The following is a 55,609-nucleotide window of genomic DNA, read 5'->3' on the forward strand; positions in this document are numbered from 1 at the left end:
GCATCACCTGTTTCGCCTGAACAAAACCATTGTTGCGCTGACCTATTGAAACCACAGGCATGACCGCGCACTGCAGCAGCCCGAGTTCACCTCGAGCCGTTGATCTTTCACAGGACGGTACTGGCCGCCTCGAACCGCGCGGCTCGCGGCATGACCGTGCGTTCGCCGGACCGACACAGCTCTAGCTGACTGGCTTCGACCGTGCACGACAACAGCACGTGCTCCGCTCTGTGTCAGTGCGGTCCGTTACAAACTCCTTGATGATCATGAACGCGATCGCCAAGTGGAATGAGATGTGTTGAGCGGCAATATCGATCAGTACAGGACGGCGCTGGAAGCGGAGCTGGCACCGAAGCTGGCCGAACGGGGCCTGCTGGTGGCCCCTGACTGGAGCGATGATGAAGTGCTGATGTTCGCGGGGCAATTGGAGGCCGCCCCTGGTGTGGCCGCGTCGGTCTACGTGATCGTCGAGTACATCAAGGGTGCGCATCGGTTGTACGGCTCGGCCAGCCTGATATCGATCGATGCCGGAAAGCTGATCAGCGGGCTACCCAGGGCGGCAAGGATGGCGGAATGGGGGGAAACCGACTGGGACCTCGGATTGATGGACTTGACGATCTTCAGCGACCATATCGATCCGGGCGAGTACGACCTGTACGCGATGTACGACCTGGCCGACGTCGTGGACGCGGCCACATGGTTCATGCGGTGTGTCGATGGTCCAGTCGGCGACTGGTTTTCGCAGCGAGACAGCCTGACGAAGCTGGTCGCGCAGGCCAGGAAACCGCAGGAAAACGCGGTGAACGATCAGAGCCCGCGCGCCCAGCTGGTGCGAGCAACGGTGATCGTGTCGGCGCTCAATGGGCGGTTGGCTGATGCGGCGGGTTTGATGGGCTGGTATCTACGAACCGGCTTGTTCAGCGAGGTCGATTCCTATGAACAGGCCACAGCATTCGACGCGGCGTTGCGGGAACGGTTCCCCGGGTACGCGCAGGCCCGAACTCTGATGTCCTAGCCACCAGATGAGTGTCTCAGCGGCCTCGAATCGCCACCGCCGGTTGAACTTCCACTACATCAGGCTGGCCGGTTCGGTCAGCCTGATGTAGTGGAAGTTGAGTACGTTGTGCACCGACAGCCAGATCGGGGTGAGCCTCGACGGAATCGTCAGTAGGTAGGCTTGCGCACGTGTCGTCGACTGTCGCAACAGTTCTCCGGCCCACACCCATGCCTAAAGCGCGCAGCATCACCCGCGCGATGGATGACCTGCGCACCGGGTTTCAGCAACGCGAACTGTGGCTCGCGCTCGGCTGGCAAGACATCAAGCAGCGCTACCGCCGCTCGGTCCTCGGCCCCTTCTGGATCACGATCTCCACAGGTCTGCAGGCAGGCGCGATGGGTGGATTCTTCGCGATGCTGTTGAACCGGCCGATATCGGAGTTCCTGCCCTACGTCACAGTCGGAATGATCGTCTGGAATCTGATCTACGCCAGCATCATCGAAGGATCGGAGATCTTCGTTGCCAACGAGGGCTTGATCAAACAACTCCCGTCTGCCCTGAGCGTGCACGTCTACCGGCTCGTGTGGCGTCAGCTGCTGTTCCTCGTCCACAACCTCGCGATATACGTGTTGCTGGTGGCAGTGTTCGGGATTTGGCGTCACTTGCACTGGACCGCTCTGCTGGCAATTCCCGCATTGGGATTACTGGTTCTGAACGCGCTCTGGGTGGCAATCGTGTTCGGTATCTTCAGCACTCGACATCGAGATCTGCTCCCCATCATCACTAGCGCCACCGTGACCCTGTTCATCCTGACCCCGGTCACCTGGCCCACCGATGTCACACAAGGCTCGACGGGGATCACCGAACGAGTTCGGCTGCTGGAGTGGATTCCTACCTTCCACTACCTCGAAATCATTCGAGAACCCCTACTCGGCCAAGCCTCGCACCCCAATCACTGGATCATCGTCGGCGTGATCACCATCCTGGGATGGGCACTGGCTATCGCCGCCATGACGAAGTACCGCGCACGCGTCCCCTACTGGGTCTGACAAGCCCCACGGCACGCACTGCATTCGGCAATAGCGTGTATTCGTTGCCATGAGGGTTCCGGCAGTAATCGCGCGAAAACAACACCTATGGATCGAGCGGCGCGTACGCGACGCCAGCCACCGGGTGTGAGCGCCTGACCGAAGCCGGTCGGATGAGGTTCACGCCGTGCGCGGGTCGCGGAGCACGTGCTCCCAGTGCTGGGTGTTGGCGTATTCGCGGGCGCTCGTGATCAGGCCGTCCTGGACGTGGAAGATCGCGATGTTCTGATTGTGGTAGGCGTTTCCGTTGCGGACCGTGGCCGTCGAATCCCACTCGACCGTGACATAGGGCTCGGCGGGGACGATGTTGGTGATCTCGATCGTGGTCTCCTTTTCTGGATCCAGTAGGCCGAAGGCGGCGCCGAGGAAGCCGTCGACGATCGCCTCGCGGCCGCGCCAGGTGCCCGACATCGGAAGGTCGCCGGGATACCAGAACGTCGCGTCCTCGGCGTAGTAGTCGGCGACGTCGCCGCCGGTGGCCAGGGCGTGGAAGTATTCGCGGACGGTCTGCTCGGCGTTGCGGTTCATGGCGTTCCTCCTGGTCGAGAGCCGTTGTGGGCCCGGATAATTCGTTGAGACCAGTTCACCGTCGATCGCGGCCGTGACCAAGAGTCGTTCTGGAAATGAAGCGATAAGCGATCGCTATTGTCAGTGGCTGGGCTCACGGAGCGGCGTGCTGCGACTCGGACCGGGCACGGCCTGGGATCAGGGGACCTCGACGCATCAGACCGATGGGTATGCGAACATATGTTCGTGTCGGGTTCTGGTGTGGGGAGTGATGAGCGTCCTGAGCGGGCGGCGATTCTGCATGCTGACCTGGACTCTTTCTATGCTTCGGTGGAGCAGCGGGACCATCGGTGGTTGCGGGGGCGGCCGGTATTGGTGGGGGGTGGGGTGGTGTTGGCGGCCAGTTATGAGGCGAAGGCGTTTGGGGTGCGGACGCCGATGAATGTGCGGGCGGCGCTGAGGTTGTGCCCGCATGCGATTGTGGTGCCGCCGCGGATGTCGGCGTATTCGGAGGCCAGCAAGCAGGTTTTCGAGATTTTTCGGGATACGACGCCGGAGGTCGAGGGGATCTCGATCGATGAGGCGTTCCTCGATGTGGCGGGGTTGTGGCGGATCGCGGGGGCGCCGGTCGATATTGCGCAGCGGCTGCGGGCGCGGGTGCGGGCCGAGGTGGGGTTGCCGATCTCGGTGGGGGTGGCGCGGACGAAGTTTCTGGCCAAGGTGGCGAGTGCGGTGTCGAAACCCGATGGGCTGCTGGAGGTTGCGCCGGATCGGGAATTGGAGTTCTTGCATCCGCTGCCGGTGGAGCGGTTGTGGGGTGTGGGCGAGGTGACCGCGCGGGAGTTGCGTGAACGTGGGATCACGCGGGTGGGGCAGTTGGCGGAGTTGGGTGAGGGACCGTTGGCCGCGGTGCTCGGACCCGCGGTCGGCAGGCATCTGCATGCGCTGTCGTGGGCGCGGGATCCGCGGCGCGTGGATACCGGGCGGCGACGGCGGTCGATCGGCGCGCAGCGCGCGCTGGGGCGGCGGCACCGTAGCGATGAGGAGATCGAGGCGTATCTGCACGGCCTGGCCGATCGCCTCGGCCATCGGCTGCGGACCGCCCGGCGGGTGTGCCGAACATTGGTGCTGCGCATGCGTTTCGACGATTTCGGCCGGGCGACCCGCTCGCACACGTTGCCCGAGGCGACCGACAGCGGGGAGGTGATTCTGCGCGCGGCCCGCACCTTGCTCGAATCCGCGCTGCCGCTGATCCACGAGCGCGGCGGGCTGACACTCATCGGGTTGTCGCTGACCAATCTCGACAATGCCGACACCATGCAGATGTCGCTGCCGTTCGAGGCGCGTGCGGAATCCACCCTGGATTCGACCTTGGACGCGCTGCGCGATCGCTTCGGCGCGGGCACGGTGACCCGTGCGGCGCTGCTACGGCGGGGCGAGGGCCTGTCGGTCCCGATCCTGCCCGATTGACCCCGACTCTGTCTGATCGCATCGGCCCCCTGTCGCGAGCGGAAACCGCCCCGGCGGTTCGATATCAAGAACGCGCCGGATGTCGGCGCGGGTAGCCTGTGTCGCATGGCTCTCGACCACGGCGATCCGGGCGATGCGCCCTCGACTCCCCCACCGCTGACTCCGATCGCGATCACCACCCGCCCCACTCCCGCCGATGAGGCGAGAACGGTTGCGGCGGCGACGAATACCGCGACGCTGGCCACCCTCACGACCGACGGCGGCCCGTGGGCCAGCTTTGTCACCTACGGATTGCTTGCGGGACAACCGGTTCTGTGTGTCTCCCGACTGGCCGAGCACGGCCGCAACCTCGCCGCAGACCCGCGCGCGAGCGTGTCGATCGTGGCGCCGGACCTGCCGTCGGATCCACTGGCGGGCACCCGATTGACGCTGGCGGGCATCGCCGAACGACCCGTGGGCGAAGAAGCCGAGGCGGCTCGGGAAGCGCATCTCGCCGCGGTCCCCTCGGCCAAGACCTATATCGACTTCAGCGACTTCACCGTCTGGGTGCTGCGGGTGCAGCGGGCCCGCTGGGTCGGCGGTTACGGGCGCATGGATTCGGCGAGCGCCGAGGAATACGCAGAAGCTATCGCCGATCCGATCATTCCTGCCGCGGCCCGGGCCATCACCCATCTCAATGACGATCATGCTGACTCGTTGCTGGATATGGCTCGCGTGCGCGGCGGCTATCCGGACGCGACGGGCGCGGTGTGCGAGCGCGCCGACCGCTTCGGCCTCGATCTGCGGGTCACCACGCCGCGCGGCATTGCGATCACACGCATCGGCTATCTCGCCCCGATCGACAGTATCGCCGCATTGCGTTCGGCCACGGTCGATCTGGCGCGCGCGTCCCGGGAGGAATGAGCAGTCCGGCTCAGCGCGCGGTCTGGGACGCGGCGGCGGTCGCGCCCAGGTGTGACAGGGAAAGCTGGTGCCGCGGTGGGGAATTCAGCACGATATTGGAGCTGACCTGCAGTCGGCCGGACACGTGCAGCAGTTCTCCTGAAGCCAACGGCCGCCAGCCCGGATCGTCGTCCATGCGTTCGCTGGCGATGACTACCGCGGGCTGCGCGGCGAGCGCACCACTGTGGGTGTGGATGCCCGTGCCGGTGGCGTGGTCGAGACCGCGATCGCCCGGTGCGCCACCGGCGGCCCGCTCGAGGACGAACAGATCGTGGGTGTCCGGGTAGCGCAGCGCCCATAGTTCGGTGGCGGTGGTGAGGATCAGGTTGAGCGCGTAGACCGGAAGCCGGTCCGCGATCCAGGTCACCGCGTCGGTGATGCCTGCGCCGATGTCGCCCGCGTGGTGGTCGATGCGCTGGGTGACCCGGGCGAAGAAGCGTTCGGAATCGGTGTCGCCGTGGACGAGTCGACGGTACTCACCGAGTTCGGTTTCGAGTTCGTCGAGCCCCTGCAGCACCCCGTTGTGCGCGAACAAGCGGCCGCGCTGTTCGAACGGGTGGGTATTGCGCAGGGTCAGGCCGCCGGTGGAGGCGAAGCGCACGTGCGCGACGAAGGTTTCCGATTCCCGGTCGCGAGCTTCCTGTGCGAAGAGCAGGTCCTCGTAGGCGGCGATCGGTTGCTTCTCCACCAGGGGCGCGCCCTCAGCTGTGAAGGTGCCCAGCCCGACACCGTCGGGTTCGCGGTGACTTTGCCGGGCCAGGCTGTCGGGAGCGTCCAACAGCCAGAAGGTGGCTCGCGCCCGTTGCGGGGCGGCCGATAATCCGAACAGCCGGCACATGCGCGACTCCTCTGGCGAGCTGAGAGAACACCGGGACCGCACGACAGCACGCCCGCACTGAGGGATGATTGGGCCATGTCGGACACGCCGTCGGTGCTCAAGCATCATCGTATGCCCGAGCATGACGCGATGCGCCTCTCGGGCACGGTGGAGGCCATGCTGTGGATCCACCGCAACTGCATCGAGGGTGACGGCGATTCCGAGCAATCGTGTGCGCGGCGACAGCAACTGCTGGAACTGCGAGCCAGATACGGCTGGAACTGGCCGCTGCCGAAACCGGACGCCAGCTGGCGGTTGCAGCCCTGACCCGAATCGGGCTGCCGGACAAGGAATACCCCACACTCGATCATGGTTGGATGGGCGCGTGACCGATATCGCGCGCCAGCAGCTGAACGAAGACATCATCCGGCAATTCCGTTCCGGCGGTGGACAGGTCGGCGGTCAGTTCGCTCAGATGCCACTGCTGTTGCTGACCACCACCGGCGCACAGACCGGCGAGGCTCGCACCTGGCCGCTGGCGTACCAACAGGACGGTGAGAGGGTGGTCGTGTTCGCCGCCAATGGCGGTCGCGGCACCCGGCCCGGCTGGTATCACAATCTGCGCGCGAATCCCGTCGGCACGGTCGAGATCGGCACCGAATCCTGGGAAGTCGCCGCGAGCGTGGTCGAGGGTGCGGACCGGGCCCAACTGTGGGAGCGGCAGCTCGTGGTATCCCCGTTCCTGGCCGACTTCCAGGCGAAGCTCGACTGGGAGATTCCGGTTGTCGCGCTGACGCGGCGCTGATCACCGCCGGACACGCGAATCGGTGTCCGGCGCAACGGGAACGCGGGTTCGATCTAGGGTCGAGGGCATGTCAGAGCCGTCGGAGTTCAGCCCGGAGTCGTCGCAGGACACGGGCGCGGTGATCGCCGTGCCCGAACAGGTGCGCGGGGAACTGCGGCGTGGGGTCCGCAGCGTGCTGGTGGATGCGGCCGCATTGCGGCTGGTGCGTGATCGCTTCGACGAGACGCAGGCGGGATCGCTGCGGCGGTATCTGGAGGCGTCGCAGTCGGCGAATACGTTGCGCGCCTATCGAACCGATTGGATCGCCTGGGCGGCCTGGTGCGCGGCGGAGTCGCGGCAGGCGCTCCCTGCCGATGCCCTGGACGTGGCGGTATATCTCGCCGCAGCCGCCGACGCGCGCCGCGACAACGGCGAATGGGCCTTCAGCGCAGCGACTTTGGAGCGGAAGGCGGCCGCGCTGGCCGCCGTGCACGCCGCCAACGGACTGCCCTCGCCGACCCGCGCGGACGTGGTGCGATTGACCCTGCGCGGCATTCGCCGAACCCGGCGCACTCAGCCGCGCCGCAAGCGGCCGGTCCTGCTGCACACCCTCGACCAGCTGCTCGCGGAGCTGCCCGCCCCGGGCTGGCCCACCGAACCGGCGCGCCGCCGCGACAATCTGCTGCTGCTGGTCGGTTTCGCGGGTGCGTTGCGGCGCAGTGAGATCGCCGCCCTGCAGGTCGGCGACGTCACGGTCACCACCGATCACGCCACCGGCGAGCCGCTGCTGCTGATCCAATTGCCCACCACCAAAACCGACCCCACCGGCGTCAACGAACAGCGCGTCGCGCTCCCCCGCGGCCAACGCCCCCACACCTGCCCGGTCTGCGCCTTCGCCGACTGGACCCGCCTCCGCGAGGCCCACACCACCACCGACCTGCGCGCCTGGCTCACCACCACCCCCGCCCCCGACCCCCACATCCACCGCTGCCACGGCTTCACCGGAACCACCCTCACCACCCCGGATCTCCCACTCTTCCCATCGATCTCCCGCCACGGCGGCCTAGCCACCACCGCCATGTCCGGCCGCGCAGTCGCCGAACTCGTAAAGCGCTACGCCGCCCGAGCCGGCCTCGACCCCACCCTCTTCTCCGGCCACTCCCTCCGCGCCGGCTTCGCCACCCAAGCCGCCCTCGGCGGCGCCAGCGACCGCGAAATCATGCGCCAAGGCCGCTGGTCCAACCCCCGCACCGTCCACGGCTACATCCGCACCGCAAACCCCTTGGAAGACAACGCCGTCACCAAACTCGGCCTGTAGGAAACGCTATGGCTATCCATCGATTCACCGGGTTCGACGGCATGCCCTTGGCCTGGCATGAGATTGGGGCCGGGCGGCCGCTGATCCTGTTGCCAGGCTTCGGTGGGCTCGGGTCGAGCATGCTCGAATACGGGCCCGCGGCCGCGTTGGCCGCGGGAGGCTATCGCGTTCTGCTGCCTGACCTTCGAGGCTACGGGGACAGTTCGACGCCTGACGCCGCGTTCTCGCCCGACGTACTCACTGACGATGGGTTCGCGCTCGTCGAGGCTTTGGGGTTCGGCGATGGCGACTACGATCTCGGCGGATATTCACTCGGCGCGCGGATCGTGGTGCGCATGCTTGCGCGAGGTGCCAAACCGCGCCGGGCGATCGTGGCTGGTCAGGGCCTGGCGAAGGTCAGCGCGACCCAGCAGGGCGGGACGAATTACCGCGTCCTCACGGACCTGGTCAACGGAATTGCCATCGAACCGGACTCGGCTGATGCCCGTACCGCGCAGGCGATCTCGATGGCGGGCGCGGACGCTCGCACGATGCTGAGCGTGCTCGACTCCCTCGTGCCGACACCCGAGGCCGTCCTGCGCGGCATTTCTGTCCCGACCCTGGTGGCAATCGGCGACCAGGACGAGCGCACCGATGCCGCCGAACTGGCCACGCTGTTAGCGAACAGCGTATTCGTCCGTGTTCCCGGCAATCATGGAACCGCGCTGCTCGCGCCCGAACTCACCAACGCGATAATCGAATTCCTGGCCAGCCCATAGCGAGCGGCCGACGCGGATCTCGTTCATGCCCTTGGCTTGTCGGCCCAGCCCGAGGCGTCCAGGATGTCGTGCCAGGTGAGGTTGGGGGCGTGGTCGGGGTATTGGAGGCGGTACACGTGGGCGGGAAAGCTCATTGGGGAGGCCATTTTTGCGGGGTTGGCGTGGATTTGGGCGGCGATGGTTTCGGAGAGGGCGTAGCCGAGGTTGTGGCGGGGGTAGGCCGCGTGCACGCGGGTGGCGTATTCGGGTGTGAGTTTGTCGCGGAGGCGGCCGATGATGTCGGCTCCGATGCCCATTTGGGTGACTGCTTCGGTGGGGCCGAAGCGGTGGCAGAGGCCGTCGCTGGTGTGGAGTGCGATGGCGTTCCAGACCGGCTGGACGCGGTTTGGGGGCAGGCCTCGGGCGGTGAGGAATTCGGCGGCGGCGTCTGCGCCGTCCACTTCGAAGCGTTGGTTGCCGTTGGCGTGGTCGGTTGCGCCCAGGTCGTGCAGGATGGAGGCGAGGAAGACGAGTTCGTCGTCGTAGTCGGTTCCGGGCCGCATTCCCATGGCAGCGGCGATTTCGCGGCCGAAGAGGTAGCCGCGCATTGCGTGGTTGTAGATGAACTCCGGTGACACCGATCGGGCCAGTTCGTCGGCGGCGAGCGCCAATTCCGTTGTCGGCACGCTGAATTCCGATCGGGCGTCCGCGTCGATGCTCATGATTGTTCCCCTGTCGTGTGAAGACTCCATGTCCGTTCGGTAGCTCCGATTCTGGCGGGATCGACCACGCCTCGACAGTGGCTGGAAAGACTCGTATCGCTATGATCTGGCCATGAGGATCGTGGCGGTGCTGGCACTCGACAATGTGGTCGGCTTCGAGCTCGCTGTCCCGGGCCAGGTGTTCGGCGCCGCCAACCTCCTCGCGGCAGTGCCCACCTACGAAGTCCGGATCGCCGCCCCGGGACGCCGGGCGCGGACCGATTCCCTTTTCGGCGCAGTCGATTTGCGCACGGATTGGGACTTGGAGGTGCTCGCCGAGGCATACACCATCGTCGTGCCCGGCCGCGCTCCTACCCATGCCGATCCGCCGCCGAAGGTGCTGAACGCGCTGCGCGATGCGCATGAGCGCGGCGCACGCATTGCGTCGGTGTGCACCGGCGCCTTCATCCTTGCCGCCGCCGGACTGCTCGACGGCCGCCGGGCCACCACGCATTGGGAACATGCCGACGCCTTGGCGCAGCGATACCCGCAGGTCGAGGTCGATCCCTCGGTGCTTTACGTCGAGGACGGCACGGTGTGCACGTCCGCGGGTGTGGCTGCCGGACTTGATCTCTGCCTACAGTTGGTCCGCCGCGATCTCGGTGCCGCGGCCGCCACCGCCACCGCGCGCCACACAGTCATGCCGCCTCAGCGCCAAGGCGGGCAGGCGCAGTTCATCGCCCACCCGGCCCCGGCCGACACCGACATCCTGCTCGGCGACACGCTGCAATGGATGAACGCCAACCTGCACCGTCCCCTCACCCTCGCCGACATCGCGGATCACGCGGCCCTGAGCGTGCGAAGCCTCAACCGGCACTTCCGATCCCATATCGGGACCACCCCGCTGCAGTGGCTGCTCAACGCGCGGGTCCGCTATGCCCGCGAGCTGCTCGAAACCACGGACACCACTGTCGAAATCGTCGCTCGCCATGCGGGATTCGCCAGTGCCACCGCCATGCGACCGCACTTCGTCCGCCAGACCGGTGTGCCACCGTTGAGCTATCGGGCGAATTTCCGGGACGCGCATCCGCCCGTTCCGGCGTCAGCGCAGGAACCCGACCGGATCACCGCGGAACCTACCTGGACTCGGCGAGTCAGCCGCCCGAGACGACCTGGCGGGTCCACGCATCCTGTTGGACCTGCTTGATGAGTTCTTCGGTCGCGGGTGGCCACACGTTGCGGTAGTTGCCCTGCTCCGCGCCGATGATTTCGACCATCTTGTCGATCATGTCCTGCGGATCGTATTGGCCCTGCATGATCTCGGAGAACACCTTCTCGATCGAGGACCGCGAGGTGAAGTTCACCGAGTCGTCCTGCCAGTGGAAGGTGCTGTCGCCCAGTCGATCGTTGAATCCGGTGTCGTAGGCACCGGGATTGATGGTCTGCACCGTGATGCCCGTATCGCCTTGCGCCAATTCGTCACGCAAGGTGGCCGCAATCCCTTCGAGGGCATGTTTGCTCGAACAATAGGCACCCAGCCCGTAGGCGGTGAGCATGCCGCCCATCGAACTGACGATTACGATGCGGCCGCGAGTGCCCGTATCGACGAACTTGCGGATTGCCCGCTGCATCAGATTCAAATTCGAGAAGACATTGGTTTCGAATGTCTCACGCACCAATTCGATCGGTATCTCGGCCAAGGGGCCACCGAAACCGGTGCCCGCGTTGCTGAGCAGAGTATCGAAGTCGTATTGCATGGCGTTCTCGACGTCACGCGGATCGAGGATATCCAGCTTGTCCACGGTCACGCGGTCCGCCAGCCCGAGTTTCTCGACCTGCGCACGCAACTCGGACACCTGCGGCCAGATCTGCGTGGTCGCGATCACCGAATGTCCGGCCTGGGCAAGCCCGATCGCCGTCCCCTTGCCCAAACCGCTGCCCGCGCCGGTTATCAGGATCTTCTTCATCACTCGACCTCCTGGAAGAGCCGGGCGACACCGGCCCGGGCTACGTCACCGTCCTGCACCGGCAGCCCGCCGGATACGCCGATCGCCCCGAGCAGGCTGCCGGACTCGTCGTTGATCGCCACACCACCGGCGTAGGGAATCAGGCCACCGTTGGTGAATTCGGTGGTCGGTGCGGGTCCGCCTGGTTTGCAGAATTCCCAAAGGCTTTCGCTGGGGCCGTTGAACAGCACCGACGTCTTCGCTTTCGTCAGCGCGATATCGATCGAACCGAGAATCGCGCGATCCATCCGTGCGAAGGCGATGAGATGACCGCCGCCATCCACCACCGCGATATTCATCGGCACACCGATCTGTTGCGCTCGCTCCTCGGCGGCGGCCACTATCGCCTGCGCCTGTTCGAGTCCAATTGGCACTCGATTCTCCAATTCTGTTCGCGCCCACATTCTTCGATGGGTTCGATTCGATTCTGCGAGAGATCCGACCGACCGAACAGCGGCTGAATCGCCCCATATCGCTAGGATCTGGCCAGCCCAGAATCTGAATCGCATGACCAGGGACCGCTGGGTCTGAGAAGGTCGCGGTATGAAGATCGGTGTTGCGCTTCCGCAGATGGCTCCCGGCTACGGGCCGGGTACGACGGTCGATTGGGCTCGGCTGATCGATGCGGGTCCGTTTTCGAGTGTCTCGGTGGGTGAGCGGGTGACGTTCTCGAATCCGGAGATGGTTGCGACGCTGGGGGCTTGTGCGGCGGTGACGGAGCGGGTGCGGGTGCTGGCGAATCTCTGGGTGTTGCCGCAGCATCCGGTGGCGATGGTCGCCCAGCAGATCGGCACATTGGACCAGCTCTCGAATGGTCGGCTCGAGGTGGCCGTGGGCGTCGGTGGTCGTGAGCACGACTATCGCGCTCTCGGTGCTGTTTTCAAGGGACGGCACCAGCAGCTCGATGACAAGGTTGCCGAGTTGAAGGCGCTGCTTGCCGGCGAGCCGCCGTTCGAGGGCGGGGATCCGGTCGGGCCCGCGTGTGTGCAGCCGGGCGGGCCGATCATCCTCGCGGGCGCGATGGGTCCGAAGGCGATGCGCCGCGCGGCACAGTGGGCCGACGGCATCTCCGGCTTCAGTATCGCGGGCAATGCCGAAGAGATCGCCGAGGTGGGTGCACTCGCCGATCGGTGCTGGGCCGAAGCCGGTCGTACGACGACCCCACGCAAGGTCAGTGGCTGCTTCACCGCCCTGGGTGTCGCCGATGCGTCAGAAGCGTTGCGCTCCTTCACCGCTCGCTATCTCGGTTTCCTCGGCCCCAAGCTGGCCGACATGATCGCCGCCTCCACCCGGGCGTCGAGTCCCGAGGCGCTCGCCGACATTCTCGACGGCGCGGAACGGGCCGGATGCGACGAGTTCATCCTGGTTCCGGCCGTCACCGACCTGAAATTCCTGGAGGTGGCGGCCGAAGTGGTGGCCGCCCGGTCTTGACGCCCAAGGAATGAAACCTGTTCCATTCCCTGCATGACTCTGCGCGTGATCCAGTGGGCCACAGGTGGGCTCGGCCAGGCCGCGATCGGCCAGATCCAGCTGCACCCGGAACTCGAACTCGTCGGGTGCTGGGTGCATTCCCGGGCCAAGGTCGGCCGGGACGCCGGTGAGCTCGCCGGAATCGGCCCGATCGGCGTCACCGCGACCGACAGCATCGACGAGATCCTCGCACTCGACGCCGACTGCGTCCTGTACTCGCCGCTGATGCCGAATCCCACAGAGGTGGAGGCGATTCTGCGCTCGGGCAAGAACGTCGTCACGCCGCTGGGCTGGTTCTGGCCGACCGCCGAGGAGAAGGAGCGGATGATCCCGCCAGCCCTCGAAGGCGGTGTCACGCTGCACGGCACCGGAATCGACCCCGGCGGCGCCACCGAGCAACAACCGCTGTTCTTCACCGGCCTCTCCAGCGCGATCACCTTCGTCCGCGGCGAGGAATACTCCGACATCCGCACCTACAACGCCCCGGACGTCGTCCGCCACCTCATGGGCTTCGGCCAGTCACCCGAGCAGGCAATGAACGGCCCAATGCTGGCCCTGCTGAACAACGGCTTCGACCAGTCCGTGCGAATGTGCCTGGACACCCTCGGTTTCGCCGACGCCGAAATCCGCAGCACCCGCGAGGTCGCAGTCGCCACCGCCCCCATCGACTCCCCGATCGGCGTCATCAAACCTGGCGAGGTAGCTGCCCAACGCTTCGCCTGGGAAGCCTTCATCGGCGATACCAAGGTCGTCAGAGTAGCCGTCAACTGGCTGATGGGCGACGAAAACCTCGACCCACCCTGGAAATACGGCGACGGCGGCGTCCGCTTCGAAGTCGAGATAAAAGGCGACCCCGACTGCTTCGTCACCATCCACGGCTGGCACCCCACCACTGTGGCAGCCGGCCTCCAACGCAACCCCGGCATAGTCGTAACCGCCGCCCACTGCGTCAACTCCATCCCCTACGTCTGCGCCGCCGCCCCCGGCCTCCTGACCTTCGTCGACATGCCAGTAGTCACCGGCCGCGCCCACCCAGACCTGGCCCGGAAGCCGGCATAACCACACGGATCTGGGCGTCGGTGAGGCGCGCTAGGGTCGGGTCCATGATGAAGGTTCCGGTACGGGTGGACGTCGCCAGTGCGGTTGAGATAGCCAGGGCTGCTGCGGGATTCGAGTGGACCTGGTCGCAAGCGGATTCAGTGCGATTTGCTACCGCCGTGGGATGGGGTGAACCCGTTGCGCTCGAGGGGTTCCCGGAGGTATCGCTCGTCGCGCATACGCCGGTGAACGTCTGGGACAGCTCGGCGATCTTCAGTCATCCCGAGGGCGAGTTGCGTCAGGTGCACGTGCTTGTGTCGGACTGCCCGAGGCCGGATGACCATCGGACACCCGAACTGCTCGACGCAGCTGCCGAGAAAGTCGCAGCGAGTCTGATCGAGATATTCGGCGCGCCGACTACGGGGCCGGTCGGCAGCGATCACGGAATGGTCTGGGACTCCGACACCGTGGTGATCGGCTTGGTCACCGTACGGCGCATGGTCGAACTGGTGCTGGTGCATCCGGTATGGCAGCGGTGGTGGGAGGATCGTCACCGACAGCGGGTCGCTCGCCGCGCGGAGCTGACCGAATGGGATCGCTTCGCCGAATCTCTGGCCGACTGCCTGACAGACATGTACGAGGACTGTCCGGTGGTCCTGCATGTTCGCGATGGCCGGGATGTGCGGATCTTCAAGAACCCTCCGGGTGGCGCGCGGATCCTCGAGGATACCGAGGCCTTCTATGTGGAGATCGGTACGCCCGATCCAGACGATCCGGAATGGGAATTCGACGCAGACACCGATTTCGAGGACCCGGTCTACGAGTCGGCCGACTATCCGGAACCACTGGACACTCCGGGATACAGCCGTCTCGCAGTTCGGATTACCTCCGAACTGAAGGCGATGGGTGCCGGGTCCCCGCATGACGTTATCGCGCACGACTGGGTGACCGATCCTGGCCCGACCGAGATTATCCCACTACGCCCGGCCGATGACCTGCCCCCGAGATCCCGGCAACCCGAGCCGCGTGAAGTGCCTGAGATCCAGCTCGATCACGAGTGGCGAGGGGAACACACCGAACTCGATATGCCGGGAGCGCTCGGGGTGGTCCGTGCCGCATCGAGCTTCGATTGGACGTGGCACGCGGGCGACGTGAAACGTTTTGCCGCGCACGCCGGTTGGCGCATCTACACCGACCGGACGATCGAGAACATGTACTGGAGCGGCACCGGCCTGGACGTGCACAGCCCACAGGCCATCTTCGAACTCGCCGGCGATGTGCTCACCGTTATCGACGTCGCCATCAGCACGGATCTGGGCGACAACGACCTCGAAGATGAGGGTTACGACTTTCTCAACCACGACCTTGACCAGGCATACGCCGTGGCCCTCAACAGCTTCCGGGCGGCGTTCGGCGAGCCCCGGCACGGGACCTCGGACGACATGTATCTGTTCTGGGAGTTCGGCGATTTCACCATCGCCCCGGTCCGCTCCTATAGCCTTGTCAATCTGCGGATCCGCAGCGCCGCGCGACGCGACCGGAACCGCCCGGCCATCCGCGCCGCCGCACTGGAGATCACCTCCGCCCCTTGGCAACAATTGGCCGAGGATGTGGCGGCTTCGGCGGCCGCAGGCATCCCCACCGGATCGGGCCTGGTGGTCGGCGGAGGCGATACCGGGTTCGTACGCTTCATCGCCCGGTTGGGGACTTTGCAGGCCGAACTCGGTGCCCCCGATCTCGCCGATGAACGATGGCTCTCGACAAATCGCGTCTCCGACCACTGGGGTTGGACGGGACCCGACGAATCCAGTCCGTACTGGCGGCTCCACCTTCAGCAACCCGAACTGTTCCGCGACTATCTGTCTTTCGCCGAACAAGCGCTGACGCCTCTGCGCAACGGCAGGACACTCGCTCCGAGGAATCTGAAACCCCGTCTGGAGGAGGTCAACTGAGCTGCCGAGATGCTGTCGGTGGGGCGAGACGGCGTTGGCGGTTGCCGCCTTTGATGGTGGAGGTGGAGCCGGGGTTGTGGGACTCGGCGCAGAGGGTGTTGATGGTGCTCTTGCAGACTGCCTCCTTGATCGTGGCGGCAAGGCGGCCCGCGAGGTAAGGACGCATGGCGGTGTCGTTCAGGTGGGCGATTTGGATGGTGGCCTTCTTGCGGCCGAGGCTGAGACTTTGACCGACGAAACCTATGTTCAGTAGCGATGGCTCGGCGCTTGCGAGGCGGTTGAGGAGGGTGTCGGCGGCGTGCAGGCCGAGGGGGATGGCGGCTTGGCAGCTCATGCGGAGGGGTTGGCCGCTGGGGGCGGTCGCGTCTCCGGCGGCGAAGATGTGGGGGTCGTCGATGCTGGTAAGGGTTTCGTCGGTGAGCAGGCGGCCCTGGGGGTCGGTGTGCAGGCCGGAGCGGGTGGCTAGGTCGGGGACGGTGAATCCGGCTGTCCAGATGGTGATTTCGCTGGGGAGAGTGCGGTCGTCGGCGAGGGTGATGTGGGTGGAGTGGACGGTGGTGACCTTGGATTGGGGGCCGTCGATGATCGTGACGCCGAGGCGGGTGAGTTGGCGGGCGACGGAGCGGCGGGCCGGGGGTTGCAGGTAAGGAGCTAGTTGGCCGCCGCAGATCAAGGTGAGGGGGCGGCCGGTTTCGGCCAGTTCAGCGGCGGTTTCGATACCGGTGGGGCCGCCGCCGACCACGGTGATCGGGGCGGCCGGGTCGGCTTCGGCGAGAGCTGCGCGCAATCGATCGGCCTGCTCGAATTCGGCTATGCCGTAGGCGTATTCGGCTGCTCCCGGCACGGTGGGCGCGGCGTTGCGGCTGCCTACCGCGTAGATCAGATAATCGTAGGAGATGGTGCCGCCGCTGAGCAGGGCCACGGTGCGGCCTGCCGCGTCGATGGTGGTGACCTCGTCGACGATCAGTGAGATCCCGGCGCCGAGCATGGTGTCGTACTCGACGACGGCCTGCGAGGTTCCGGCGACCAACTGGTGCAGCCGGATTCGCTCGACGAACCGCGGCCGCGGATTGATCACGGTGATCGACAGGTCCGCGCGCGATCGGAGGCGGTTGGCCGCGGCGATGCCCGCGTATCCGCCCCCGATGACGACAACGTCGATGTTCTCGGTCATGTCCGCTCCTTCACCCTTGGTGGTGTCGTAGCCATAGACACGATTCGGGCTCGGAGAGTGACATAGCGGGTGCGCCCTGTGGCGCGGATCACCACCCGGTCAGGCGACGGGTGCGGCGGCGAACTCGATGACCTGCACGGGACCGGCACGGAATGTCTGATTCACGGGTCCGGCGGCAATCATGTGTGGTGCGTCGTCGTGGGCGGCGAGCGCCTCGCGCGAGGCCCATTCCTCCAGCAGCACAAACCGATCCGGGTCGTCCGTCACCCGGTGCAGGTCGTATTGCAGGCAGCCCGGTTCGGCGCGCACGAGGGGCGCGAGACGCTCGAACGCCTCGGTCTGCCGGTGGCCTTGCCCGGGCAGCGTGGTGATCATGATCAGGAGTCGCACAGCATTGGACACTCGCGAAAGCCTAGGCCCCCGCGCACCGCGGCGCGCGTCAGAGCAGTTCGACCTCGTGGAATCCGACGGTGAAACTGTGGCGCTGTTCGCGCAACACATTCCCCTCGCGATGCACCGTTCCCTCGCTGAAATCGATCCGCAGTTCGGCCCGGTGCGCATCCACCGACCGGACGACACCGCACACCCCGCAGAAAGGCCCCTCCGGGAAATACACGACATCCCCCGGACCGAACTCCGTAATACCCACGCCGCCACAGTAATCCATCGATCCGACGAGCCCCTGTCACGACGGCGCGACAAACGTGGCGAGGTACGTGGCGGTGAGCTGTTCGGTCAGTCGCTTCTTCGACCACCGTCGTTGGTGAGCGAGCCGGTCGAGCAGGTCGAGCGACATGAACGCCCACAGCATGTCGGTCGCGATGTCCACGGAAAGATGCGGGGCGAGCTTCCCCTCCCCCGCCAACCGTTCGACGACCCGGCGGCTGCCCCTGAGCCAATTCCCTTGGGTGGTCTGCCACAGCGCTGCCGCATCCAGGTCGGTGTGCTGGGCTTGTTCGACAGCGCGCAGCACCGCGAGGATTCGCAAGTGCGATCGCACCAGATGGGCGACCCATTCCCGGAGGCCCGACACGGCATCGGGGGTGTCCCACACAGCCTGGAGCGATGCCGCGAGGTCCTCGGTTTCGCCGAGGCTGCGATAGAGCGCCGTGACGAGGTCGGTCCGAGTTGCGAAGTGCAGGTAGACGGCTCGGCGGGTGACGCCTGCGCGCTCGGCGACGGCCGCCATGGTCAACGCAGGCATGCCGTCCTTCTCGATGATGTCGCGGGTCGCGGCCAGCAGCGCGCCGACCGTCCGGCGGCTTCTGGCGTTCTGCGGGTCGGTCACGTCGGTCTCCGAAGGGTCGTGCGGTGTGGAGTGAGCGCGTGCGGGATATGCACACCGTGTGTACTTTAGTATCTACACACAGCGTGTAGTTCATGGCGACATCCTGCTTGCCATGGAACCATGTGGGGCGGTGGGGAATTGAGCAAACGAATCAGTCGCCGAACGTTCATCGGCGCGGCAGGTGTCGGCATCGTCGGCGCGGCCGCCTGGACGGTCGGCGATCTCGTCACGACGCGGTCGATGGCCGCGGGCAGCGACAATCTGCGCACGATCGTCCGTGGCCAGGTATCGCTGCCGGGAGACCCGGGGTTCGAGGCGACGTCGCGAGCCTGGAGTACCGCTGTGACGCAGCGGGTGCGGGCCGTGGTGGAGCTCGCCGACGCCGACGATGCCGCCGCGCTGGTGCGCTATGCCCGCCGCAACGGAGTATCGCTGTCCGTCCAGCCCAGCGGTCACGGCGCCAGCGACGACCTCGAGGGCGTAATCCTGGTCCGCACAGGCAAACTCGACGAGGTCCGGGTGGATCCGGCCGCGAGAACCGCGCGGGTCGGCGCGGGCGTCTCCTGGGGTGCCGTGCTCGCCGCGGCGGGACCGCATGGATTGACCGGCCTGGCGGGCAGCTCGCCCATCGTCAACGTGACCGGGTTCTCGCTCGGCGGCGGATTGAGCTGGTTCGGGCGCAAACACGGGTGGGCCGCCGACAGCGTCACCGCTTTCGACATCGTCGACGCCGATGGTCACCCCGGCCGCATCACCGCCACCTCCGACCCGGACCTGTTCTGGGCACTGCGCGGCGGCGGTGGCGACTTCGCCCTCGTCACCGCGGTCGAGTTCGAACTCCACCCGGCACCAACCGTTTTCGGCGGCAGAATGACATGGGCGTCTCCCGCCGCGCCCGCGGTTCTGGCGGCTTTCCGGGAGGTGACCGCGAACGCGCCCGACGAATTGACGGTGTGGTTTCAACAGTTTCAACCCCCGGGCGCACCCACCGCACTCACCAGCGTTCTGTTCACGTATCTCGGCGAAGAGGCTGCCGGGCGGGCATTGCTGTCCCGGTTCGACTCGATTCCGGACAGGCTCGAGGACACCCGCCGGATAGTGGCGATCGCCGACCTCGGCGACATCGTCTCCGAGCCACGAGATCCGAGTCCGGAGATGTTCGCTGCGGAGCTGCTCACCGGCATCGACGATCACACCGCCGAACAGCTACTACAGCCGCTGGCACCGCTACTCGCGATGGAGATCCGCCACCTCGGCGGCGCGTTCGCCCGACCATCCGACAGCGCGGCCGGGCAGATGACAGCCCCTTACTGCCTCATCGCGATCGGAATGGTCACCACACCGGAATCCAAGGCGGCGCTCGATACCCGGAGACAGCAATGCCGCGACGCCCTGGGCCCGGTCCTGGCCGACCGAGCGCCCTTCACGTTTCTCACGCCGGGCGACACCGCGGCCCGCGCCTTCCCACCCGCCACGCTGACCCGCTTGCGCGCCCTCAAACACAGTCGCGACCCCCACGCGGTCATCCGCGCCAACTACCCGGTTCTGGCCTGAAATTCGACTCACCGGGTGGGAACCACGGCACCTAGGCTGTGATCATGACCGACAGCGACACGCCTTGGGAGCCGCCTCTGGCCGGCACCGAGGCAGAGCATCTGATCGGCGCATTGGAGCGGCTACGGGCGACGTTCCGGTGGAAGGCCGACGGGCTCGATGCGGCAGCCTTGAACACTCGGATCGGTGCCTCCACGCTGACGCTCGGTGGTCTGCTCAAACACCTGTCGCGCGCCGAGGACGAGATGTTCACGCGCAAGCTCTCCGGCACGCCACCCAATCCGCCCTGGAATACCGTCGATTGGCGATCCGACCCGGATTGGGACTTCACCTCGGCATCCAACGACGCCCCGGACGAGCTGTACACGCTGTGGGACACCACGATCGCCCGCTCACGCGAGAAACTGACCGCCGCCTTGGCCACCGCCGGACCGGACCAGCTCGTGCACCTGGCCTGGCCGGACGGCCGCCAGCTGAGCCTCCGCCGCCTACTGTGCGACCTCATCGAGGAGTACGGCCGCCACACCGGACACGCCGACCTGCTGCGCGAAGCCGTCGACGGCCGGGTCGGCGAGGACCCGCCCCCGGGCTGGCGCCCTCGATCACCCCGCCCCTGAACCCAACTCGACCGGTTCCTCGACGGCTTCCTTGCGCGCTACCAAGCCCGAGACTTCGGCGAGCGGCAGGTGCGGAATGAGCAGGGCGATCACGAAGGCGAGAGCCAGGCCGGGGAGCATGTACGCGAATACCGGGACCAAGGCGTGGGCGTACGAGCCGACGATGGCGTCGCGTAACGGGGCCGGGAGGTGGTCGACCACGGCCGGTGGCAGCGCGGCGGGATTGAGGCCCGTGGACATGACTTCCCGGGGATGCGCGCGGAAGGCGGCGTCGAGGTTGCCGGTGAGGCGGTGAGTGAAGACGGACCCGAAGATCGCCACCCCGAGTGCGCCGCCCATTTCCCGGAAGTAGTTGTTGGCACTGGTCGCGGTCCCGACATCGGTTGCGGGAACGGCATTCTGGACCAGCATGACGAGCAGCTGCATCACCATGCCCAGCCCCAAGCCGACGACGAACAGCATCGCCGACACCATCCAGGCGGGCGTGTGGGCATCGAGACGGGTCATCCACGTCATTCCGGCGGCGATGATCGCCACCCCGAGCGGCGGGTAGACCCGGTAGCGACCGGTCCGGGTCACCGCACCCAGCGATACCGACACCGACAGGAACATGCCTACCGTCATCGGAATCGACAGCAGCCCGGACGTGGACGCCGAGACGCCGGTGGCCATCTGCAGAAACGTCGGCACGAATGCCACCGACGCGAACATGATCAGCCCCATCACAAATCCGAGCAGCGAGGTCGTCGAGAATGTGCGATTGCGGAACAGCCGCAACGGCAGCATCGGTTCGGCGGCACGCGATTCCACGGCGATGAACACCGAAACCACCACGGCCACAGCCATGATCATGGCCAGGATGGTCGGCGATCCCCACCCGTACCGCTTGCCACCCCAGTCGCTGAGCAGGATCAGCAACGTGGTCCCCGTCGTCATCAGCACGGCACCGAGATAGTCCGGTCGCACGCTCGGCCGTTTGCTGGGCAGGGTCAGGTAGCGCGCGGCAATTGCCAAGGCCGCCAACCCGATCGGCACGTTGATCCAGAAGCACCAGCGCCACCCCAGATGGTCGGCGAATTCGCCGCCGAGGATGGGCCCGCCGACCGCGGTGAGCCCGAAGATCGCGCCCATCGGCGCACCGTACTTGCCGAGATCCTTGGCGGGCACCACATCCGCCATGGTGGCCTGGGCCAGGATCATCAGCCCGCCACCGCCCACGCCTTGCAGCGCCCGGAAGACGATGAACTCCCAGAACCCCGTCGAGAGCGCCGCACCCAAGGAGGCGGCGGTGAACACCGTGATGGCGAACAGGAAAAGCCAACGGCGGCCGAACAAGTCGCCGAATTTGCCGTAGAGCGGCATGACGATGGTGGTAGCCAGCAGATAGGCGGTGGTCGTCCAGGCCATGTGCGGCACGCCGCCGAGCTGCCCGACGATGGTGGGCATGGCTGCGCCGGTGATCATCTGATCGAGGCTGGCCAGGAACAGTCCGGCCGACAGGGCAGCGAAAATGAACCAGATCCGGCGACGGGTCATGACCAGGGGCGCGGAATCGGTGGTGGCGAGTGACATAGGAGGTGACTCCTCGTGAGTGCTCGGGGTGGTCACCACTGCACCGGCAGTGCGGTCAGGCCGCCGGTGAAGACCTCGTCGCGTTCGGTCAGCGTGGCCGGGTCGACGGCGAGGGTCATGGTGGGGAATCGTGCGACGAGCTGGCCGAAGGCAACCTGCAGCTCGATGCGGGCCAGCGGCGCGCCCAGGCAGTAGCGCGGTCCGTAGCCGAACAGGAAGTGCGCGGCCTGCTGCCGGGTGATGTCGACGCGATCAGGATCGGTGAACACGGACCGGTCGTGATTGGCCGAGGCGATACCCAGCAGCACCAGATCGCCTGCCGCAACGCGGGTTTCACCGATGGTGACATCGCTGCGGGCATACCGGGGCAGGCTGCTCGCGTCACACGCGCGCAGCAGCTCCTCGACGGTCGAGTGGACCAGGGTCGGCCGCTCGTGCAGCAGTCGCCACTGGTCGGGATTCTCCAGCAGCATGCGAGCCCCGACGCCGATCTGGACCGCCGAGGTCTCGTGCCCGGCGAACAGCAGCACCATGGCGTGCGTGGCGACCTCGTCATCGGTGACACCGTCGACCGCGCACAGTCGTGACACCACGTCCTCGCCCGGTTCGCGCCGCTTCTGCCCCACCAGATGCAGGCAGTAGGCGAACAAATCGGCCACACCCTGCTCGACCGTCGCGCGATCGGTGACATTGCCGACCGCATCGACCCACTGCCGAAACCGATTCCGGTCGGCATAGGGAACGCCCAGCAGTTCGCAGATGACCAGCAAGGGCAGCGGCAACGCCAGCTCGGCCTGCAGATCGGCGGGTGCGCCGTGCGCCTCGATGGCGTCGAGGAGCTCGGTGGTGATCTGCTCGACGCGCGGACGCAGCTCCCGCATCCGTTTGGCGGTGAAGTGCGGGGCCAGCAGGGTCCGCATGCGCGCATGATCGTCGAGCTCGGTATCGAAGTTGCCGATCGGGCCGCCCGAGAACGCTGACTCACCCAGGCGCGCAGCGGTTTCCGGGTTCTGATGCGAACGACCGAGGCGCGGGTCGGTGAACAGCTCACGGACCAGCTCATAGCCCGTGGCCAGCCAGGCCGAATCCCCGGTCGGTGTGGTGACCCGGGTGACCGGGCAGACGGAAGGAGACGGTGTGCCCGTCGTGACGGAAGGTGTTGTCATGCGGTGATTCCTCGGCAGGCGGTTAGAAGGGGGTGGTGTTGAACGGTTTTCGGGCGACGGCGAGCGCGTTATCGAGCGCGGTCAAGGCACCGGGTGAGAGTTCTTCGACCCGGCCGGCACGCTCGAGTTCGCCGAGGGTGTGTGCGCCGAAGTAGGCGGTGGTGAGTTCCAGTGGGCCGACGCGCAGATCGGGGACGGCGTCGCTCACTGCGGTCCAGGACCCGGCGCAGGTGTCGAGCAGGAAGGTGCCCGAGCTCAGGCCCCAGGGGTCGGCGACCTCGATGACACCGTGGAAGTCCGCCCGGAACTCCCGACATGCGATCGCCTTGGGCAGGTTCAGGATCCAGGTCCACATGCCCGCGTCCACGCCGGTCACCGCGGCGGCACGGGAGTCCTCGAGCAGCAGCGGGGTCGGATCGTCGACGGCGGTGTCGATCAGGATCTCGGCGTATTCGCCCTGCCCGAGCAGACAGCGCAACAGGTCCCGGTGAGCGGCCACGGTCACTGCACAGAAGTCCTTGACCAGCACCGTGTCCGCGACCAATTCGTAGACGACATAGCCGTCGGGATGCAGGATCACGAACGCGTGCGGATCCAGGGCGCTCGGCCACCAGGATTCGGCGCGATCGAGCGCACCCGGCGTGGCCCGTTGCCAGCGGGCGTAGACGGCCCGCAGCTCAGCCACCGATTCGGTCAGGCCAGCCTCCCTGACCGAGGCCGAATCCCACTGCGCGGTACGCAATTTCGCGCGACCGCGATCGATGCGCAGGTGCCGGGTGTAAGTGGTGACGCCCACATAGGCATAGCTGCCGCCCGGGCCCGGCATGGCGGCCAGCACATCCGCGCCGGTCTCCAGGGCAATGGTCATGAGTTCGGCCTGCACCTTGGCGTAAATGCCACGCTTCTGATGCGTGGTCGCCACCATGCCCTGCGCGCAGGCCGCAACCTCGAGTTGCGCCCCGCCGGGCACGGTCACGGTGCTGCGCAGGACGGCGGCGGTGCCCACGAGTCGCGGCGTCGCGGGGTCGGTCACGTCCTCCACGACCGCGATGTCCTCGAGCCGGAACTGCCGCCGCCAGGCGCGCACGTCGTGGGTTTTCACGCCGCCGAAGGCGCGGGCGTAGCGGTCGCGCAGGGCGGGCCAGTCGGTCTCGACGGCGCGGCGGGTGCGGATGCCGTCGATGGTGCGGCTCTGCCAGTCGGCCATGAGTTCGGAAGTCACGCTGTGCCTTTCGGGTCGAGGGTGTTCGCGTGGGCGCGGACCTTGTCCAGCGCGGTGAGCACGTCCTCGACGTCGCCGGGGTCGCCGAGCAGCACGCTGTGATGCATCAGCAGGGTGTGGTCGCGGTAGTGGTCCGCGCCGGGGTAGGCGCGGCCGGTGGCACGCTCGGCGGCGGTCCAGGTGGCGGCGAAGCGAGGTTTGGTCTGCGGGCGCAGCAGGATGCTGCGGTGCAGGGGTGCACGCGGCGGATAGATCCTCGTGCCCAGTTCCGCGGTGAGCGCGGCAGCGACGGTCTCGACGTCGGCATGCGCGAAAGTGCCGGTCCGGAACTGGATTCCGTACTCGTAGATGCCGCGCCGATCGACCTGCCGAGGTACCGGGATCGGAGCCAGGCCGGGAATTCCACCGAGTCCGGCTTCCAACTCCTTCGCCCGGGCTTCGCGCAGGTCGTGCTGCTCGTCGAGGCGGGTCAGTTGATCGAGCAGCACCGCCGCGGTCAACTCGGACATGCAGTAGTTCGCGCCCATGACCGTGCCGAACTCGACGAGCTCGTACTCCCCCGGGCCGGGAGCGTCGGCGGTGTAGCCGCGAGAATCCGCACGCAGCATGAGCATTCGCCGGTAGAGCTCGGCGTCGTCGGTGATGGCGGCCCCGGCTTCCCCACCGGCCAGGGTCTTGCCCGCGCCGAGGCTGAAGACCCCGATCGCGCCGAAGGTGCCGACCGCGCGCCCGGCCCAGCGGGTGCCGTGCGATTGGGAGCAGTCCTCGATCAGGGCGAGGCCGGTGTCGGCCGCGGTGTCGGCGATCTCCTCTATTTCCGCTGCGGTGCAGGCCAAATGGACAACGATGACGGCCTTGGTGCATGCGGAGACCGCGGCGCGCAGGTGTGCGGCGGTCACGCAGCCGGTCGCGGGGTCGACATCGACCAGGACCGGCAGGGCACCGACCCGCAGCACCGCCGTGGCGGGCGCGACCCAGGTCATGGCGGGCACGATCACCTCGTCGCCCGGGCCGATGCCCAGCGCCTCGAGCGCGATCACCAGCGCGCCGGAACCGTGATCGACGCTGACACCGTGAGCCGCGCCGTTGTAGCGGGCGAACGCCTCGGCGAAGCGCCGCTCCCGCGATTTCTCCCCGTCCGGGCTGTACCAGCTCACCGACCAACGTGAAGAGCGCAGTGCGGCAAGCAGTTCGGACTCGGTGCTCGTGTCGTACTGTGGCCATCGCGGCCACGTTCGCGGGCCACGCACCGGGGTACCGCCGTGAATCGCCAGCATCGCGCCTACCCGACCACGATCGGCGCGGCGGCCGACTGCGCGATGACATCGAGGGCAGCGCGAATCTCGCGGCCGTGCACGGGAGTCAGCGGCAGTTCCCCCGTCAGTTCCGGGCGGCCGAGGGCGCGCAGCAGCACGAACGGCACCATGTCAGCGCGCTGCGGCAGGTACCCCCGTTTGTTGTCGTCGGCCACCACCGCGAGAACGTCGTCGATGTGCACCGAGGGCGGCAGGGCCGGTTCCACGCCCAGCCCGGTGAGGATCTCGTAGTGGACACCGACCTCGTCGTCCGACAGCCACCCCCGCGCGTGCGAAATATGAGCGGACACCAGCATCCCCAGCGCTATCGCCGTGCCGTGCGGCAACCCTGCAGCACCGCGCGCTCGGTGATCGCAGATTTCTATCGCATGGCCGACGGTGTGCCCGTATTCCAGGACCAGTCCGGCATGCCGTTCGAAGGTATCGCGGGCCGTGACGGCCGATTTCGCCGCAATGCTGGCGTCCAGCAACCACAGCAGGGAATCCGGCGCCGACAACTCGCCACCCGCGATGACCGCGCGCAATCCGGGCAATGCCGACGGTTGGATCGCCAGGCAATTCTTCGCCATTTCGCACAGGCCGGAACGCAATTCACGATCGGGCAGGGTGGCGAAGAAGTCGACGTCGGTGAACACCGCTTCCGGCGCGTAATAGGTGCCCAGGTGATTCTTGCCGACGCCACTGTTGATCGCCTGCTTGAGCGAGAGCACCGAATCCATCGCGGCGATCGTGGTCGTCGGCACGTGCACCAGCCGCACACCCCGGAACAGCAGGTTCGCCATCAGCCCGGCCAGATTACCGGGCACGCCGCCGCCGAAGGAGACGACCACGCTACGACGGGTGATCCCTGCGCGCAGTGCGGTTTCCAGATGATCGGACAGACAGGTGAGGGTCTTCATCGACTCGCCGGCCGGATGCGAGAGGATCACCGCCGGGATCGTTCCGGCCAGGGTGTCGAGATCGCGGCCGTAGCGGACGAGTACATCGTCGTCGGTGACGAATATCAGTTTGTCGGGGACCAGATCGGCTATCGCCGCCGCTATTTCGTCGACACAGCCGCGCCCGAAATAGTAGGGAAAGCTCTCGTCCCCGATCACGATCGGGCGCGACCGCAATGAATTGCTGGACATTTCCGGTGTCGCTCCTCGCTCTAGCGCCGATGCCCCCGCCGACTCCCCCGTCCGGCGCCACTGCCGTCCCTCGCACGGCCCAATATCGAATGCGCACTCCCCGCTTGGCAACCGCTGGGATACCCCAGTGATGATCGGGTGAATTCGCGAGCACCACTGTGCGAAACCGGTTTTCGCGCCACCACCACCGCCGGTGGTACCGGGCGATCCGGGCACCCCGGCTGGTCGTTCGGGCCGCCGCGGCACGGCCGGCCGCCTAGGCTGGTGCGACGCTGACTTGTTCGAGGGGATGCCGTTGGCCGACAACGAATTCGGGTTGCTCACCGCCACCGGGCTGCGGGCGCCCACGCTGGCGGAGTTCGTGCGCGAACGGCGCGCCCGGACCACCACCCGGTATCCGGCGGGGCTGACCCGTAAGCAGTTGGCCGAGGCCACCCATGCCAGCCTCGGCTATATCGCCAAGATCGAACAGGGTGAGGCGCTCAATCCCGGTCCGGCCATTCTGGATTCGCTCGCCGCGGTGCTGGAACTGGATGTGGCCGAGCGCATCCACCTCTATCACCTGGCGCAGCAGCGTCCGGCCGGGTGTGGCACGCGGGCGTTGCACGGCACGGACCCGGCCGCAGACGCGGTGCGCGCCACCCTGGACGCGCTACTGCCGCATCTGGCGGCCGCGCTCGACGACGGCTGGCATGTGGTGGCCTGCAACAGCGCTTTCGACGAGGCGCTGCCGGGGTTGGCGCGGCAGGGGCATGTGCTGCGGTGGATGTTCACCGATCCGTGGGCGCGCATCGTGGTCGAGGAGTGGGAGCGGGAGGCCCGGTTGATGGTGGGACGCTTCCGTGCGTACGCGGCCGGTGCTGGGAGCGAAGTCGACCCGCTGCTGCGGGAGCTGGGCGAGCAGGCCGATTTCCGGCGGCTGTGGACCGCGGGGCACGTGCACATCGGCCGTGGCGATCCCACGTTCACACTGCGAAATCCGCGCACCGCCACGGTATTCGATGTGCGGGTGCAGCGTTATCGCGGGACCGCGCCGGGTCCGGCGCACCAGCTGTTCATCGGGCTGCTGGGGGCGTGATCAGGCGGGCAGGGTGGTGAGGAACTCGCGCAACAGGGTGTTGACCTCCGCCGGGTGGGTGAGATTCGGTGTCATCGCGGCCCCGGCGATGGTGTGCACGATGGTCGGATTGCCCAGCGCCGCAGCCATCTCGGCGACCTCCTCGGCACTGTTGGCCTGATCGGCGAGCCCGCGGACCACCACGGCCGGACATCGGATCTCGCCGAGCAGTGCGCGCACCGACTCCCGATTGACCAGGCATTCACCCGCCAGCCGCACCCGTTCCCGCGGTGCGTCCGCCCATTTGACCCGCCACGGTTGCTGATCGGCCGCACTACCGCCGATCATGAGCGAGCACACCATCTTGATGGTCGGTGCCGGTGTCGCCCCGCTGATCCACATATCGAGCACCTCGCGATACCCGAGCCGCCGTTGCGGCGTCATGGCATCCGCGCTGGACCCGATGAGAATCATGCCCGCCACCCGCGGCTGCGCCAGCAACGCCATCCGCACGGCCGTGAACGCACCGTGCGCCACCCCGCCGACCACCACCCGATCCAACCCCGCCGCATCCGCCACCGCCCAGGCATCCCGCGCCAGATCCCAATAGCTGAACGGCGTTTCGTCATCCTCGGTGGCCCCGTGCCCCCGCGAATCGATCGCGATCACCCGATAGTCGGGCGCGAGCGCCGCCAGCTGGGGCGCGAACATCTCCTGATCCATGAACAGGCTGTGCCCCAACACCACCGCGGGACCTCCACCACCGGTATCGGTGTAATGGATCTTGACGGCCCCCCGGCTCGCAAACGGCATTCCGAAACTTTCTCGCTTCACCTTGCAGGATCGCCTACCGTACAACAGATTCCGCGAGGCGGTGAACGCGAACGGCTCAGACTCGGGTGTCGAGGAGGTGTTCCACCAGGGTGATGAGCGAGTGGAAGCAGGGGGTGCGATCGCGGGCGTCGAGGCGCATCAAGGGAGTGGCGGCGTCCAAGTCGAGGGCGTCTCGGACTTCGTCGAGGGGGTAGCGGGGGGCGCCTTCGAAGTCGTTGACGGCTACCGCATAGGGGACGCCACGTTCCTCCAGGATGGACAGCGATTCGTCGGCGCGGTCCAGGCGGCGGGTATCGACCAGGACCAGTGCGCCCAGGGCGCCGACGGCCAGGTCTTCCCAGATGGGCACGAAGCGGCGCTGGCCGGGGGTGCCGAAAAGGTACAGGGCCAGGCGCGGATTCACGGTGATGCGGCCGAAATCCATGGCAACCGTGGTGGTCGTCTTCCCGGGTAGCCCGGCCATATCGTCGACGCCGACGCTGGCCTCGGTGATCGTCTCCTCGGTGCGCAGCGGCCGGATCTCCGACACACTGCCCACGAACGTGGTCTTCCCGACGCCGAAGTTACCGGCCACCAGCAGCTTTACGGTGCGGGTGACGGTCTGCGGCACATAGTCGACGACGCGCTCATGCGGAGAGAGCGCGGAGTCCATCGAGTACCTCCTCCAAAAGGGCCTTGCCGGGCAACGTCTCCACGGGCGTGGGAACGGCCAGGTGGCCACTGTCGAGCAAATCCGCCACCACGATCTTGACGACCGAGGGCGGCAGATCCAGGTGCGCTGCCAGTTCGGCCAGCGTCAGCACGCCGCGCCGGGCGAGGTGCAGGATCCGGCGCGCGTCCGGGGAGGCGCCGGGGGCCGGATCGGCCACCGCCACAACCAGACTGATCAGATCCAGCGTCCGGGTCGGACGCGATCTGCCGCCGGTGCGTACATACGCCCGGACCAGATCTGGATCGCGTCGTGGCCGGCTCATGACCGCGGCAGGTCGTTCCTGGTCCGCGACATACTGCCGAGTTCCCGGCCGACGCGGACCGCCAATTCGTTCATGCGGTGCGCGACCAGGCTCACGTCCACGTCCTGGGTGGTCGAAACACCCAGCAGCGCACCGGCTCCGGCGGCGGTGATGAAGATCATGCCGTCGGCGTACTCGGTCATGTTCTGGCGCACCGCGTTATCGGCGGTGCCGCCGCAGAACTCGGCCAGCGCCTTGCCCAGCGCCCGCAGTCCGGAGGCCGCCGCCGCGAAGCGCTCGGCGTCGTCGATGGTGACACCGCCGGTGTGCGCGATGCGTAGCCCGTCCTCCGATAGCAGGACGGCGAACCGGACGCCGGGCACTTCGAGATCGTCGAGCAACCAGCCGAGCCGGTTGATTTCACTCACTGCCGCAGCGGGCGTGCCGGTCACGATGTCATCCCTTCGGAGTGGTCGTACGCGGCCGCTCGACCGCGTTGGGAGCCGCTGTGCCAGGCAGCGGCGATATCGGTGCGCGCGGACCCGGAGTCCGCTTCGACCGCGCGGACGGTGGCCGCCACGGACACCGTCGCGGAGCGGCGGCGCCGCTTGGGCAGGCCGCCGGTAGTGAGGTCCTGGGATACCGATTCCATGGCCACCAGCGTGGGTTCCGGGTCCGGTGCTGGCACCGGAGCGGGTGCGGGAACAGGGATGGGCGCGGCGACGACGACCGGGGTGGGCGCGGCGAGCAGGGTCTCCGGGATGAAGACCATGGCACGCATGCCGCCGTACATGTTGGGGCCGTCGACGTAGACGGAGAACCCGTAGCGGCGGGCCAGCGCGGCCACACCCGGGAAACCGACGCGCGGGGTGGGACCCAGCGCGTGCACGTCGACGATCTGATCGCCCGCCAGCACGCGGCGGGTCTCCTCGAGCTGCTCGGGGTTCATGCGAACACCGGCGTCGTCGATGATCACGGTGATGCCGTGGTGGCCCTCTTGGAAACCGATGTCCACGTAGGAGGTCGGCGGCGAGTAGCGCAGCGCGTTGTCGAGCAGCGTCGCGATGGTGTGCACCAGCGGTTCCACCACGCGGCTGATGACCGGGCGATCCAGTTCGGTGGAGCGCACCCGGGTGTAGTCGCGCACGCGACCGGTCGCGCCGCCCACCACGTCGGTGAGCGACTGCTGCGGCCAGCGGCGACCCGGCAGACCACCACAGACGATCACGTAGGACTGCGCCTGACGGATCATCTGCTGCACGGAATGGTCGATGCGGGTGAGGGTTTCGAAGGTCTCGTCATTGCGGTGCTTGCGCAGCGCGGCGCTGAGCACCTGGCTGACGTCCGCGCCGAGGCTGACCACGGAGGCGCCGAAGGCGCGCACCGCCGCGGAAGTGGCCTCCCGCGCGGAGCTTTCGACCTGGGTGCGGGCATCGTCGGCGGCCTCGACGACCGCCATCCGCGACGACTCCCCGGCTTGCGCGATGGCGACCCGGGCGGCCTCTTCGGTCTGGGCGATGGTCAGTTGCGCCATCTCCTCGGCCTGGGCGATGGCCATCTGGGCCGTTTCCTCGGCGTGCGCGACCGCGGTCTGGCGCTCGGATTCGACGGTCGCGAGCGCGAGCTGAGTTTCGGTCTCCCCCTCGCGGCGCACCCGGTCGCGGGTCTCGGTGGCGACCTTCAGCAGTTCTTCGCCGCAGCGGGCGGTCCACTGCCACACCAGTTCCGCGATGCGCGTGCGTTCCAGCACGATCGGCAGGTCGACGGTCGGATTGTCGGGGTCCGATCGGCGCACGGCCGCGCCGATGGCCGGCAGCACATTGTCGGTGAGATTCGCGATCATCTCCTCGATCGCGGCATCACGATCGACCTGTTCGGCGCGCAGGGCGGCGACGCGTTCGCGCTCGGCGCGCACGGCGCGCCACAGCAGGAAAAGCCCGACCACGGCGAGTAGTAGCGCGGCGGCAAGAACCCAGGAAAGCAGTACGGCAGTGTCTTGATTCATCAATTCTCTTGTCGTCCGACCGATCCTGAAATCGGCGGAGCCACCATAGCAGAATCCTCTGTCTCCCCGAACCTTTCGGTATCGGTGAGCAAACCGCAACTCGAACCGACTGCAGCTGTCGTCATTTCGGTGCGATTCGCACGGTGAGTCCTCGCTGCGGAAGAACCCGGCGGGCGTGGCGGTTCCAGCCCGAGGTCCGCGCACCGCGAGCTGGTCATACGACCACTAGCCACGTCCGGGTTAATCGCTCTCCCCGACAGCGTTCAGACCGAGCGGACGCTCAGCCAGCAACCACCCGGCTGCCGATCACCGCCTCGCCGATCCAGGGCAGGACCGCGTCGCGAACTTCGATCTTGCTGGGCAGCAGGCCGTTGGCCGCGAGCAGGTCGGCGGCGTGCTGTTGTTCGTCGAGGAATTCGGCGGTCACGGGGCCGATACCGAAGGGACGGCCGCGCAGCGCGTCCTCCCAGGCGTCGAGGTCGGCGGTGCCGCCGCGGGCGAGGATGTCGTCCACGAAGTATTGGGCTGCGGCGCGCGGGTTCTCGGCGATCCAGGCGTCGGATTCCTGCAGGGCCGCGATGATCGCCTCCAGTTCGGGGCGGTGGGACTCGGCGAAATCGCGGCGGGTGAACCACAGCGACGGGTGGCTGAACACGGACTCGGTGTCGACCAGGGTGTGCAGTGCGACAGCCGATTCGAGGGCGGCCAGCGCGGGATAGGCACCGACCCAGGCGTCGAGTTCGCCGCTGCGCAGCAGGCGCGCGCCATCGTGGATGTCGGTGTCGACCGGTTCGATATCGGCCCAGCCGAGCCCAGCGCGCTCGAGGGCGAACAGCAGCAGCGTGGTCTGCCAGGAGCCGTGCGCGATCCCGACCCGCTTGCCGCGCAGGTCCGCGACAGTCTCTAGACCACTGTCGGCGAGCGCGACGAGACGGCCGTTCTCGATGCGCGGGCCGGAGATGCCGACGTAGACGATGTCGCGGCCGTTGCCCAGGGCGGTGATGGGCGGGGTGAAGCCGGTGCCGATGAAGTCGTAACCGCCGTCCTCGAACAGCCAGTCCGAATGCTGGGACGGCAGCGCGGATTTCACGTCGACCGGGTCGGGCTTGGGCAGGGCGCGCAGGTCGACCCATTCCACGTCGGGCAGGGCGCGTTCGAGGATGCCGCGATGACGCAGGACGAACAGGGAGTTGTTGTGCGGGAAGTATCCGACGCGGATGCTCATGAAATCTCCTGGTGAATGCGGGTTTTCGGGTGGTGCTCGCCGGGGGTGGTCAGGCGGGAGCGGCCGAGCAGCGGCAGCACTTCCTCTCCGACGCGGTACGCCTCTTCCAGGTGCGGGTTTCCGGCCAGGATGAAGGCGTCCACACCCAGCTCGATGAGTTCGTCGAGGCGCTGGGCGACCTGTTCGTAGCTGCCGACCAGGCCGAAGGCGGGGCCGCCGCGGATGAGGCTGAAGCCGCACCAGACATTGGGCTGGACCTCGAGATCGCGGTAGCCGGTAATGGTTTCGGGCACCCAGCCCTGAATGCGGGCCGCACCGACCGAATCGCCCGCCGCGGCCCGGTTGGCGGCGTCACGATCGACGAAGGCCCAGCCCTTCTCGATTTCGGCCCAGGCGGCCTCTTCGGTGTGGCGGGCTACGATGTCGATGCGGACCGCGAACTTCGGTGTGCGGCCGGTGTGTTCGGCATGGGCGCGGACACCGTCGAATTTGGCGCGCAGGTCGGCGAAGGGTTCCAGCCAGGACAGGTAGTAGTCGGCGTGGCGGCCCGCGGCCTGGACGGCGGCGGGTGAGGAGCCGGAGAAGTAGACCTCCGGGAAGGGCTGCCCGGCCAGTTGCGGTGGCAGCGCCGCACCCTCGGTGTGGAAGAAGCGGCCGCGATGGTCGTAGGGCTCGCCATCCCACACGCCGCGCAGCACGTCGAGGAATTCGCTGGTGCGGGCATAGCGGTCGTCGTGGGAAACCTTGTCGCCCCACCAGAGTTGGGCCGGTCCCCCGCCGCCGCTGATGATGTTGTAGACCAGTCGCCCGCCGGTGGCGCGTTGCAGGCTCGCGGACATGCGAGCGGCCTGCACAGGGTGCAGGAAACCGGCTTGGAAGGCGACCATGAACCGGTAGGTGGTGGTTTCGCGGGCCAGGGCCGCGGCGACCGCCCACGGGTCCTCGGTGATCGGGAACGAGGGCAGCAGCCCGCCCAGGAATCCCGCCGACTCCGAAGCGCGGGCGACGGCCGCCGCGTGATCGAGGTAGCTGTAGCCATCGAGCGCTCCGTCACGGATGGCCGGGGCGATATTGCCGGGGCCGTAGCCGCCCGCGTGGCCGCGGTTGTAGCGGCGCGGGGTGCGCAGGGAGGCGTGATCGCCTTCCATGCCGATGCGCCAATAGATGTCGATGGTCATGCGGTGGTCTCCTGCAGGGTGCGGCCGGTCGGGTCGACGCGGAACAGCAGGTGTTCACCGGTCCGGTAGAGCTCCTCGATGTGCGGGTGGCCCGAGAGCACGACGGTGTCGATGCCGATCTCGGTGTAGGTGCGAAGCCGTTGGGCCACCTGCTCGTAGCTGCCGACCAGGCCGATCGGCTGCGGGTAGCCCAGATGGGTGAAGCCCGCCCAGCGGCCGTGGCCCAGGTCCAAGCTTCGGGCGTCGGGTCCGTCGGGATACAGTTCGCGCCACTGCCTTTCGACGCGCTCCCACGCCTCGGTCTCGGTGTCACGGGCGATCACGGGCAGTTCGAGGCCCGCCCGCACCGTCCGTCCAGTCGCCGCCGACAGCTCCTGCAATCGGTTCAGCGACGCGCCGAGGTTGGTGGGCGAGTCGGTGAACACGTGCACGTCGCCGTGGTGAGCCGATAGTTGCAGTGCGGCGGGCGAATCTCCGGTGAGGTACACCGTCGGGAACGGCAGCCCGGACAGGATGCCCCGGAATCCACCGTTGCCGACCTCGAAATAGTCGCCCTCGAAGTCGAATCCGGTGCCCGCGAAACCGGCCGGGGCCACCGGTTGTTCGTTCCAGACTCCCCGCGCCACGGTCAGGAACTCCGCAGCCCGTGCGTAGCGATCGTCTCCGGTGACGCGGTCTCCGCGCTGCCGCACGTCCTGCGGGTCGGTGTCGACCGCGAGCCGCCAGTCGAGCCGTCCGCCCGAAAGCCGTTGCAGTGTCGCGGAAATCTTGGCCGCATACACCGGTGTCCCGAAACCTGGCTGGAATTCGACGATCACCCGGGCGTGCCGGGTGGCCCGTAGCGCTCCCCCGGCCACGATCCACGACTCCTCGCCATCCGGATCGTAGGGGGCGAGAACCCCGTCCAGACCGGACAACTCGGCCGCGTTCACCACCTGGTGCAACTGGTCGAACGGGCCGAACCGCCCCGGACGCACGTCCGTAATCGCGTGCTGGGCCGCAGTTCGCCCGCCGATACGCCCGCTCAGGTTGCGGTCCGCAGCGATCGTGAGGTCGGCGGCGGAAACCGGATCGCCGGAGCCGCCTCGCCGCCGCAGTTCGGGCAGTGCGCGGCGACCGTCCGGGCGCGACGGCAGTCGCCAGAGGAACTCGGTCATGCCGCCTCCCATCCGGCGGCGACGAGGGCACGGGCCTGGGCGAGGGGTTCGGGGGCGACCCAGGATTCGAGGTCGAAGTCGGTGGGCAGGAAGCCGTGGGTGTAGAGGAACTGTTTCTGAACAGCCAGCAGGTCCAGGCGCTCCTCGGACAGGGACGGGTGTAGGCCGAGGTGGAAGTCGGGGCCGTAGGCGGCGGTGACTCCCTCGGGGCCGGACAGGGTTTCGCGTTGCAGGACGGCGGCGGCCTCGTCGTGGTGGGTGGTGGCCCAGTCGGCGGCGCGCAGGGTTTGCGCGAGGAAGCCGGTGACGAGGTCGGGGCGGGTGTCGAGCAGGTGCTGGTGGACGGTCAGCGGGCGCGGAGTTCCGTTGTTGACGCGCAGCCGCTTGGCGGGAGTCGCGTCGAGGTCGACGGCCACGCGCAGACCGTGGTCGGCGGCGACCTCCTGGGCGCGTGCGCCCTTGACGTAGATGGCGTCCACCGTGCCCTCGAGCAGGTGCTCTACACCCCAGGTGAGGTTGCGGTCGCGCTGCGCAATTGCAGTGCGCACCTGCGGGTTCGGCTCGACCGCGAGTTCGACGACGCGGACATCGGCGAGAGTGAGCCCACCCAGGCGCAGTGCATTGGCGAAGCCGTGCAGGGCCATGGCGCGCGGGAAGCTGCGGGCCTGATCGCGTGCCCACGCCGGGATGCCGATCCGCTGCCCGGCCAGCTCGGCCGGGGTCGAGACCTGCGAATTCGGGCCCACCACAATGGCTTGCGCCTCGTCGATCCAGGTCAGGCCGATGAGCCGGGTGGGCGAGCCGTTCGCGCGAGCCGCCAACGCGGGCACATTGCCGCCCTCGCGGATGAGGCCGGGCAGGTCGTGGTCGAAGTGGCGGACGGCGAGTTCGGGTTCGGCGTCCTGCAGAACGCCGAAGTGCAGGCCGTGGCGTTCGGCGTCGTCGCCGAGCCAGCCCAGGCTGTGGGCCAAGCCGCTGGCGGTGGGCACCGGGCAGCGGGTGTACCAGAGGGTGTCGGTCATGGTGTGCTCCTGGGGTTTTCGGTGGGGCCGACGCCGAGTTGAGCGAGGAACGCGGACTGGTAGCGCAGGGCGGCCGGGTCGGTGCGGTCGCGGGGGCGGGGTAGGTCGATGAGCTCGTCGACGGCGAAGTGGCCGCGGTCGAGGATGAGCACGCGGTCGGCCAGGCGGATCGCCTCATCGACGTCGTGGGTGACCATGAGCACGGCCGGGCGGTGGCGGGCCACCAGGTCGCCGACCAGGTCCTGCATGCGCAGCCGGGTGAGGGCGTCCAGGGCGGCGAAGGGTTCGTCGAGCAGCAGCAGGTCGGGTTCGCGGACCAGGGCCCGGGCCAGCGCGGCGCGCTGGGCCTCGCCGCCGGAGAGGGTGGCGGGCCATTGGCGGGCCTTGCCGTCGAGGTGTACCTCGGCCAGGGCGCGCAGCCCGGCCGCGCGGGTCTTGCGCGAACGACGTTGTCCGATGGTCACATTCGCGAGGACGCGTTTGGAAGGGACCAGGCGAGGTTCCTGGTAGACGGTGGTGCGGGCGGGTGGGACCAGGACGGTGCCGGAGTCGGGCCGTTCGAGACCGGTCAGCAGGCGCAGCAGAGTGGTCTTGCCGGTGCCGCTGGGGCCGAGCAGCACGACGAATTCGCCGCGGCGGATGGTCAGGTCGACGCCGTCGAGAATCACCTTGTCGCCGAAGGATTTCCGTAGGCCGGTGATCGAGACCGCGAGCGGGCCGGTCATCGCAGGGCCACCTGTCGCCGCCACGGCATGGCGTAGCGCTCCACCAGACGCACCGCACCGTCGAAGACCAGGCCCAGCAAGGCGTAGAGCACCACGCACAACACCATGTAGTCGGTGCGGTTGTACTCCTGGGCGAGGGTCACCAGATAACCGACGCCTTCGGTGGTGCCGACCTGTTCGGCCGCGATGAGCCCGGTGATGCTGATGGACAGGCACACTCGCAATGCCATGAGCACGCCCGGCAGGGCGGCGGGCAGGATCACCTCGAGCACCAGGCGCACGCCGGTGAGCCCGAAGCCGCGGGCAGCCTCGACCAGCTTGCGGTCGACATTGCGCACGCCCAGGTAGGTGTAGGCGTACATGGGTGCGACGGTCGCGACCGCGATGAGCAGGATCTTGTACAGCTCGTCGATGCCGAACCAGGCGATGAACAGCGGCACCAGCGCCAGGAACGGCACCGCGCGCACGATCTGCAGCGTGGAATCGACCAGTTCCTCACCGAGGCTGGACAATCCGGCCACCAGGCCGAGTGCCAACCCGGCGGTCACTCCCAGCGCGACGCCGAGCGCGGCGCGGGTGAAAGAGGCTGTCGCGAAGTCGACGAGTTGGCCGCTGCGAGCCAGTTCAGTCAGTGCCGACCAGACCTTGGGTGGCCCGGCCAGCACCTGCGGAGACAGAATTCCGCTGGCCGAGCCGATCCACCAGGCCGCGATCAGCAAGGCGGGCAGGAGGAATCGCAGGGGTACGGACAGCCAGGTGGGCCTGGGCCGTGTGATCCGGGCTCGCGGTGGAGCCAGTCCGGGCGGAATCGCCGGGGCACTCACGCTCGGGGCGGCATCCGAAATCGTCGGGCGCGCTGTCACTCTCGGTGCGGCAGAGGTGGCCATCTCAGCTCCCCGGCTGCAATCCGGTCAGCTGATCGGGGCTGAGCTTGGATTTCAGGTCATAGAAGATGTCGGCGGCAGTGATGTCGCGGCCGATCACGCCGTTGTCGCGGAACAGCGTCACGATGCTGGCCAGATCGGCGGCATCGGTGTCGGTGGGTAGGTGCGGGATGGTGGCTTCGCCGCCGAGGTGGATCGCATCGGCGAGGCGGTTGCCGCTGAGAGCGCGCGGGCCGGTCTTGTCGAAAACGTTCTGGAAATCAGCGGGATTCACGCGCTGCTGGGTCACCAACTGCTGCACGGTCTGCAGGAACTTGGCCGCGACATCCGGGTGCTTGTCGGCGACCTCGGTGCGGAAGACGAACACCGAGTTGTCCTTCGAGCCGATCGACGCCTCGGTGGCGATCTCGCGGCCGCCATTGGCCTTGGCCTCCTGATACGGCACCAGGAACGAGGCCCAGGCGTCGACCTTGCCGGTGGCGAATGCGGTGGCGGCGTCCTTCTGCTGCAACGGAACTCGCGTCACCTTGTCGGCGGGAACACCCGCCTGGGCGAGCGCCCGCAACAGAATGTATTCGCCCTTGCCCGCCGGATTCACTGCGACGCGTTTACCCGCCAGATCGGCGACCGAGGCGATCCCCGAGCCCGGGGCGGCCAGGATGCCGCTCTGATCCTTGCCCGCCGGATCCGACACCGACACGATGCGCACCGCCACGTCCTTGGACAGCGCGCCCACCACCGGGCTGAACGCGGCGTCGGAGACGTCGAGCTCCTTGGTGTTGAACAGCTTGAGCATGGAGCTGAAACCCGGTGTGGTGGTGACCCATTCGACGCGAGCGTGCAGCGGTGCGAGCGCCTTGTCGAAGGTGCCGTCGCGTTTGCCGACGGCCATCGGACCGGCATTGCCGGGGTCGACGACCTTGAGCACCAGCTCGGCCTGGCCCGCGTCGGTGGAGGCGGAGCCACACGCGGCGACCAGGGCGACGACGGGAGCCACGACGAGGGCATAACGCCAACGGCGTGACCGGCGCGTGCGGAACATGGTGGGGCACCTCTTCCGTTCGGAACTGTCCAACGATGCTCTGGGACAGTAGGGATCGGGATCGGTGTCCGCGAGGGAATGCTTTCCGAGGATCGGAAGGGTTGACACGGGTTGTTCCGTGCCGTTATGGCCATTTCGGTTTCGGCTTTCCAAATAGTGGAAAGGTGGCGGCTTGACGCTGTGCTAGCGTCCGAGCCGTGGAAGCCCCTGGAGTGCAGACCGTCGCCCGTGCCCTGTCGGTGCTCGACTGTTTTCGGGACGGTGAGTGGCGCGGGGTCTCGGAAGTGGCGCGCCAGCAAGGGCTTGCCGTGAGCACGACACACCGGCTACTCACCGCGCTCGTGCAGGCTGGATTCCTCGACAAGCAAGAGGATTCCGGCCGCTACCGCATGGGCGGCGCGCTCGCCGAATACGGTCAGATCGCCTACCGCCAGCACCGCATCTACCTGGCCGAGCCTGCCCTCGAACAGCTCGCCGCCACCACCGGCGCGAGCGCCTCACTGGCGTCGCGGCACAGCATCCACGCCGTGCTGCTGGCCACCAGCCGCTGGCGTGACACCGACGGGCACCGCTTGCAGGGCGTGCGACTCCCGTTGCACGCCAGCGCTCTCGGCAAGACCTTGCTGGCCTGGAACGACGCCACCGATGCCGAACTCGAGGCGCTGCCCTACGACGAAGGCACCGATCGATCCGTCTCCACCCCGGCCGAATTACGCCGTGAACTGACCATCACCCGTGAACGCGGTTACGCCTACAACGACGAGGAACTCGACCCCGGCTTCCGCACGCTGGCGGTCCCCATCCTCACGCCCGACTCCCCCGTCCGCTTCGCTTTGGGCCTGCGCGGACCGACCACGCTGATGGTCCCCGAACGCCTGCCCTTCCTCGTCGATCTGGCCCGGGTCACCGCCGCCGACATCGCGACCCGATTCGCCACCGACTGAGCCGTCACGGCAATCCGGCAGCGGAGCAACATATTTCATCGAAACCGAGTGGCCGCCGGCAACCGGATGCTGACAGCATGGGCGGTATGCGTGAACACACACTCGGGGATGGTTTGACGGTATCGGCCGTGGGACTCGGCTGCATGGGCTTCTCCCAGGGGTACGGCGACGCCGACGACGCGGAGTCGACCGCGGCCATTCGCGCCGCCGTCGATGCGGGAATCACCTTGTTCGACACCGCGATGAGTTACGGGCGCGGGCACAACGAACGCCTCGTCGGTGCGGCGCTGGCCGGTACCGATGTCCATATCGCCTCGAAATTCGGGATCATCCGCACCGAGGCGGGCGTGGCTCTCGACGGCAAGCCCGAAAACGTGGCCGGATACTGCGATTCGTCGCTGGAACGCCTCGGGCGCGATGTCATCGACCTGTACTACCTGCACCGCATCGACCCCGAGGTCCCGGTCGCCGAAACCGTCGGCGCGATGGCCGATCTGGTCACCGCGGGCAAGGTCCGCCACCTCGGCATCTCCGAGGCCACCCCCGCCCAACTCCGCGAAGCCGCCGCCGTCCACCCCATCGCGGCAGTGCAATTCGAATGGTCGATGCTCTGGCGCGAACCCGAACACGACATCATCCCCACGGCCCGCGAACTAGGCATCGGCATAGTCCCCTACAGCCCCCTCGGCCGCGGCCTCCTCACCGCAACCCTCGACTCCACCACCGTCGCCACCAGCGACTTCCGCCGCAACGACCCCCGCTTCCAAGGCGACCACCTCACCGACAACCTCACCCAGGTAGCCGCCCTCCGAGACCTCGCCACCCGCCTCGGCATCACCGCAGGCCAACTGGCCCTGGCCTGGCTCCTGTCCCAAGGCCCCGACGTAGTCCCCATCCCCGGCAGCCGCCGCGCCCCCCGAATCCTCGAAAACGCAGCCGCCGCAACCCTCGACCTAACCCCCGACAACCTCGCCGAACTCGAAAAACTCGTCCCCGCCGAAGGCTGGTCCGGCAACCGCACCTCCTTCGCCGTCCCCTCCACCACCCGAGGCGGCACCCCCTCCAACTAACATCGGCGTCCGCGAGCGGCAACGACTCGCGATGAAACGAATTGCTGTCGGTCACAACCGCTAACGTCCACCGCCGTGCCGATGCTAAAGCTGCTGCGCCGCCGCCGGATTCTGGCAATCTGGTCGGCGCAGCTGCTATCAGTCCTCGGTGATCGCTTCTATGCGTTGGCGATCATGTGGCTGGCGCTCGAACGTTCCGGCCCGATCGCCATGGGCGCGGTCGCCATCGCCGAGTCGGTGCCCTTCATCGTGATCGGCGCGTTCGGAGCGCGACTTCTCCAGCGGTGCGCCACATTTCGGACCCTTGCCGTCGTCGATGCGGTGCGTGCCGTGCTGGTTGTCACGGTGCCGTTCCTCTGGAGTATCGGGGGCATTGTCGCGATGCTGACCAGCGCTGCCGTGCTCGGAGCACTGGCCGCGATCTTCGATCCCGCACTCGGCGCTCTGGTGCCCGGCCTGGTTGATGAGAACGAGCGGCCTGCGCTGGTTGCCGCCATGGACCTCAACGGCCGCATCGCGCGGGTTGCCGGGCCCGCACTGGCCGGTGTTCTGCTGTTCGCCGTGCCGGTCTCCGTGCTGTTCGTCGCGGACGCACTGACATTCGCGATCTCGGTCGCAGCGCTTGTCTATCTTGCTGCGTCGCATGCAAACGGCGTGCGTGCCGGCCGGTCAGCCGATACGACAGCGTCCTTTGACCGGAGCGCTTCGGCACGAGCATTGATACGCGAGCGACCCGCGCTGGGTGCTGCCTTCGCCGTGCATGCGGCGGGCTTGTTCCTGAATGCCTTGCCCGCCATCGGATTGCCGCTGTTGCTTGCCGAGCATCTCGACGCCGGTCCATCGGCGTACGGGCTGGTGCTGACCAGCACCGGCGTTGCCGGACTGGTCGGCAACCTCGCCGCGAGCCGGTTCCGCGTCGCCGCGGCGGGGTTTCTGCCAAGCTTCTGTGCGGCCTGGGCGGTCGCGGGCACGCTGATGGTGGCGACCGCGGCCGCCCACAGCCTCGCCGCGGTGCTGATCTTCGCGGCGCTGTCGGGCTTCGTGACCCCGTTCATCTCGATCACCCTGGGCACTCAACTAGCGGCCTATCCACACGCTGCGCGCCTGCGGCTGCTCACCGTGAATCACACGGTGATGCGTTCCGCCGGAACCGCCGGAATGGCAACCATTCCGGCGCTCATCGCGTCGTCACCGACCCGAGGCTTCCTGGTCGGAGGCAGCGCACTGGTGGTTGTCGCCGCGCTGGCCGGGGTGTCGTCGGTGTGGGGGTTCAGTGGTGGAACAGGCGGATTCCGATGCGGGCGAGGGTGATTCCGTGTTCTCGGCAGGCTTGGGCGATGGTGTCCGCTTGGAGGGCGCCGGTTGGTTCGATAACTGTCGCGACGCCGAATTGGGCGGCGGCGTCGATGTTGTCGCGAAATGGGAGGTAGCCGTCGGAGACGAGCGTGACGTCGGTGAGGCGTTGCGACCAGGCGGTTCGTTCCGCGATATCCGGGGTGAGAGTGCCTGCGGCGGTGGCGATCTGGGTGTTCAGGCGCTGTTGTCGCGGGGTGGTGGCGGGGATGGGTAGGTCGGTGATTGCGGGGTGGCGGCGTAGCCACCAAGTGCGGGACTTGGTTCCGGCGAGCAGGGTGCAGTCGATGCGCGATTGCTGGCCGGCGCCGATGCCGATGCTCATGCCGTCGCGGACATAGACGACGGAGTTGGATTGGGTGTAGCGGGCGGTGACCATTCCAAGGATCGCATCGGTCGTCGCGCTCGGGGTGAGCGGGCCGCCTTCTACCGGCTGAAGCAGGTCGGGGGTGATGGGAAGATCGTCGACGTCCTGCTCGAACGTGATTCCGAAGAGGGTGCGGAGCTCCTGCCGGGGTGGCTGATAGTTGGGCTCCACGTCAAATACCACGTATCGTCCGCCCTTCTTACGGCTGAGCGCCGCAACGACTCCGGGCTCGTAGCCGGGGGCGATGATACCGTCGGAAACGACGCCGCCGAGCATGTCGGCCAGCTCGCGGTCGACCGGCTCGGACACGGCGATCATGTCCCCGTACGAGGACCGCGGGTCCCCGTCGCGGGCTCGCACATAGGCGGCGGTCAGCGACCCAACCTCGGCATCACCCAAACCCCAACTGCGGCGCATGGTTTCGTCGACATCGCCCGCTACAGCGGCCCCGGCCGGTGATACGTGCTTGAACGATGCCGCCGCGGCCCGTCCGGTAGCGCGACTCGCCTCGGCAACCAGCTGCCAGCCGTTGAGCGCATCCAGGTAGTTGATCAGCGACGGTGCCCCACTCAGCATCCGCACATGCTCACCGCCGTCGCCCACGATCCGGGCCCGCTGATGCGGATTCATCCCATACCGCAAATCCATTGCCCCACTCCTCATCTCACTCGGAGATCAGGAGCGCCCAGGCGAACGACGCCCCGTGCTGCGCTTCCTCGTGGTCGATCCACGTAACGCCAGTCGCGGTATAAGCACCCTAACGCACCACCCGGCGGACGCCGTTCGAGCGTCGACCGGCAATACTCGGTGGCTGCGAAATCGAAGGGCGGCGAGAATGTATCGATGCAGGTGATGGCGGAGCTGGATCGGATTGCCGAGCAGCAGGATCGGTCGGCGACCTTCGAGTTGATTCGGGCACTCGCCGATCCCGGGATTGCCGAGCCGGATCGGTGGGAGATCGTCTATGCGCTTGCGCGGGTCGCTGATCCGCGGGCGGTGGAGCCGTTGGGTAAAATCGGGCGGGATCGCGATCGCCCGGGTGAGGTCCGAAGGGCGGCTCTGCGGGCGATCGAGGACTCCGAGATGTTCCCCGGTGGGGCCGAATTGCGGCAGTGGTGGGATAGCGGGGACGAGGTAGTGCGCGCCGCGGTGCTGCGTCAGGCAGAACGCGGGGAGGCCGAGCTGCTCGAACCGGTTCTGCGCGATCGGAACCATCCACTGCACCGATGCGCGCTGATCGCCATCGGGTCGACGTTCGACGAACCGCACTGGCAGCAGTACAAGATCGCCGCGCTCGATCACCCCGACCCGGCGGTGCGGCGGACCGCGGCCTATCAACTGGGCTGGGACGAACCGTTGGCCGCCGAAGGAGCGTTGCATCGGGCCGCGACCGACCGCGACAGCGATGTCGGCTGTGCTGCGATCGATTCGCTGCGGTACTACCACAGCCGGGCCACGTTGCGGCTGCTGCACGAGCTCGCTCGGGGCCACGATGCACGAGCGACGGCTGCACAGGACGCGGCCGCCGGCCTGCTCAGCGATTTCGAGGATGGGCGGTCGGGAATCGAGGATTGGCTCACACCGGTCGCCGACTTGCTCGGCGCGCCTGGACCGGACACCGTGTTGTCGCCGGGGCCAGCAGGGCCACCATGGTCGATGCCCCCGGCACCGCCGGCCTCGGAGGTGTATGCGATGTACTCCGATCCCGACGGCCCCTGGCAGCCGAAACTCGCGGCCCTGCACAGCTATCCCCGCCACGACCACTGGGACGGCGTTCCCGTCGCGGATCGCCCCGGCCTGGCCGCCTTTCTGTCCGGCCATCCGGACCCACAGGTGCGGCAGTTGTGCTGCCGAGTGCTGGCGACCTGGTCCGAGGTGGATTTGCTGCTTGCGCTGGCCCATGATCGGGATTCGAGTGTTCGCAAATCCGCGGTCTACAACCTGCGATTCGTGCCACGCTCCACGGAGATCGCCACGCTCACCTGGGATCTGGTCGCATCCGGCGAGGTCGCCGGCACGCGCGGGCACGAGGCGCTGGCCACCTGCTTCGCCCATACGGCGCCCGGGGAGCTCGATGAGCGGTTGATCGAGTTGGCGCGCACCGATCTTCGGGAGAGTATTCGCGTGGAGGCCGTGTCCCTCCTCGGGGATCACGTGGAACCACTGCTGCCGCTGCTTCTCGAACCACCCCTACTGACCTGGGCCGTACACACCGGGCTGCTCTACGCCTGCCGCAATCTGGGGCAGCGACCGCCGGCCGCCGATGCCTTGCAGGCCGTCGACAACCTTGATGTGGCAATGGCTCTCGCCGAACTCCCCGACTGATGACGGGTCGTTCAGTGGTGTTGTTGACGGTCGAGTCGGACCAGATCCGGGCCGGGTAGCCAGTCGCGGTCGGGGTGGTATTCGAGCCAGCGGTGGGTGCGGGCGGTTTCGGTGAAGGTGGTGTGGAGGCGGGCGAGTTGTTCGGTGTGGTCGGTGCGGCGCCAGATGAGGGACCAGGCGTAGAGCGGGGTGGGGTTGGTCAGGGGGACCGTGCGGATGCCGGGGTGAGGGGGTAGGGGTCGGTCTGCGGGGATGACGGTGAAAAGGGTGGGGTTGGCGCTGATTTGGTCGAGGAGGTCGTCGAGGCCGAGGTTGCCGTCGGCGATGTGGGTGGTGAGGCCGAAGTGGGTGGTCAGCTGGTTCAGGAAGTCCAGCCTGGTGAGTGGCAGGGGTGACCACAGCGGGTAGTCGCGCAGTTGGGCCATCGAGATTTCGGGGGCGGCGGCGAGTGGATGGTCGGCGCTGAGGAGCGCGTCGAGGGGTTCTAGGCGGACTATGCGGGAGTCCAGCGCGTCCCCGGAGGCTGGGTCCAGTTGGTGGCAGCGACCGAAACCGGCGTCGATCTCGCCGCGTTGTAGAGCGGAAACCACGGCCGGGAGATCGCGGGCGCGGCCGATGTCGGCGGTGACTGGGGTGCCATGGGACAGGGCGGCGCGCAGGGTGCGCATCGGTTCGAACAGGTGGCCCCACACGTCGATTCGTAGCGGTGTGGTCGGCGGGCGCAAGGCCGCGAGAGCCTGATCGGCCGCGTCGATGAGGCGGCGGGCGGCGGGCAGGAAGCGGGTGGCCGACGGTGTCGGGCCGATCGGGTGGGTTGCGCGATCCACCAGCGGGGAGCCGACGAATCGTTCCAGCGTCGCGATGCGTTTGGACAGCGCCTGCTGGGTGATCCCCAATTCGCCTGCGGCCTGGCCGAAGTGGCCGTGTTCCAAGACGGCGAGCAGCGCGCGCACGCCGCCGAGGTCGAGATCCATGCACTCAACCTGGAGTGACAACCAGTGGTTGTCAAATCGCAGGGGTGGTTGTTGGCCGAACCCGAGTCCGATGCGGTGTTGTTGGCCCTGCGCGATCACAGCCGGTGCCGCGCCAACCACCAGCAAGGGGACAGTGATGAAAGCTCTGGTTTTCAGCGGGATTTCGGGACAGCCGCTCGAGTTCGCGGACGTGCCCGATCCGACTCCGACGCCGGATCAGGCGCTGGTCGCGGTCGAGGCGTTCTCGGTCAACCGCGGCGACGGCTTCGCCATGGACGGCACCTACGGGTCGGTGCCCGCGGTCGGGTCGGTGCGCGGGCAGGACGTGGCCGGGATCGTCGTGCGGGCGGCGGCCGACGGGTCGGGTCCGGCCGTCGGAACCCGGGTGGTCGGCAAGGCGGCCGGCGGCTGGGCGGAGCGGGTGGCGATCTCGACGTCGGCGCTCACGCCGCTGCCTGACGCGGTGGATGTCATTGCCGCAGCGGCACTGCCGTTGGCCGGACTCACCGCGTTGCGATTGCTGCGCGCTGCGGGTGAGCTCGCCGGGCGGCGGCTGCTGATCACCGGGGCGGGCGGCGGCGTGGGCCACTACGTGGTCGAACTAGCCGCCGGAGCCGGTGCCAGGGTCACCGCGGTCGCCTCCGGCGCGCGAGCGGGTGAGCAGTTGCGCCTGCTCGGCGCGCACGAGGTGGTGACCTCCGCCGAGCAGGCGACGGGACCGTTCGACGTGGTCATGGAATCCGTTGGCGGACAGGAGTTCTCCCACGCCGCGGCCCGCCTCACCCCCGGCGGGACCATCGTGTGGTTCGGACAGGCCAGCCGCCAGCCGGTGACCCTGGACTTCTTCTCCTTCCTCACCGCCGGCACCGGCTTCACCCTGCGGCACTTCGCGCATTTCGTCTCCGACCGCACCGACGCCGAGGACCTGGCGGCCCTGGTCGAGCTGACGGCAACCGGTCGGTTGCACCCGCAGATCGGCCACATCGGGGACTGGGCCGACACCGTCTCGATCCTCGACGACCTGATGGCCCGCAAAATCTCCGGCAAGGCCGTGCTGCGCGTAGCGTGCGGACTGTAGTGCGATCTCCGTCTCAGCGGTCGAAGCTAGGACCGAAACTGTCCTAGCCCGTCCCTAGCGTGGTTCTTGAATCCGCAGGTCAAACCCAGCGAGAGGACCGACCATCATGCGCACATTCGAAATCGCGGACCGCGCGAACACCTTCGTGCCGCACGCCTTCACCGAGCACGTCGTCGATCTCGGCGAGGTTCGCATGAACTACGTCGTCGAGGGCGACCCGAACTCACCGGCGCTGCTGCTGGTTCCCGGCAACGGCGACTCCTGGTGGACCTACGAGGAAGCCATTCGCCTGCTCTCCCCCGATTTCCAGGTCTACGCCGTGGACGTGCGCGGGCATGGACGCTCGAGCTGGACTCCCGGTCGCTACACCGTCGACAATGTCGGCGGTGACCTGGTCCGATTCATCGATCTGGTGATCGGCCGCCCAACCTTCGTGGCCGGGAACTCCGCGGGTGGCGTGTTCACCGCGTGGCTGGCGGCCTATGCCAAGCCGGGACAGATCCGGGCGGTGATTCTCGAGGACCCGCCGCTGTTCACCTCCGAGGCGGCACCGAAGTACGGGCCGGGGTCGTATCAGGCGGTGGCCCCACTGTTCGCCGTCCGCGCGAAATGGTTGGGCGATCAATGGTCGATCGGCGATTACGCCGGTTTGATGCGGGCCATGGCCATTGAGTTGCCCGCCGACATGCTCGCCGGAATGAGTGCCATGTTCGGGGACCGCGACGACGACGTGGTGCCTGAACCGCCCCAGAACCTGAAGGAATACGACCCCGAATGGGCGCGGGCCTGGGCCGACGACAGTGCGAATACCGGCTGCGATCACGCGGCCATGCTCGCCCACGTCCGGGTGCCGGTCGGCTTCACCCACCATTTCCGCACCGTCGATCCCGATACCGGTCGACTGTTCGGCGCGATCACCGATCTGCAGGCCCAAACCGCTTGCCGGATCATCGAATCCGCGGGCAACCCGGTCGTCTACGTCTCACTGCCGGACGCCGCCCACAGCCTGCATGCCGCCGACCCGAAACGCTACGTCCAGACGATTACCGAGCTCATCGCGAAGCTGGACGATAGAGCAGCGTCATGAGGCTGAGACCGGCCAGGGCGCCGAGGATTTGGGCCGCGACGAAGGCCGGCACCGAGGCGGGGGCAATGCCGGTGAAGGAGTTCGAGAGCATACGGCCCAGGGTGAGAGCGGGATTGGCGAACGAGCCGGAACTCGTGAACCAGATCGCCGAGCCGATATAGGTCGACACGGCGATCGCGGTGGCGGCCTGGCCGCGGCGTGCGGCGGCGAAACCGACGGCGATGAGACCCGCGGCGGCGAGGAGTTCGCCGAGCAGGTGACCGGTGGTCACGCGATGATGCGTGGCCACTTGCACTGCGGGACGGTCGAACATGGCGTTGGCCAGCAGCGCGCCGAACACCGCACCCGCGCACTGCGCCGCAACGTAGCCGCCGAGTTCACGGGTGGCCAGGCCGGTGCGGGTGCGGCGACCGCCGAGCCAATCCGCCAGGGACACCACCGGATTGAAGTGGGCGCCCGAAATCGGGGCGAAGGCCAGGATCAGGACGGCCAGGCCCAGCGCGCTGGCGGTGGAGTTCTCCAGCAACTGCAGACCGATATCGCCCGGCGAGAGCTGTTCGGCCGCAATGCCGGAACCGATCACCACCGCCGCGAGCGCCGCAGTACCCGCGAATTCCGCCACCAGACGACGCCCCATCGACACCTCACCCACGCCGGGCACCGACACCTGACCCGCGACGGTCAGCGACACCTCACCCGCGACCGACCGCACCACGTCACCTGCGACGGGCAGCGGCATGCCACCCGAGCGGGGCAGCGGCCCGTCACCCGGGAGGGGCAGCGTCTGTTCGCGGGCGGCATCGATCACCGGCAGATCCTGATTCGGCACCCAATCACAGTGCCAGACCTGCGCTTTCCCAACCGCCACCCGCGGGAAGATATATCGAATATCTGCTCGGACCCGCGGCGGAATCGGAGCCGCCGACGTGATCGTTTTTGTCGGTGGGGTTGAGTAGATTGGCCGGCATGCCATTGGGGGACTTGCTTGATGAAGTGCTGCAGTTGCAGCTGCCGCAGAATCGCTCCGGCGATCCGAAAGCCACGACGAACCTCCGCCGGCGCGAGCTGGTGGAGCACGAGGTCGAGGAGTGGATCCGGGCCGAGCTGGCGCCGGCGTATCCGCAGTGGAAGGTGAAGGGCAGCAACGGAAAAGGTGCACCCGCCGAAGTACCGTGGACGCGCTTCTTCGATCCGGTCCTGAGTCCGAAACCCGGTGAGGGTTGGTACGTCGTCTACCTGTTCGGCGCGACCGGCGAGTCGGTATTCCTGACGTTGATGCAGGGCACCACGATCTGGGATACCACCCGCAAGGACTTCAATTTCCGTCCGCCGCAGCAGCTGATCCAGAGGGTCGACTGGGCGCATTCGGTTCTCACCCAGGCCGGCCTGGCGCCTGCGCAGTTCGGTGCGATCGACCTGCATGCGAAGCAGAAACTCGGTCGCGTCTACCAGCTCGCCACCGTCCACGGCATCGAATATCTCCGCGGCGCCATGCCCTCGGAGGATCAGCTCCGGGCCGACGTTCTTCAGATCGGCACGATGCTCGATGCCCTGTACGACATCGACGACAAAACCGCCTACATACCCGGTGACGATGCGCCCGAGATCGTGGATGCCGAGCTCGCCGCCGACGCCTCGGCCGGCAACTCCAAACGTCAAAGGCCGAACACGCGTAAACGCAAAAGCAGTGGTGGGCAGGGATTCCAGCTCGACCAAGCCGAGAAGGAAGCCATCGAGCAGCACGCGGTCAGCCTCGCTACCGAGTATTTCGTGACCCTCGGTTACAAGGTGGAATACACCGGGAACAAGGAGTCCTACGACCTTGTCGCCACCAAGGGCACGGAGAAGCTATCTGTGGAGGTCAAGGGCACGGTCTCACCCGGCGAACAGGTGATCGTCACCTACCGGGAAGTCGAGCACCACTTGGCGCACTACCCGGACAATGCTCTGGTCGTGGTGCACTCGATCGACCTCGACCGCACCCAGACACCTCCGATGGCAAAGGGTGGCGTGCGGGTTGTCCACCACCCGTGGAAGTTGGACGTGGCGGCGCTTACGCCCATCTCGTACAAGTACACGGTGCCCAAGCCCTAGATCAGCGGATTCTGCGTCTGGATCCTCCGCGTGATCGCCGCCGGGTCAGTCCGACCCGCCCGCGCCCACCTCCGGCAGCCCTTCGGTGATGCGCAGTCGGTCGGCCATGGTGGTCAGCAGGTTCTGCGACTCCTCGCTGAGATCGAAGGCCCGCGTCGAGAGCTCGCGCAGGGTGTTGAACTGCAGTCGCGACAGCAGCCGATAGTCGTGCTCGGCGGCGGAGGCGTGGTCGTCGGAGGCGAAGTAGTCGGGGTGCACGCGGAAGAAGCGTGCCAGAGCCAGCACGGTTGCGCTCGACGGGTTGGTGCGGGTGCCCGCGCGCAGCTGACTCAGGTACGGCTTGGAGATCGGATGGCCCCAGGCGGTCAACTGCGCGGCCACCTCGGAGTTGGTGCGCGGACGCTCGCCGGGACCGGGGACGGCCGCGAACAGCCGGTTGAGCCGCACCGCGAAGTCCGGGGAGACCGTCGCGGGCGTGTCGTGCGGCAGGGGCGGGGGCACGATGGCCCGCGGGATGCGGTCGTAGAGTCGTTGCAGGGCGGGCTCGTTGAGGGAGGACCGCTCGAGCAGTTCGGCGATGCGGGCCACCAGGTCGGGGGCATCGGAACTCATCGGTCCGCCTCCTTGCCGTCGAGGCCGGACATCCAGCCGTGGTCGCGTTTGAGTCTGGCCCAACGCTGTTCGACCGCCTTCACCGAGGGGAAGTCGAACAGGTGCTGGATTTCGCTGCCGCGCAGGCCCATCGCCTTGCCCCACACCAGGCCACGATCGCGTTCGCTGAGCCCTTCGAGGCGGCTGCGGAAGGCGAGTCGTTCCACCACCGAACCGGCCACGTCCTCGGTGGAGGCCAGCACGGCCATCAGGTCCGGACCGTCCTCACTCACGATGGACACCGTGCTCACGACCTGGAACTGGTAGAGATCCCCCGTGCGACGGCTGCGCCGGAACTGTTCGACGAAGGCCAGCACGCAGGCGCCGATGAAGTAGCTGGCCAGGCTGCTGCCCTGGTCCGGGTCCCAGCCGACACCGTCGATAATGTTGCGGCGGAAGCGTTCCAGCGCCCGGGTGACGGTCTCCTGCACGAAATCCTCGGCGAAGCGGGTCTCGACGAGGAGCCGCTCCTGCGGGGTGGGTCGCAGCGGCATGCGCTTCTGCTCGGCCACCACGAAAATCCAGCCGCTGCGTATCCACGGCCCCAGTACCGCCAACCCGTGGCGAACCAGTCTGTCCGCCAACAGTTTCCAGGCGAGACCCGCGCATCCGGCCTTGCGCACCAGTTCGAAAAGCTCCTGGTCGACCGAATATCTCTCGGGATCGGTCATGTTGTAGGTGTCCTCATCCCTGCACCTCCTGCTCGCTGACGAACACGTTATAGCGGGGGCAAACATGGTGCCCCTCTTTCAGCTAATGGCCAGTATCCGCGAGGGTGTAAATCGTTTCTTGACACGCTGTTTCGTGTAAAGGCAGCATTTACATATGAGTGATCCAACGCACAGAGATACCGCCGACGAGCGCGTCATCCTGGCAAAACTGTTGTCCACCAATGCCGAATTCGTCGCCGAGGTGCTGCGCCCCGCCGAGGGTAAGGCCGCGCCCTCGGTGATGGCGGCCCTGCGCGCGGCCCGCAGCCTGGATGGGGTCGTTGACGACGTGCTGCGCTCGCTGGTGCGCCAGGCCCGCGACGAAGGCCGCACCTGGGCCGAGATCGGCGACATCTTCGGCACCTCCCGCCAGGCCGCGTTCCAACGCTTCGGCAGCGCGCCAGGCGGTTTCCAGGTTCCGCCGATGCCGCAAATGCCACCCATGCCCGAACCTCCCCCCATGCCGGAGATGCCCGAATGGCCGAAAGTACCGGGCATGCCACAGATTCCGGGCATGCCGCCGGTCCCCGGCTGGCCCTTCGGCGACCCCGACAACCCGGGCCACCCGCCCCACGGCCCCGGCCCTCAGGCGCCCGGCCCCGGCTCATTCGCGCCCGGCCCTGGCCCGATCACACCGGGCCCCGGCGCATTTGTACCCAGCCCCGACCTCCTGACACCTGGCCCCGGTCATCCCCCGCCCGCTCCGGGTCACCCGGCGCACCCCGGCCACCCGCAACCGCACACCGACGAGCCCGACGAGTGAGATTTGCGCCCATAGCCGGTAACCAGACCGCGCCCGCCTGCCACGGCCGGGCGCGGTCTTTCCTTTTGCCCTCTCTCCGACGCGCCCGGCGCGGTCGATTCCTGCGAAGCCCGGCTGATGCGGGTCCGCGTCCGCAATAATGCTGGTCGCCTGCTCAATTCACTCTCTGCCGGATGAGGAGTGTCATGCGCGCGTATACCCGCCGCCACGCCGTCGCCGCCCTGACCGTTGCCGCGACCACGCTGCTGGCGAGCGCGTCGTTCGCGAACCCGGCCGCGGCGCGCCCCGCGCCTGCGTCGCTGCCCGCCCTGGGCGCGGACTTCCACTGGGGCGTAGCCGCTTCCGGCTTTCAGAGTGAAGGCCATGCGCCGGACAGCAATTGGCGGCGCTATGTGGCCGATCATCCCGACTATGACCGCTATGGCGACAGTGTCGACTTCTACGATCGCTACGCCTCCGACATCGCGTTGGCCAAGGATCTGGGCGTCAACACGTACCGGCTGGGCATCGAGTGGGCGCGGGTGCAACCGCAGCCCGGGGTGTGGGACGAGGACGGATTCGCGTTCTACGACAAGGTGATCGCGGCTGTCCGGGCGGCGGGGATGCGGCCGATGATCACTCTTGACCATTGGGTGTATCCGGGTTGGGAGGCCGATCGGGGCGGCTGGGCCAATCCCGGCATGGTCGAGGACTGGCTGACGAATATGCGCAAGGTCGTGGACCGCTACGCCGACGCGGATCCAATGTGGGTGACCATCAACGAGCCCTTCGCCTACATTCTCAACGAGACCCGCAACGGCGGTCTGCCCGGCACCGACATCCTGACCATGCAGGCGCGACTGGCCCAGGCGCACAACAGCATCTACGACTACATCCACGCCCGCCAGCCCGATGCCATGGTCACCAGCAATGTCGCCTACGTGCCCGCCGCGGATCCGATCGTCAACGGCGGCATGCTGGATCTGATCGCCGCCAAGCTCGACTACGTCGGCATCGACTACTACTATGGCATGTCCCCCGAGGTCGTCGCGCAGTACAGCGCGTTCGCGGCCTCGCAGCTGTGGAAGCTGCCGCTGCAGGCCGACGGCATCTATTACACGTTGCGCCACTTCGCCGATCTCTTCCCCGGCAAACCGCTCTACATCGTCGAGAACGGCATGCCGACCGAGAACGGCGCGCCGCGTGCCGACGGCTACACCCGCGCCGACGACCTGCGCGACACCGTCTACTGGCTGCAGCGCGCCAAGGCCGACGGCATGAACGTGATCGGCTACAATTACTGGAGCCTCACCGACAACTACGAATGGGGTTCCTACACCCCGCGTTTCGGCCTCTACACCGTCCACGCGCTGACCGACCCCACCCTCACCCGGCACCCCACCGACGCCGTGGACGCCTACCGGGCGATCGCTCACGACGCCGGTGTTCCCTCCGGATACCGGCCCACCCGCCCGGCGACTGCCTGCTCGCTGGTCGACGCCCTCGCCAGCTGCACCGATCCCGTCACCGCCCCGAACTAGCCCCGATCGTGCGCTAACTCCCGATCGCGCTCGACCACACCCAGATTCGCGAGCCGCTGCGGCGGCGTCGCGTGCGCAGCGGGCGCGCCGCGACGATGTCGTCGACCAGCGGGGCCAGCGCCTCGACGATCAGGTCCACGATCTCCGGCGACACCCCGGCGTCGGAGAGCGCGGCCGTCAGGTGGCGCACCACCCTGTCGAAGTGGCGGCGGGTGATACCGAGCCCCTGATGCACCCTCCGCAGCGACGCCCCGGTGTAGATGGCGGGCCCGCCGAGCACCGTCGAGAAGTATTCGACCTGACGCTGTTTGACGCGCTCGAGATCGACGCCGGTGAAGAATCCGGCGAGGTCCGCGTCGGCGCAGACCCGCCGGTAGAAGTCGTCGACCACCGCGGTGATCGCGGGGCCGCCGCCGATGCGGTCATAGATACTGGGCATCTTTCGTCCTTCTCTGGCTGTTTGCACCGGACTGTGACTCCCCCTCCTGAAACTGCTTGGGCCACAGGCCGGTACGACTCGAACAGTAGGCGCGCGCAACCGGTCGGCGACACCGCAGATCGCACGCGGGCGCGCAAAGCGGCTGGTAGGTCCCTCGCACCGGTTTTCCGGTCCGGAAATCCGGGCTCCGACCGGCGCGACGGCCGGGCAATCGTGGCGCGCGACACGCGCGTCACTGCCCCGGAATTCAGTTAACTGACAGCTACGCTCCGAATCGGGACATTCCGACCACCCGTCCCGGAGGAGGAGCCCCGATGCGCAGACGGCTGCACGCCCTCGTCCTGGCCGGGCTCGCCGCGGCCGCGACGCTGTTGCCGGTGGGTGTCGCACACGCCACCCCGGCCACGCCACCCACCCCGGGTGCGCGCGCCGGGCTGGGACCCGACTTCCTCTGGGGTGTCGCCGCCTCCGGTTTCCAGTCCGAGGGCCATGCGCCCGACAGCAACTGGATGCACTACATCGACGCCAACTCCGGGTGGGACCGCTACCGCAACTCCATCGACTTCCGCTCCCGGTATCAGACCGACATCGCGCTGGCCGCCAGCCTCGGGGTCAAGGTCTTCCGCATCGGCATCGAATGGGCGCGGCTGCAACCCGAACCCGGCGTGTGGGACGAGCAGGGCTTCGCCTTCTACGACCAGGTCGTCGACGACATCGTGGCCAACGGCATGGAACCCATGCTGACGCTGGACCATTGGGTGTATCCGGGCTGGGAGGCCGACCGCGGCGGCTGGCGCAATCCGGGCATGGTCGAGGATTGGATGGCCAATGCCCGCAAGGTGGTCGACCGCTACACCTCGCGAAATCCGGTGTGGGTCACCGTGAACGAGCCGGTCGCCTACATCATGCACGAGGTGCGCCAGAACGACACCAATGCCGATGAGATGCTCGACAAGGTCGCGCAGGTGCACAACGAGATCTACGACTACATCCACCAGGTGCAGCCCAAGGCGCTGGTCACCAGCAATGTCGGCTATGTGGCAGGCGCGGAATCGCAGGTCAACGGGCCGCTCATGGATCGCATCGGCGACAAGCTCGACTTCATCGGCGTGGACTACTACTTCGCCTACGACCCGCCGAAGTCCAATGCCGTGAACCTGCCCGACGGCTCGGCCGCGCCCCCGGCCGGGATGTGGGAGCTGCCGATCCGGCCCGAGGGCATCTACTATGCGCTGCAACACTATTCGCAGAAGTTCCCGGGTAAGCCGCTGTGGGTGGTGGAGAAC

The 55,609-nt window shown here is 67.5% G+C and carries 57 protein-coding genes and 1 riboswitch (1 of these 58 cut by a window edge); of the genes, 25 read left to right on the plus strand and 32 right to left on the minus strand.

Annotated elements, in window-relative coordinates:
• Positions 1-298 precede the first annotated feature (298 nt).
• On the plus strand, positions 299-1,015 hold the full coding sequence (locus ACYVN4_RS06570; RefSeq protein WP_460718379.1) for a hypothetical protein: 717 nt from the start codon (positions 299-301) through the stop codon (positions 1,013-1,015).
• Between the two features lie 209 nt (positions 1,016-1,224).
• Positions 1,225-2,046: a galactan export ABC transporter permease subunit Wzm/RfbD gene (gene wzm, locus ACYVN4_RS06575; protein WP_460718380.1), complete on the plus strand. Its 822-nt coding sequence runs from the start codon at positions 1,225-1,227 to the stop codon at positions 2,044-2,046.
• A gap of 159 nt (positions 2,047-2,205) precedes the next feature.
• Here the strand turns inward: wzm and ACYVN4_RS06580 are convergent, their stop codons facing one another.
• Positions 2,206-2,613 carry a nuclear transport factor 2 family protein gene (locus ACYVN4_RS06580; protein ID WP_460718381.1) on the minus strand — a complete coding sequence of 136 codons (408 nt, stop codon included), beginning with the start codon at positions 2,611-2,613 and terminating at the stop codon, positions 2,206-2,208.
• Between the two features lie 219 nt (positions 2,614-2,832).
• On the opposite strand from ACYVN4_RS06580, the gene dinB reads away from it, so the two are divergent.
• Both dinB and ACYVN4_RS06590 read left to right on the plus strand, forming a co-directional pair.
• Entirely contained in the window at positions 2,833-4,062 is a 1,230-nt protein-coding gene (gene dinB / locus ACYVN4_RS06585; protein ID WP_460718382.1) for a DNA polymerase IV, read from the plus strand.
• Positions 4,063-4,167: 105 nt separating this feature from the next.
• On the plus strand, positions 4,168-4,965 hold the full coding sequence (locus ACYVN4_RS06590) for a HugZ family pyridoxamine 5'-phosphate oxidase (protein WP_460718383.1): 798 nt from the start codon (positions 4,168-4,170) through the stop codon (positions 4,963-4,965).
• 10 nt (positions 4,966-4,975) lie between these two features.
• Here the strand turns inward: ACYVN4_RS06590 and ACYVN4_RS06595 are convergent, their stop codons facing one another.
• Complete coding sequence (locus ACYVN4_RS06595) at positions 4,976-5,842, minus strand: class II glutamine amidotransferase (protein WP_460718384.1); 867 nt, start codon at positions 5,840-5,842, stop codon at positions 4,976-4,978.
• Between the two features lie 111 nt (positions 5,843-5,953).
• On the opposite strand from ACYVN4_RS06595, the gene ACYVN4_RS06600 reads away from it, so the two are divergent.
• The 4 genes from ACYVN4_RS06600 to ACYVN4_RS06615 all read left to right on the plus strand — a co-directional run bounded on the left by ACYVN4_RS06600 (position 5,954) and on the right by ACYVN4_RS06615 (position 8,681).
• Complete coding sequence (locus tag ACYVN4_RS06600) at positions 5,954-6,148, plus strand: hypothetical protein (protein WP_460718385.1); 195 nt, start codon at positions 5,954-5,956, stop codon at positions 6,146-6,148.
• A 58-nt stretch (positions 6,149-6,206) separates the two neighbouring features.
• Positions 6,207-6,626 (plus strand): nitroreductase/quinone reductase family protein, encoded by a 420-nt coding sequence (locus ACYVN4_RS06605; RefSeq protein WP_460718386.1) that lies wholly within the window; start codon positions 6,207-6,209, stop codon positions 6,624-6,626.
• Positions 6,627-6,693: 67 nt separating this feature from the next.
• Entirely contained in the window at positions 6,694-7,923 is a 1,230-nt protein-coding gene (locus ACYVN4_RS06610; RefSeq protein WP_460718387.1) for a site-specific integrase, read from the plus strand.
• Between the two features lie 41 nt (positions 7,924-7,964).
• Positions 7,965-8,681 (plus strand): alpha/beta fold hydrolase, encoded by a 717-nt coding sequence (locus tag ACYVN4_RS06615; RefSeq protein WP_460718388.1) that lies wholly within the window; start codon positions 7,965-7,967, stop codon positions 8,679-8,681.
• A gap of 23 nt (positions 8,682-8,704) precedes the next feature.
• Here the strand turns inward: ACYVN4_RS06615 and ACYVN4_RS06620 are convergent, their stop codons facing one another.
• The gene (locus ACYVN4_RS06620; RefSeq protein WP_460718389.1) at positions 8,705-9,382 is read right to left on the minus strand and encodes an HD domain-containing protein; all 678 of its coding nucleotides are present in this window, start codon (positions 9,380-9,382) and stop codon (positions 8,705-8,707) included.
• 112 nt (positions 9,383-9,494) lie between these two features.
• On the opposite strand from ACYVN4_RS06620, the gene ACYVN4_RS06625 reads away from it, so the two are divergent.
• A complete protein-coding gene (locus ACYVN4_RS06625; protein WP_460718390.1) occupies positions 9,495-10,568 on the plus strand; it encodes a GlxA family transcriptional regulator in 1,074 nt (357 codons plus the stop codon).
• Here ACYVN4_RS06625 and ACYVN4_RS06630 read toward each other — a convergent pair.
• Positions 10,516-11,328, minus strand: a complete 813-nt coding sequence (locus ACYVN4_RS06630; protein WP_460718391.1) for an SDR family oxidoreductase — start codon at positions 11,326-11,328, stop codon at positions 10,516-10,518. The genes ACYVN4_RS06625 and ACYVN4_RS06630 overlap by 53 nt on opposite strands.
• Entirely contained in the window at positions 11,328-11,741 is a 414-nt protein-coding gene (locus ACYVN4_RS06635; RefSeq protein ID WP_460718392.1) for a GlcG/HbpS family heme-binding protein, read from the minus strand. Before ACYVN4_RS06635 ends, ACYVN4_RS06630 begins: the two co-directional genes overlap by 1 nt.
• Before the next feature lie 169 nt (positions 11,742-11,910).
• On the opposite strand from ACYVN4_RS06635, the gene ACYVN4_RS06640 reads away from it, so the two are divergent.
• From ACYVN4_RS06640 to ACYVN4_RS06650, 3 genes are read left to right on the plus strand one after another with little or no spacing between them, the layout of a single operon-like run.
• Positions 11,911-12,798, plus strand: coding sequence for an LLM class flavin-dependent oxidoreductase (locus tag ACYVN4_RS06640; RefSeq protein ID WP_460718393.1), 888 nt, complete (start codon positions 11,911-11,913; stop codon positions 12,796-12,798).
• A gap of 33 nt (positions 12,799-12,831) precedes the next feature.
• Complete coding sequence (locus ACYVN4_RS06645) at positions 12,832-13,896, plus strand: NAD(P)H-dependent amine dehydrogenase family protein (RefSeq protein WP_460718394.1); 1,065 nt, start codon at positions 12,832-12,834, stop codon at positions 13,894-13,896.
• A gap of 44 nt (positions 13,897-13,940) precedes the next feature.
• A complete protein-coding gene (locus ACYVN4_RS06650; protein WP_460718395.1) occupies positions 13,941-15,827 on the plus strand; it encodes a DUF6301 family protein in 1,887 nt (628 codons plus the stop codon).
• Here the strand turns inward: ACYVN4_RS06650 and ACYVN4_RS06655 are convergent.
• From ACYVN4_RS06655 to ACYVN4_RS06670, 4 genes are all read right to left on the minus strand, one after another.
• Positions 15,820-17,001, minus strand: coding sequence for an NAD(P)/FAD-dependent oxidoreductase (locus ACYVN4_RS06655; RefSeq protein WP_460718396.1), 1,182 nt, complete (start codon positions 16,999-17,001; stop codon positions 15,820-15,822). The two genes, ACYVN4_RS06650 and ACYVN4_RS06655, sit on opposite strands and share 8 nt — an antisense overlap.
• A gap of 99 nt (positions 17,002-17,100) precedes the next feature.
• Positions 17,101-17,403 (minus strand): putative quinol monooxygenase, encoded by a 303-nt coding sequence (locus ACYVN4_RS06660; protein ID WP_460718397.1) that lies wholly within the window; start codon positions 17,401-17,403, stop codon positions 17,101-17,103.
• A gap of 37 nt (positions 17,404-17,440) precedes the next feature.
• Positions 17,441-17,650: a hypothetical protein gene (locus ACYVN4_RS06665; protein WP_460718398.1), complete on the minus strand. Its 210-nt coding sequence runs from the start codon at positions 17,648-17,650 to the stop codon at positions 17,441-17,443.
• A gap of 36 nt (positions 17,651-17,686) precedes the next feature.
• A complete protein-coding gene (locus ACYVN4_RS06670) occupies positions 17,687-18,289 on the minus strand; it encodes a TetR/AcrR family transcriptional regulator (RefSeq protein WP_460718399.1) in 603 nt (200 codons plus the stop codon).
• Between the two features lie 138 nt (positions 18,290-18,427).
• On the opposite strand from ACYVN4_RS06670, the gene ACYVN4_RS06675 reads away from it, so the two are divergent.
• Both ACYVN4_RS06675 and ACYVN4_RS06680 read left to right on the plus strand, forming a co-directional pair.
• A complete protein-coding gene (locus ACYVN4_RS06675; protein ID WP_460718400.1) occupies positions 18,428-19,843 on the plus strand; it encodes an FAD-binding oxidoreductase in 1,416 nt (471 codons plus the stop codon).
• A 44-nt stretch (positions 19,844-19,887) separates the two neighbouring features.
• Positions 19,888-20,460: a mycothiol transferase gene (locus ACYVN4_RS06680; RefSeq protein ID WP_460718401.1), complete on the plus strand. Its 573-nt coding sequence runs from the start codon at positions 19,888-19,890 to the stop codon at positions 20,458-20,460.
• Here the strand turns inward: ACYVN4_RS06680 and ACYVN4_RS06685 are convergent.
• The 5 genes from ACYVN4_RS06685 to ACYVN4_RS06705 all read right to left on the minus strand — a co-directional run bounded on the left by ACYVN4_RS06685 (position 20,446) and on the right by ACYVN4_RS06705 (position 26,866).
• The gene (locus ACYVN4_RS06685) at positions 20,446-22,032 is read right to left on the minus strand and encodes an MDR family MFS transporter (protein WP_460718402.1); all 1,587 of its coding nucleotides are present in this window, start codon (positions 22,030-22,032) and stop codon (positions 20,446-20,448) included. The two genes, ACYVN4_RS06680 and ACYVN4_RS06685, sit on opposite strands and share 15 nt — an antisense overlap.
• Before the next feature lie 32 nt (positions 22,033-22,064).
• Positions 22,065-23,198, minus strand: coding sequence for a cytochrome P450 (locus tag ACYVN4_RS06690; RefSeq protein WP_460718403.1), 1,134 nt, complete (start codon positions 23,196-23,198; stop codon positions 22,065-22,067).
• Between the two features lie 22 nt (positions 23,199-23,220).
• Positions 23,221-24,420, minus strand: coding sequence for a GNAT family N-acetyltransferase (locus ACYVN4_RS06695; protein ID WP_460718404.1), 1,200 nt, complete (start codon positions 24,418-24,420; stop codon positions 23,221-23,223).
• A complete protein-coding gene (locus tag ACYVN4_RS06700) occupies positions 24,417-25,577 on the minus strand; it encodes a DegT/DnrJ/EryC1/StrS family aminotransferase (RefSeq protein ID WP_460718405.1) in 1,161 nt (386 codons plus the stop codon). The genes ACYVN4_RS06695 and ACYVN4_RS06700 overlap by 4 nt, the downstream gene beginning before the upstream one ends.
• A gap of 125 nt (positions 25,578-25,702) precedes the next feature.
• Positions 25,703-26,866, minus strand: coding sequence for a 2-deoxy-scyllo-inosose synthase (locus ACYVN4_RS06705; protein WP_460718406.1), 1,164 nt, complete (start codon positions 26,864-26,866; stop codon positions 25,703-25,705).
• A 295-nt stretch (positions 26,867-27,161) separates the two neighbouring features.
• Between ACYVN4_RS06705 and ACYVN4_RS06710 the strand changes: the two genes are divergently transcribed.
• Positions 27,162-27,944, plus strand: coding sequence for a helix-turn-helix domain-containing protein (locus ACYVN4_RS06710; protein ID WP_460718407.1), 783 nt, complete (start codon positions 27,162-27,164; stop codon positions 27,942-27,944).
• Here the strand turns inward: ACYVN4_RS06710 and ACYVN4_RS06715 are convergent, their stop codons facing one another.
• The 12 genes from ACYVN4_RS06715 to ACYVN4_RS06770 all read right to left on the minus strand — a co-directional run bounded on the left by ACYVN4_RS06715 (position 27,945) and on the right by ACYVN4_RS06770 (position 38,948).
• The gene (locus ACYVN4_RS06715) at positions 27,945-28,736 is read right to left on the minus strand and encodes an alpha/beta fold hydrolase (protein ID WP_460718408.1); all 792 of its coding nucleotides are present in this window, start codon (positions 28,734-28,736) and stop codon (positions 27,945-27,947) included.
• Between the two features lie 76 nt (positions 28,737-28,812).
• Positions 28,813-29,409: a GTP-binding protein gene (locus tag ACYVN4_RS06720; protein ID WP_460718409.1), complete on the minus strand. Its 597-nt coding sequence runs from the start codon at positions 29,407-29,409 to the stop codon at positions 28,813-28,815.
• On the minus strand, positions 29,384-29,731 hold the full coding sequence (locus ACYVN4_RS06725) for a DUF742 domain-containing protein (RefSeq protein ID WP_460718410.1): 348 nt from the start codon (positions 29,729-29,731) through the stop codon (positions 29,384-29,386). Before ACYVN4_RS06725 ends, ACYVN4_RS06720 begins: the two co-directional genes overlap by 26 nt.
• The gene (locus tag ACYVN4_RS06730) at positions 29,728-30,162 is read right to left on the minus strand and encodes a roadblock/LC7 domain-containing protein (protein WP_460718411.1); all 435 of its coding nucleotides are present in this window, start codon (positions 30,160-30,162) and stop codon (positions 29,728-29,730) included. The genes ACYVN4_RS06725 and ACYVN4_RS06730 overlap by 4 nt, the downstream gene beginning before the upstream one ends.
• A complete protein-coding gene (locus ACYVN4_RS06735; protein ID WP_460718412.1) occupies positions 30,159-31,715 on the minus strand; it encodes an ATP-binding protein in 1,557 nt (518 codons plus the stop codon). Before ACYVN4_RS06735 ends, ACYVN4_RS06730 begins: the two co-directional genes overlap by 4 nt.
• A gap of 280 nt (positions 31,716-31,995) precedes the next feature.
• Positions 31,996-32,940 (minus strand): ABC transporter substrate-binding protein, encoded by a 945-nt coding sequence (locus ACYVN4_RS06740; RefSeq protein WP_460718413.1) that lies wholly within the window; start codon positions 32,938-32,940, stop codon positions 31,996-31,998.
• Complete coding sequence (locus ACYVN4_RS06745; protein WP_460718414.1) at positions 32,937-34,118, minus strand: LLM class flavin-dependent oxidoreductase; 1,182 nt, start codon at positions 34,116-34,118, stop codon at positions 32,937-32,939. The genes ACYVN4_RS06740 and ACYVN4_RS06745 overlap by 4 nt, the downstream gene beginning before the upstream one ends.
• Positions 34,115-35,275 carry an LLM class flavin-dependent oxidoreductase gene (locus ACYVN4_RS06750; protein ID WP_460718415.1) on the minus strand — a complete coding sequence of 387 codons (1,161 nt, stop codon included), beginning with the start codon at positions 35,273-35,275 and terminating at the stop codon, positions 34,115-34,117. The genes ACYVN4_RS06745 and ACYVN4_RS06750 overlap by 4 nt, the downstream gene beginning before the upstream one ends.
• Positions 35,272-36,297, minus strand: coding sequence for an ABC transporter substrate-binding protein (locus ACYVN4_RS06755; RefSeq protein ID WP_460718416.1), 1,026 nt, complete (start codon positions 36,295-36,297; stop codon positions 35,272-35,274). Before ACYVN4_RS06755 ends, ACYVN4_RS06750 begins: the two co-directional genes overlap by 4 nt.
• On the minus strand, positions 36,294-37,022 hold the full coding sequence (locus ACYVN4_RS06760) for an ABC transporter ATP-binding protein (protein ID WP_460718417.1): 729 nt from the start codon (positions 37,020-37,022) through the stop codon (positions 36,294-36,296). Before ACYVN4_RS06760 ends, ACYVN4_RS06755 begins: the two co-directional genes overlap by 4 nt.
• On the minus strand, positions 37,019-37,909 hold the full coding sequence (locus ACYVN4_RS06765; RefSeq protein ID WP_460718418.1) for an ABC transporter permease: 891 nt from the start codon (positions 37,907-37,909) through the stop codon (positions 37,019-37,021). Before ACYVN4_RS06765 ends, ACYVN4_RS06760 begins: the two co-directional genes overlap by 4 nt.
• 1 nt (position 37,910) lies before the next feature.
• On the minus strand, positions 37,911-38,948 hold the full coding sequence (locus ACYVN4_RS06770) for an NrtA/SsuA/CpmA family ABC transporter substrate-binding protein (protein ID WP_460718419.1): 1,038 nt from the start codon (positions 38,946-38,948) through the stop codon (positions 37,911-37,913).
• A 197-nt stretch (positions 38,949-39,145) separates the two neighbouring features.
• Here ACYVN4_RS06770 and ACYVN4_RS06775 point away from each other — a divergent pair, with 197 nt between their 5' ends.
• From ACYVN4_RS06775 to ACYVN4_RS06785, 3 genes are all read left to right on the plus strand, one after another.
• A complete protein-coding gene (locus tag ACYVN4_RS06775; protein ID WP_460718420.1) occupies positions 39,146-39,892 on the plus strand; it encodes an IclR family transcriptional regulator in 747 nt (248 codons plus the stop codon).
• An 86-nt stretch (positions 39,893-39,978) separates the two neighbouring features.
• On the plus strand, positions 39,979-40,962 hold the full coding sequence (locus ACYVN4_RS06780) for an aldo/keto reductase (protein ID WP_460718421.1): 984 nt from the start codon (positions 39,979-39,981) through the stop codon (positions 40,960-40,962).
• A gap of 81 nt (positions 40,963-41,043) precedes the next feature.
• Complete coding sequence (locus ACYVN4_RS06785) at positions 41,044-42,273, plus strand: MFS transporter (protein ID WP_460720507.1); 1,230 nt, start codon at positions 41,044-41,046, stop codon at positions 42,271-42,273.
• Here ACYVN4_RS06785 and ACYVN4_RS06790 read toward each other — a convergent pair.
• Entirely contained in the window at positions 42,233-43,330 is a 1,098-nt protein-coding gene (locus ACYVN4_RS06790) for a hypothetical protein (RefSeq protein WP_460718422.1), read from the minus strand. The two genes, ACYVN4_RS06785 and ACYVN4_RS06790, sit on opposite strands and share 41 nt — an antisense overlap.
• Positions 43,331-43,358: 28 nt before the next feature.
• A riboswitch (ZMP/ZTP riboswitch) is annotated at positions 43,359-43,437 on the minus strand.
• A gap of 88 nt (positions 43,438-43,525) precedes the next feature.
• Here ACYVN4_RS06790 and ACYVN4_RS06795 point away from each other — a divergent pair.
• The gene (locus ACYVN4_RS06795) at positions 43,526-45,007 is read left to right on the plus strand and encodes a HEAT repeat domain-containing protein (protein WP_460718423.1); all 1,482 of its coding nucleotides are present in this window, start codon (positions 43,526-43,528) and stop codon (positions 45,005-45,007) included.
• A gap of 11 nt (positions 45,008-45,018) precedes the next feature.
• Here ACYVN4_RS06795 and ACYVN4_RS06800 read toward each other — a convergent pair whose 3' ends face one another.
• Complete coding sequence (locus ACYVN4_RS06800; RefSeq protein WP_460718424.1) at positions 45,019-45,981, minus strand: LysR family transcriptional regulator; 963 nt, start codon at positions 45,979-45,981, stop codon at positions 45,019-45,021.
• Positions 45,982-46,117: 136 nt separating this feature from the next.
• On the opposite strand from ACYVN4_RS06800, the gene ACYVN4_RS06805 reads away from it, so the two are divergent.
• Positions 46,118-47,059: a zinc-binding dehydrogenase gene (locus ACYVN4_RS06805; protein WP_460718425.1), complete on the plus strand. Its 942-nt coding sequence runs from the start codon at positions 46,118-46,120 to the stop codon at positions 47,057-47,059.
• Between the two features lie 106 nt (positions 47,060-47,165).
• Entirely contained in the window at positions 47,166-48,146 is a 981-nt protein-coding gene (locus ACYVN4_RS06810; protein ID WP_460718426.1) for an alpha/beta fold hydrolase, read from the plus strand.
• On the opposite strand, the gene ACYVN4_RS06815 is transcribed toward ACYVN4_RS06810, so the two are convergent.
• Positions 48,112-49,014 (minus strand): aquaporin, encoded by a 903-nt coding sequence (locus ACYVN4_RS06815; protein WP_460718427.1) that lies wholly within the window; start codon positions 49,012-49,014, stop codon positions 48,112-48,114. The two genes, ACYVN4_RS06810 and ACYVN4_RS06815, sit on opposite strands and share 35 nt — an antisense overlap.
• Before the next feature lie 98 nt (positions 49,015-49,112).
• Here ACYVN4_RS06815 and ACYVN4_RS06820 point away from each other — a divergent pair, with 98 nt between their 5' ends.
• On the plus strand, positions 49,113-50,240 hold the full coding sequence (locus ACYVN4_RS06820) for an MrcB family domain-containing protein (protein WP_460718428.1): 1,128 nt from the start codon (positions 49,113-49,115) through the stop codon (positions 50,238-50,240).
• 45 nt (positions 50,241-50,285) lie between these two features.
• On the opposite strand, the gene ACYVN4_RS06825 is transcribed toward ACYVN4_RS06820, so the two are convergent.
• On the minus strand, positions 50,286-50,729 hold the full coding sequence (locus tag ACYVN4_RS06825; protein WP_460720509.1) for a helix-turn-helix domain-containing protein: 444 nt from the start codon (positions 50,727-50,729) through the stop codon (positions 50,286-50,288).
• Positions 50,730-50,848: 119 nt separating this feature from the next.
• Entirely contained in the window at positions 50,849-51,562 is a 714-nt protein-coding gene (locus ACYVN4_RS06830; protein WP_460718429.1) for an RNA polymerase sigma factor, read from the minus strand.
• Positions 51,563-51,716: 154 nt separating this feature from the next.
• Here ACYVN4_RS06830 and ACYVN4_RS06835 point away from each other — a divergent pair, with 154 nt between their 5' ends.
• The gene (locus ACYVN4_RS06835; protein WP_460718430.1) at positions 51,717-52,364 is read left to right on the plus strand and encodes a hypothetical protein; all 648 of its coding nucleotides are present in this window, start codon (positions 51,717-51,719) and stop codon (positions 52,362-52,364) included.
• A gap of 185 nt (positions 52,365-52,549) precedes the next feature.
• A complete protein-coding gene (locus ACYVN4_RS06840) occupies positions 52,550-53,884 on the plus strand; it encodes a family 1 glycosylhydrolase (RefSeq protein ID WP_460718431.1) in 1,335 nt (444 codons plus the stop codon).
• Between the two features lie 13 nt (positions 53,885-53,897).
• Here ACYVN4_RS06840 and ACYVN4_RS06845 read toward each other — a convergent pair whose 3' ends face one another.
• Positions 53,898-54,323, minus strand: a complete 426-nt coding sequence (locus ACYVN4_RS06845) for a group I truncated hemoglobin (RefSeq protein WP_460718432.1) — start codon at positions 54,321-54,323, stop codon at positions 53,898-53,900.
• A gap of 314 nt (positions 54,324-54,637) precedes the next feature.
• Between ACYVN4_RS06845 and ACYVN4_RS06850 the strand changes: the two genes are divergently transcribed.
• Positions 54,638-55,609 carry the 5' portion of a family 1 glycosylhydrolase gene (locus ACYVN4_RS06850; RefSeq protein ID WP_460718433.1) on the plus strand. It continues 381 nt past the right edge of the window, so 972 of the gene's 1,353 nt are visible here — the first part of the coding sequence; its start codon is at positions 54,638-54,640; its stop codon lies off the right edge, out of view.

This window comes from Nocardia heshunensis (assembly GCF_054782115.1).

Excerpts from the sequence above, each read along its gene's own strand:
- wzm (WP_460718380.1), top strand. The coding sequence starts at position 1,225 with ATGCCTAAAGCGCGCAGCATCACCCGCGCGATGGATGACCTGCGCACC.
- ACYVN4_RS06580 (WP_460718381.1), bottom strand. The coding sequence starts at position 2,613 with ATGAACCGCAACGCCGAGCAGACCGTCCGCGAATACTTCCACGCCCTG.
- dinB (WP_460718382.1), top strand. The coding sequence starts at position 2,833 with ATGTTCGTGTCGGGTTCTGGTGTGGGGAGTGATGAGCGTCCTGAGCGG.
- ACYVN4_RS06590 (WP_460718383.1), top strand. The coding sequence starts at position 4,168 with ATGGCTCTCGACCACGGCGATCCGGGCGATGCGCCCTCGACTCCCCCA.
- ACYVN4_RS06595 (WP_460718384.1), bottom strand. The coding sequence starts at position 5,842 with ATGTGCCGGCTGTTCGGATTATCGGCCGCCCCGCAACGGGCGCGAGCC.
- ACYVN4_RS06600 (WP_460718385.1), top strand. The coding sequence starts at position 5,954 with ATGCCCGAGCATGACGCGATGCGCCTCTCGGGCACGGTGGAGGCCATG.
- ACYVN4_RS06610 (WP_460718387.1), top strand. The coding sequence starts at position 6,694 with ATGTCAGAGCCGTCGGAGTTCAGCCCGGAGTCGTCGCAGGACACGGGC.
- ACYVN4_RS06615 (WP_460718388.1), top strand. The coding sequence starts at position 7,965 with ATGCCCTTGGCCTGGCATGAGATTGGGGCCGGGCGGCCGCTGATCCTG.
- ACYVN4_RS06620 (WP_460718389.1), bottom strand. The coding sequence starts at position 9,382 with ATGAGCATCGACGCGGACGCCCGATCGGAATTCAGCGTGCCGACAACG.
- ACYVN4_RS06625 (WP_460718390.1), top strand. The coding sequence starts at position 9,495 with ATGAGGATCGTGGCGGTGCTGGCACTCGACAATGTGGTCGGCTTCGAG.
- ACYVN4_RS06630 (WP_460718391.1), bottom strand. The coding sequence starts at position 11,328 with ATGAAGAAGATCCTGATAACCGGCGCGGGCAGCGGTTTGGGCAAGGGG.
- ACYVN4_RS06640 (WP_460718393.1), top strand. The coding sequence starts at position 11,911 with ATGAAGATCGGTGTTGCGCTTCCGCAGATGGCTCCCGGCTACGGGCCG.
- ACYVN4_RS06645 (WP_460718394.1), top strand. The coding sequence starts at position 12,832 with ATGACTCTGCGCGTGATCCAGTGGGCCACAGGTGGGCTCGGCCAGGCC.
- ACYVN4_RS06650 (WP_460718395.1), top strand. The coding sequence starts at position 13,941 with ATGATGAAGGTTCCGGTACGGGTGGACGTCGCCAGTGCGGTTGAGATA.
- ACYVN4_RS06655 (WP_460718396.1), bottom strand. The coding sequence starts at position 17,001 with ATGACCGAGAACATCGACGTTGTCGTCATCGGGGGCGGATACGCGGGC.
- ACYVN4_RS06680 (WP_460718401.1), top strand. The coding sequence starts at position 19,888 with ATGACCGACAGCGACACGCCTTGGGAGCCGCCTCTGGCCGGCACCGAG.
- ACYVN4_RS06685 (WP_460718402.1), bottom strand. The coding sequence starts at position 22,032 with ATGTCACTCGCCACCACCGATTCCGCGCCCCTGGTCATGACCCGTCGC.
- ACYVN4_RS06690 (WP_460718403.1), bottom strand. The coding sequence starts at position 23,198 with ATGACAACACCTTCCGTCACGACGGGCACACCGTCTCCTTCCGTCTGC.
- ACYVN4_RS06705 (WP_460718406.1), bottom strand. The coding sequence starts at position 26,866 with ATGTCCAGCAATTCATTGCGGTCGCGCCCGATCGTGATCGGGGACGAG.
- ACYVN4_RS06715 (WP_460718408.1), bottom strand. The coding sequence starts at position 28,736 with ATGCCGTTTGCGAGCCGGGGGGCCGTCAAGATCCATTACACCGATACC.
- ACYVN4_RS06720 (WP_460718409.1), bottom strand. The coding sequence starts at position 29,409 with ATGGACTCCGCGCTCTCTCCGCATGAGCGCGTCGTCGACTATGTGCCG.
- ACYVN4_RS06725 (WP_460718410.1), bottom strand. The coding sequence starts at position 29,731 with ATGAGCCGGCCACGACGCGATCCAGATCTGGTCCGGGCGTATGTACGC.
- ACYVN4_RS06735 (WP_460718412.1), bottom strand. The coding sequence starts at position 31,715 with ATGAATCAAGACACTGCCGTACTGCTTTCCTGGGTTCTTGCCGCCGCG.
- ACYVN4_RS06740 (WP_460718413.1), bottom strand. The coding sequence starts at position 32,940 with ATGAGCATCCGCGTCGGATACTTCCCGCACAACAACTCCCTGTTCGTC.
- ACYVN4_RS06745 (WP_460718414.1), bottom strand. The coding sequence starts at position 34,118 with ATGACCATCGACATCTATTGGCGCATCGGCATGGAAGGCGATCACGCC.
- ACYVN4_RS06750 (WP_460718415.1), bottom strand. The coding sequence starts at position 35,275 with ATGACCGAGTTCCTCTGGCGACTGCCGTCGCGCCCGGACGGTCGCCGC.
- ACYVN4_RS06755 (WP_460718416.1), bottom strand. The coding sequence starts at position 36,297 with ATGACCGACACCCTCTGGTACACCCGCTGCCCGGTGCCCACCGCCAGC.
- ACYVN4_RS06760 (WP_460718417.1), bottom strand. The coding sequence starts at position 37,022 with ATGACCGGCCCGCTCGCGGTCTCGATCACCGGCCTACGGAAATCCTTC.
- ACYVN4_RS06765 (WP_460718418.1), bottom strand. The coding sequence starts at position 37,909 with ATGGCCACCTCTGCCGCACCGAGAGTGACAGCGCGCCCGACGATTTCG.
- ACYVN4_RS06770 (WP_460718419.1), bottom strand. The coding sequence starts at position 38,948 with ATGTTCCGCACGCGCCGGTCACGCCGTTGGCGTTATGCCCTCGTCGTG.
- ACYVN4_RS06780 (WP_460718421.1), top strand. The coding sequence starts at position 39,979 with ATGCGTGAACACACACTCGGGGATGGTTTGACGGTATCGGCCGTGGGA.
- ACYVN4_RS06785 (WP_460720507.1), top strand. The coding sequence starts at position 41,044 with ATGCTAAAGCTGCTGCGCCGCCGCCGGATTCTGGCAATCTGGTCGGCG.
- ACYVN4_RS06790 (WP_460718422.1), bottom strand. The coding sequence starts at position 43,330 with ATGGATTTGCGGTATGGGATGAATCCGCATCAGCGGGCCCGGATCGTG.
- ACYVN4_RS06795 (WP_460718423.1), top strand. The coding sequence starts at position 43,526 with ATGCAGGTGATGGCGGAGCTGGATCGGATTGCCGAGCAGCAGGATCGG.
- ACYVN4_RS06800 (WP_460718424.1), bottom strand. The coding sequence starts at position 45,981 with ATGGATCTCGACCTCGGCGGCGTGCGCGCGCTGCTCGCCGTCTTGGAA.
- ACYVN4_RS06805 (WP_460718425.1), top strand. The coding sequence starts at position 46,118 with ATGAAAGCTCTGGTTTTCAGCGGGATTTCGGGACAGCCGCTCGAGTTC.
- ACYVN4_RS06810 (WP_460718426.1), top strand. The coding sequence starts at position 47,166 with ATGCGCACATTCGAAATCGCGGACCGCGCGAACACCTTCGTGCCGCAC.
- ACYVN4_RS06820 (WP_460718428.1), top strand. The coding sequence starts at position 49,113 with ATGCCATTGGGGGACTTGCTTGATGAAGTGCTGCAGTTGCAGCTGCCG.
- ACYVN4_RS06830 (WP_460718429.1), bottom strand. The coding sequence starts at position 51,562 with ATGACCGATCCCGAGAGATATTCGGTCGACCAGGAGCTTTTCGAACTG.
- ACYVN4_RS06835 (WP_460718430.1), top strand. The coding sequence starts at position 51,717 with ATGAGTGATCCAACGCACAGAGATACCGCCGACGAGCGCGTCATCCTG.
- ACYVN4_RS06840 (WP_460718431.1), top strand. The coding sequence starts at position 52,550 with ATGCGCGCGTATACCCGCCGCCACGCCGTCGCCGCCCTGACCGTTGCC.
- ACYVN4_RS06845 (WP_460718432.1), bottom strand. The coding sequence starts at position 54,323 with ATGCCCAGTATCTATGACCGCATCGGCGGCGGCCCCGCGATCACCGCG.